This is a genomic window from Aerosakkonema sp. BLCC-F183, from assembly GCF_041929145.1.
Classification (GTDB): Bacteria; Cyanobacteriota; Cyanobacteriia; order Cyanobacteriales; family Aerosakkonemataceae; genus Aerosakkonema.
This window is the reverse complement of record NZ_JBHFNU010000062.1, coordinates 115,344-165,327: the sequence shown is the minus strand read 5'-3', so window position 1 is coordinate 165,327 and position 49,984 is coordinate 115,344. Positions and strand designations below refer to the sequence as shown.

Below are 49,984 nucleotides of genomic sequence, written 5' to 3'. Positions count from 1 at the left end.
CAGGTTAAAAATTCGCTCTCACTCAAAGAACGGATATTCAGGTGTCCTGAATGTGGGTTTGAATGCGATAGAGATTTAAACGCCTCCATTAATCTGGAGAGAGCGGCCAGCTCGGTCGTGTCAGCCTGTGGACTGGTTGGTTCCGACACCACCAGAATGAAGCAGGAAGAAAATGGTAACGTTTGTTAGCGTTTTTGGAGCGGTAAAACACATCATCAGCACAGCCTGTATGCTTCGCATACAGAAATGGGTACTTCACCTTTACTGGCATTTGGAGACCTCTAAATTTATACATGACTGCATCGACGATCAAAGCACAGAACCAGGCATTGACTCTTAACCCTTCGGAGTTACGCCTCAGACATATATTGAAAACTCTGCCGCGCGAAGTATTCGTCAAAGATCGGCGAAAAGCTTGGACATCAGTTGCTATCAGCGTTTTGCTGGCTTGCCTGGGTTATGTGAGCATCGCCTTTTCACCCTGGTTTCTGCTGCCATTATGTTGGATTTTTACGGGTACGGCGCTGACTGGTTTTTTTGTGATCGGTCATGACTGCGGCCATCGGTCATTTGCCAACCGACGGTGGGTGAACGATTTGGTGGGTCACACAATGATGCTGCCTTTAATTTACCCTTTCCACAGCTGGCGCATATTACACAATTATCACCACGCTCACACTAATAAGCTAGATGAGGATAATGCTTGGCAACCTTTTAAGCCAGAGTTTTATGGCAGTGCGGGACGCCCGTTGCAGTGGGGTTATCAGGCAATCCGAGGCTGGTTTTGGTGGGTGGGTTCGATCGCGCATTGGGCTCTGTTGCACTTTGATTGGTCGCGATTTGAGGGCAAACAGCGATCGCAAGTGAAGTTCTCGTCCCTACTGGTGCTGGTAACAGCTGCTATTGCTTTCCCGATCCTCATCGCCACGCTCGGTATCTGGGGCTTCGTCAAGTTCTGGTTAGCACCGTGGCTGGTTTACCATTTCTGGATGAGTACCTTTACCTTGGTACACCATACAGATCCAGAAATTCCCTTTAAGCCAGAAAGCGAGTGGAACGAGGCTATGGCCCAACTAGCTGGCAGCGTTCACTGCGACTACCCTCGTTGGGTAGAAATTCTCTGCCACGATATCAACGTTCACGTTCCCCATCACCTTTCTACTGCCATTCCTTCCTACAATCTCCGAATGGCTCATCGCAGTTTGAAACAAAATTGGGGAGAGTATTTACGGGAATGCCGCTTCTCTTTGTCTTTAATGAACAAGATTGTAAGCGAGTGCCACTTGTATCATCCACAGGAGAACTACGAATCTTTCCAAAGCTACAATTCCAGTCTCAGAGACAATAAAAAATAAACTGTAGTTAAAAGCAATTCCGTTTTAACTAAAAAACGCCCAGTTGCTTAAGCCGCTGGGCGTTTTCCAGATTGTAAAATTTATTTGTGGATAGAAGGGTTTCCCAGTCACTACTCGCTAGACTACGGCCAATACAACTTTTGAAATTCCCAATAGTTTCTTGGCATGACACAACCGATACCCAAGCAATCGCCGACTCCCCCAACTGAAAGTAGACGCCTCAACCTTCATGATGTCTACACTTGCCCCGTTTGTCGCTACGGGCAGCTTTCGGTACTGACTCTCACGGAATCTTTTGCTTGTAACTTTTGTCGCCATATTTTCACGACTAACATTAAGGATCAGTTGCTGATAATGGCTGATAGTTCGCAGCCAATGGCTTGGCGATGGACGGGTCGCAACTGGAAAATAGCTCATCAGAAGGATTCTGAGCTAACAGCAGTCCTTTGGCTGCTGGGAACGGCTTTAGTAATTTTTCCGACCCTAATAGTTGGTATTTCTGCTTATGTTTTTCCTACCGAAGAGGGAAGTTACGGTGCTGGGCTTCCCAAGTTTTGGATCGGTTTGACTTTTGTTTCCCATCTCTCTTTTGTAGTTTGGCTGCTAGCCGAAAATTATCAATTACCTTATTACATGGTATTGAAAGTCAAGTTGCGAGAATTCTTAAGTCGTAGAGAAGAACGAAATTAAAATTGTAGATTGGTTTAAGCGAAGTGCGAAACCCAACAAGAATTACATCCGTGTTGGGTTTCGTTATTTAAACACAACCTACTTTTGCAATACCTGTTCGTAAAGTTGACCGGCGCGTTCCCAAGTGTATTCTGTTTCTACAAGCGATCGCCCATTTTTCGATAGTTCTTCTCGCAGTTTGGTATCTTCAAATAAGCGAGCGATCGCGCTCACATATTCTTCGATGCGATTTGCTCGCAAGGCGCGTAAGGGTACGTCGGGAGTATCGACGGCTAGTCCTTCCAAACCGCGATCGCTCGCTACTACCGGTACTCCAGCTGCCATTGCTTCTAGGGTTTTATTCTTAATACCATAACCCGCCCGCAATGGCACAACACAAACTGTACTCGCGTGCAAATAATCTGCCATTGAAGGAACTTTACCCGTAACGATAACTCCGGTGCGCTCCCCCAGTGCCAAAACTTCTGCTGTGGGACGTGCGCCCACAATGCTAAAAGTTGTATATGGGTAACTTTTTTGCAGTTCTGGCAATACGTCTAAAGCAAAAAACCGAGCGGCGTCGATGTTGTGGGTAGCGTCCATTGCGCCAACGAATATTAGTTTATGTCCTCCCGGATCGGTGGTACGATCGGGAAATAGTTCTAAATCTACGCCATTGGGAATGACTGGGATTTGCGCGTCGGGACGGAGTTTGAGGAATTGCTGTTTGTCGTCTGCGGTGGTGACGACGATGCGATCGAATTTCCCAGAGTAGCGTTTCTCGTAACGTTTTAATAGTAGGATAAGATAAAGCCGATCGCGCAAAGCATTCGGTGACGCTCCCATTTCCAAATGATCGCGAATCCACCCATAAACCGAACTGTGAATATCGACAACTGTCTTAACCGATTTGCGAAATTCAGGGCGAACGTAAATTTCATTAACGCTATGTTCGCACGTAATAACATCGCATTTGCCAGCTTTGACAAACTCATCTACCCAATTTTGAATTTCCGGTGAGTAGCGATATAAAACATTCGGTGGCGTTGCTTTGAGGACTGACTCCGCGAAACGTACCGTTTTGCCGAATAATCCTTTGATTCCCCCTTGTTTTGGTTCTGGCGGTAAGGGAAAAATTACCAGGTTGCTTACCCATTGACGCAGTTCTTCTATTTCTGTATCTGTTACTCCTGCGTGGCGTTGAGTCACCACTGTGATGTGATGGCGCTGGTGCAGGTATTTGAGCAGGTTGAAAGTTCTGATTTCCGTTCCCCCTCGGCTGGGTGGATAGGGGAACGTGGACGAGAGCATGAGAATATTCATACAAGTTACTCAAATAGAAGTCCTAATGGCAGTGATTTGATAGACATTAGCCTATACCTATCTGATTTGGTATTGTCGCTGTGTCCGAAATTACCTTGACGAGAGTGTAGTAGCAGATGAAGGTGATTTATCGCCACTGGGAAGCAAGTGGCCGGAGTCTTTGCGGAACAGATGCAGTAAAATCATCCTCACACATAGGCTAATGGAAAATACATCTATCTTAGGATAGTAGTTTTTATCTGAATGTCTATACAGCCAGTTTGACATTGTTAGTTTACTCGGATATAACTGTTGTAATAAACTGTATTTTTTGTGTAGTGTTGGCAGAGATTTTGCGTCGATCGCGCTATGCCACGCTCCCAAAAATAAACAGGTAACCTCCAAAATATCGCTTGGCTGTATTTTTTTTATGAATTAGAATTTTCAAAAACAAACAATGACTTCATTAAATATGTACGATCTGGGTGCTTTAGAAAAAAATTGGTTTCAGCAAAAATTTGAGGTACGCTCATTTTTAAGTCTTCATCCAAAATTATTTTTCCCATTAGTAAAAATAGCTGGAAAAAACCCCTGTCAAGCAGTAGGAAAACATACTGAATTAGTGATAGAAGGATTTCCACGTTCTGCAAATAGTTTTTCTATTGGTGCATTTCAATCTGCTCAACCTCGTCGCATTGCATTGGCATCGCATTTACACGCGCCTGCCCAAATAATACGTGCTACCCATCTTAATATACCAACTCTGGTTTTGATCAGAAAGCCTGTGGATGCTGTAGTTTCTCTGAGATGTTTGGAGTTAGAAACAAATTATTTAAGTTCATCTCGAAATCCTGCATTAGATATCCCTTTAGAAAAGTATTTTAGTAATTGGATATCTTTTTATACGAGGATAATGCCCTATAGGTCTCGTTACGTTGTAGGTTTATTTGATGAAGTTACCCAGGATTTTGGTAGAATAATAGAAAAAATAAATCAACAGTTTGATACAAATTTTACCATTTTTAACCATACGAAACAAAATGTAGAAAAAGTTCACAAAGAGCAAGGATTTCATTCTGGCCCTTCCAAAAAGCGTCAATTTTTAAAACAAATAGTTAGACAAGAGCTAGAAAGTGATGAGATTAAATTTATGATTAATAAAGCCAATGCCATATATTACCAGTTCGAGATATTTGCTGGTAAATATTTTTTTTATTAAGTAACGCAAGTTGCGAGTTATTTGCTTTCTGGGTATCTTGTTGGGTTCATATCCCTGTTATCCCTCGCATCAAGGGGCTAAAGCCCAACTACGTACCTAATTTTAGCTTTCGAGTTATTCTAATAAGTTAGATAAAGGTGAGTAAATGGAAATTAACAACCTGAAGTTCCTGCTGAAATTGCTGGGTTGTCCTAATTATAGGTCATCCCTTTCTGCTGCCATTTTCAAAGAATTTAAAGGTAAGGACAAAATTTGTCGAGAGTTGGGGGAAGAACGGGAACTGATCGACTTTTCCCGCGCAATTGCTGTCGTTAAAATTTTACCTCCCGGTCGCGCTCTGCTGAAAATAGATGCCTCCCAGTTACCGATTGCAGACAAAGAGCTGAAGGTGCTGGAGAAAATAGGTAAAGCTTCTGGAAACATCAAAACCAGCGCTATCAGAGTGCTGAAAGTGGCAGAAAGAGAGGAGATATTAAAAAATCTAGCCGATCGCGGCCTGATTAAAGCCGAAAATAAACTCAAACCCCAGAAAGCCGAGGTATGGCTGACTCAGCGAGGACTGGAATATTTGCGGGATGACTACAACCCCAAGGGTTCTGCAACCATTAGCCTGGATTTGGTGAAAAATTACCTGAACTTTTTGCGAAAATCCTTCCGCGAAAAGTCGGAAGTAGTATCGCCGCCAGTTACACAGATAGATAAGCCTAGCGATGATGAGATTTTAGAGATAATTCGAGATTTAGATAAAGAATTGGGGACGGAAAATTATTTGCCAATTTTTCACCTGCGGCAGAAGTTACAACCGCCTCTATCTAGAGAAGAATTAGATCGATCGCTTTATCACTTGCAACGCGACGATCGGATTGAGTTGAGTTCGCTGGTAGATACGACGCCTTATACTCCAGAACAAATTGACGCCGGAATTCCCCAAGATATCGGCGGGCCACTGTTTTTTATCATCGCCAACTAGCAATCTACTCGCCAACTATTGGCATTCTAAAAGCAGTTACCAAGTTTAAAGGAAGTTTCAGTATGGCATCCATTGACGAGATTATTCGACGCGAGGTTAATCCCTTTGACCCCACCACTTTTAAACCGGGTAACTTTTGGAGGGAAAAGCAAGACTCAAGATTAACAGTAGATTCAATTCATCAAGAGGCGATCGCAGAAATTGAAGAAGTTCTCGACCTGGTTGCCAAAGACCATCGCAGTCGCACCCTACTCCTTACTGGCGATACAGGTTCTGGCAAAAGCTATCTCTTAGGTCGGCTAAAACGCGCTTTCAACCGCAAAGCTTTTTTTGCCTACATTGGGCCTTGGCCTAACAACGACTACATCAGGCGTCATATCCTGCGCTATACCGTTGATAGCTTAATGCAGGTTTCAGAGGGACAAAAAGATTCACAGCTGATGCTATGGCTGAAAAGTCTATCTGCTTTCACGAAGCGCAGTCTAAAACAAAGAATTTTTGATGATAGTGTCTGGCAATTATTACGCAGCAATCGGCAAAAATTTATTAGACACCTGAAAGATTCATACAAAGAAGCAGGAATTTATAATGCTGATAGTTTTTTTGGAGTGCTTTACGACCTCACAGATCCAGAATTGTATCCCTTGGCCTGCGAGTGGTTACGAGGAGATGATTTAAGTGAAGAGTCTCTGCAAGAATTAAAAATTCGACGTTCTATTGAAACAGAAGAAGCTGCCTGGGAAACTTTATCAAATTTAGGCAGAATTTCTACTGAAACTCAGCCGATTGTCTTGTGTTTTGACAATACAGAAACAGGCATAAATTCCGAAGGTGATTTTAATCCACAACCTTTTTTTAACGTTAACACAACTATTCATAATGATGGTCTAAAAAACTTTTTGATAGTTATCAGCTTCCTTACCGATGGCTGGAAGCGAGTTATAGATCGCATACAAATGTCTGACAAAGCTGGGATTCATCGAGAAGTTCATCTAAAACGTATTAATCTAGATCAAGCAGAAGCACTGTGGGCTTTTAGGTTACAGCCACTTCACTCTCAAGCTAAGCCTCAGCCTACTTCCTCAATTTTTCCTTTAACTCGCCAAGCACTAGAAATCAAATTTCCTGGTGGTAAAACCGATCCCAGGAATACACTAATTCTGGGTGGGCATTTGTTTGATAAATACAAAAAATCAATAATTGCTCCAATTGATAAAGATGATGAGCTTGATGAGGGTAATAATCGTAATAATGGTAATAATGCTAATGATGCTAATGATGCGAATGACAAGGTTTTAGCAGCCTTCAAATTAATCTGGCAGGATGAATACAAAAAAGCTCAGGTAAAAATTACCAAAATTAGCCTGTTAGCAGCACCCGAACTAATTCGGATGTTGGCAGAAGCTTTAGCTGCCTTACAATTTCAGGGAATTAAACCTAAACTATTAAGTGGAAAGTACAGCGGTCATTCCCTCAGTTATGAAAACCCTAATCAGCAAAAAAGGATAGGAATAGTCTGGACAGAAGACCCCAGTATGACTAGCTTTGTTCATATTATGAATGCTTGCCAGAAAGTGATTCAACAAAATGCTTGTGAAAATCTGTATCTGATTCGTGGTGTGACAGTAGGGAACGGAAAACTTGCCGGATACCAAATATACAAACAAATTTTCACAAATTCTCAACATCGTCATATTAAGCCAACTTTATCTTCTGTTCACTACTTAGCTGCATATCACAGTTTGGTTAATTCGGCACTTGCCAATGAATTGGTAGTGGCAGGCAAACCCGTCAGCTTGAAGGAATTAGAAGCTCTAATTCGCGATGCGGAAATTTTGGATAATTGTACTTTATTGCAGGAATTAGGTAATCTGCAAAAAGCAGATATTCCAACAAGTAATGAGGCTAATTTAAAGGACGTTGGAGAATTTTTACTTAATGTAGTCAAAACTCAAGGATATTTAAGTAAAAATACTTTAAATAAAAATGCAGTCAGGAAATTTTCTGAAGTCAATCAAATTCAAGTTGAGCAATTGATTCAGCAGCTAATTAAGGAAAATAAAATCCAACTTGTTAATCCTAACGATCCGCCAAAAGACCATTTAGTATGCTTTATACCTAAACTTTAGTATCTCATGCCTTATCTAAATGAAGCTTCTGAAATAATAGCCATAATCAACAAATTTGTATCCGCAAAACTCATTTTTGCAGATACAGAAGTGGCTGACTGGAATACCGCCTATCCGAGATTATCTCTGATTCAGGTGTTGGCAGATACTGACAATGTTAATGCCGATCGCGCTTATATTCTAGATGTATTAGATAAACCGGATTTGGTAGCATATTTTGTCAACCAAATCATGATTAATGCGGAAATTGAAAAGGTTTTTCACAATGCCAGTTACGATCTGAGATTTCTGGGGGGAAGCAAAGCGCAAAATGTGACTTGCACTTTGAAGATGGCGAGGAAAATCACACGCGATCGCCTTTCTGTGTCTAACCTAAAACTCAAAACTTTAGCAGCAGAACTTTGTCAATTTACCAATATAGATACAGACGAACAAGCAACCGACTGGGGACGGCGACCTCTAACTGAAAAACAGCTAAAATATGCCAAATACGATACAGTTTATCTAGCTCACGTACATCGGCGTTTATTAAAAGTAACTAATTCTCATTATACCACTTCAGAGGAGAGCGCATTAATGCCGCGATCTGAAAAATCCGAAAATACTTCTTTTAGCGTAACCAAAGTCAGAGTTGCGTTTGAATGTCCGCGTTTATTTTATTTGAAGCAACATTTTGATGGAAATACGCAATTTTTGCCGGACGATCGCACTAAAGGAATTGGTACTATATTCCACAAACTAGCAGAAGAATTTATCAGTACTGCTAAGCGGGAACCGCAGTTTCAAGGTTTGTTCGATCCACCATTAGAACAATTGAAAGCGGATGCGATCGCTACTCAAATCCAACAGTTATTTTACATACAAGTATTCTATCCTTCCTATCTGCAACCAGCTATTCAACAACAAGACACCAACCAAGCAACGGCGCTGCATCAAATTTGGCAGGGATTAACCAAACTGATTCGTCACTGGACTGAACTATTGATTAAAAACCGCCGCTATTGTCGTGCAGATGCGGTGATTTCTCGCACTTTAGTGACGGGAGAATTCAGCCTCGAACATAATTTCAATTTACCAAATGGAACGCAACAGAAGGTAATCGGAAGACTCGATAGTTTAGTTTTCGATTTTGAGAAAAATCGCCTTTGTGTAGTCGAGTACAAAACTTACGAACCTGTCGATCCTTCAGCACAATTAGCGCAAGTCTCTCTCTACAGCTATATGCTGAAAGAAAAGAAAAGCGTGCCAGTTGATTCGGCGGTTTACTGCGTTTTTCCAGAATTCAAAGAATATCGCTATTCCTGGGAACAACTGGAAAATACAGTTCATCAGGTTATTCCTCATAAATTACAGCAAATGCGAGAATGGTTGAGTTGGAAATCACCTCATCCCAATCCGCCGCCACCAACTCCCCAAGCGCACCTTTGTCAGATTTGTCCTCAGCAAGAAAAGTGTCAGAGTTTTTTTACGGTAGAAAGCAGTCAACCTAGTCCTTCTGAAGATGGGATATCTTCTCAAGCATTTGAGAAAAAGAAATCTCAGACACCTAAAACGAAAAAGCAACCTGCACCAACTCCCGACGCCGATGCGATCGCACAAAAGTTAGTGGCAACTCTCAAGTCTTTTGCTATTAACGTTGATTACCAAGGTGCAGCGATCGGCCCAGCTTTCATCCGCGTTAAACTCAAACCTCAACTTGGCGTAAAAGTTGTCTCTATATTAAATAGATATGCCGATCTACAGGTGCAATTAGAGTTAGCTTACCCGCCGATGATTGCACCGCAAGCGGGATATGTCAGTGTAGACTTACCGCGAGTCGATCGTCAAATTGCCAAAATCGAAGATTACATCCAGCATCAACGATTACCCGCAACAGCACCTGTAAAAATTGCTATTGGCGTAAATCTTGATGGCGAATTAGTAGAAGCAGATTTATCCGATCCGAATACCTGTCACTTTTTGGTAGGCGGGACAACTGGTAGCGGTAAAAGCGAGTTTTTGCGAAGTCTTCTCCTCAGTTTACTTTGGCGACACGCAGCCGATCGCCTCAAAATTGCCCTCGTCGATCCCAAGCGCGTAACTTTTCCGGAATTTGAAGGGATACCCTGGCTATATTCTCCTGTGGTAAAAGATAGCGAAAGTGCGATCGTCCTGATGAATGAGTTAGTTACAGAAATGGAGGAACGTTACCGTCTGTTTGAAACTGCTGGGTGTCCGGATATCAGTTATTACAATCTGCAAGCAAGTAAACCCCTACCCCGCATAGTTTGCATTTTTGATGAATATGCTGATTTTATGGCGGAAAAAGAAATTCGCAATGCACTAGAATTGTGCATTAAACGTCTCGGCGCGATGGCGCGAGCAGCTGGTATCCACCTGATCGTCGCTACCCAACGCCCAGAAGCTAAGGTTGTCACCCCGCTCATTCGCTCTAACTTACCGGGGAGGATTGCATTGCGTACCGCGAGTGAGGCAGATTCAGTTATTGTGCTAGGTGGCGATCGAAAAGCAGCTGCCTACCTGCTGGGAAAAGGGGATCTACTCTACCAAGTAGGATCGCATCTACACCGATTGCAAAGCTTGTTGGCTACAATTATCGAATTGCCCCAAAGCTAGGGTTCTCTAGCCACAAAAGGCATCGTCAAATGATTCGTCTACCTCCGTGGGAAGATTTCAGTAGCTAACGCCCTTTTGCCCCGTGCCCAAAGATATTAAATTTAATTAAGCATCCATCCTGGGATTGCCAGAATACCTAGACCAACCTTGCTATGTAGGGCGTCATCTTGAGAGGACAGAACGAATGGGATATATCATTTCCACTGCCAACATGAAAGGCGGCGTCGGTAAGACGACCCTCACCGTAAACTTGGCCGCCAGTTTAGTAAAAGATTTCGGTAAGCGGGTTTTGGTGGTCGATTTGGACAATCAAATCAGTGCCACTCTCAGCTTGATGTCCCCACAGGACTTTTCTAAGCGCCGGAGAGACAAAAGAACGCTTAGGCATTTGGTAAACAAGGCAATCAAACCCGATATTAAATTATCGATACCTATTCAGGATGTAATTTGCCCTTATATTTGTTCGATTAAAGATCTGGATTTATTGCCGGGAGATCTCGATCTTTATGACGAATTTTTAGTATCGGAAATGCTCTATGAAAAAGCAATTCATGGAGGCCAAAATAACTTTGAACAAGTTTGGATTCGCTTTGAAAGAAGACTGGTACAACACATTTTAACTCCAGTCATTAAAGACTATGACTTTATCATCCTCGATTGTGCGCCAGGGTATAATCTCTTAACTCGTAGCGGTCTTTTGGCGAGCGATTTTTATATATTACCTGCCAAGCCAGAACCATTATCCGTGATCGGTATTCAGTTGCTGGAAAGACGACTTGCCCAACAGAGAGAAATTCATAAAGACGATCCGGTCAATATTCAATTGCTGGGAATTGTCTTTACGATGTCCGGTAGTTTGCTAACGGGAAGGTATTACCAGCAAGTGATGCGCCGAGTCAATGAAGATTACAGCGCTACAAAACTATTCAAAACTCGCATACCAGTTGATGTCAGCGTCTCGAAAGCTGTCGATACTTTTATGCCGGTTGTTCTATCGAATCCCAACTCTTCTGGTGCTAAAGCCTTCACCCAATTAACGCAAGAATTTTTACAAAAGATCAGCGTTATTACTACGGTGAAGCAAAACCCAGCCAAGTTTGATTTGGGAGAATGAGGGTTGATATGGTGTCCGGTTGTATCGGTAGTTGCAAGCCTCAGCTAATCCTTATAAACAGGGGATGCCTTGAAAACAATAGGTTGGGTTTCGTTACCTTAACCCAACCTACTAAGCTACTATGCCCCTTTTAAAATTCGCCGCGTAGTGCGGGAATACAACGTTCGCACAAGAGGGGATGCAGTGCTGATTTGCCTACATGAACTGAGTAGTTCCAGCAGCGATCGCACTTTTCTCCTTCTGCTTTGACTATACCCACAGTTACACCGTCAAACTGTCCTTTGTACTCGACTCCTGACAAAGGATCTGGCGAGTCTAGCAGTTCTACTTGAGAAGCAATAAACAAGTAACGCAGTTCGTCCACACCCTTATTTGCGATATTGGCGAGATCGCTATCTTGTGAAGATATTGCAGGCAAAGTTTCGACAAGTGTTTCTGTAGTTACTGTAATGCTATCTGCTGCTTGTACGATCGCTTTTTCCCGTGGGGTAGTTCTACCGACTACCTCATCTTTGAAGGATTGAATGCGATCGAATAAAACTTCCCGATCCGCTACTTTGAGCAAATTACGACTTGCAAAACGCAAGCAGTAGATAACTCCAACCAGTGTAAATAAAGGTTCTAGCGCCGGGATGCGATTAACGGCGTTTAACATGGAGGCGATCGCATAAAGCAAGGCTACCACTGCGACAATTAAGCCGAGACTTGTCAGCAGTTTTTGGTTGTCTTGCAGAACTTCGCCCAAATTATCTACCCATTCAGACACCACAGCAGATACACGATCCGAAAACTGGTTCCATTGCTCACTGTATGTTTCTTTTGTGGTTACCTGAATCGGTATTTCTGTTTCTTCTTCTTCAAGTTCTCCTGCTGCGATTTCTGCTGGTAACTCAACTGTAGGATTCATATCCTGCAAGCGTTGGCGTAACTCTGCATCTTCAACGTAGAGCAACACTTTTGCTTCCAGAGAAGAACCGATCGCATCAGCTTTTCGCGCTTGTTCCATTACCTTATTCACATCACCCCGCATCTGCCGCAATTCTTGCCAAAATGCAGCCAATTCGGGATTTTTCCACCGTTCATCTAATTTAACCCAGCCGGATTCAAATACAGATTCGGCAGGCTTCGGATAAGGTAGATACTGCCAGATATCTTCTGCCATATGGCACAGAACGGGTGCGATCGCTCGTGCTAAATTCTCCACAGCAATAGCTAGTACCGTTTGACAGCTGCGTCGGCGGAAAGAATCGGGTGCGCTGATATAAAGCCGATCTTTCGCCATATCCAAATAAAAGTTGGATAAATCCACAACGCAGAAATTCTGCACCGTTTGGAAAAAGCGAAAGAATTGGAAACTTTCAAACGCTTCTGTGATTTCTGCAAACACCTCTGTCATGCGGTGCAGCATATAGCGATCGAGATCCGGCAATCGATCGTAAGGAACTGCATCTTTTGCTGGGTCAAAATCGTGCAAATTACCCAACAAGAAACGCGCCGTATTGCGGATCTTGTTTCTGACATCTCCCAACTGCTTGAGGATGTTTTTACTGATCGGCACATCAGAAGAGTAATCTACCGAAGACACCCACAAACGCAACACATCAGCACCATAAGGCGGCTCTTCTTTTTGATTTTTACCGCCCTCAATTACCACCCTTGGATCGATGACATTCCCCAGCGATTTACTCATTTTGCGGCCTTGTTCGTCCAAGGTAAAACCGTGGGTCAGCACCGTTTTATATGGTGCCATATCATTATTTGCCACACTTGTCAATAAGCTGGACTGGAACCAACCTCGGTGCTGATCCGAGCCTTCCAGATACATATCGACTGGGTAGATTAATTCCGGTCGCTGTTTTGCCACCGCCGCCCAAGACGAACCGGAGTCGAACCAGACATCCATCGTATCGGTGCCTTTGCGGTAGGTGCGACCGTTTTCGCGGTACTGGGGGGGCAGCAGTTCTGGTACGGAGAGTTCCCACCAAGCATCGGAGCCTTTTTCGGCCACAATCTGTTGGACGTGAGCGATCGTCTCTTCAGTTAGTAGCGGTTCGCCGGTTTCTTCATCGTAGAAAACGGGAATTGGCACACCCCAACTGCGCTGACGGGAGATACACCAGTCAGAGCGATCGGCCACCATTGGCGTGATGCGGTTTTCTCCTTGAGCAGGAATCCATTTTACAGATGCGATCGCTTTAAGCGCCTCTTCCCGGAAACCTTCCACAGAAGCAAACCACTGTTCCGTAGCCCGAAAGATCGTCGGTTTTTTCGTGCGCCAATCGTAAGGATACTTGTGGACGTAGGGTTCTTCCTTCAGCAAGCTACCCACTTCTGCCAAAGCTTTGATGACAGCAGCATTACCATCACCCAAAACGTTTAAACCGACAAACTGTCCGGCTTCTTTTGTGAAATTGCCATCATCATCAACTGGCGCGAGGATCGGCAGATTGTAACGCCGACCGACTTGATAGTCTTCTTGACCGTGACCCGGAGCTGTATGTACCAATCCCGTACCCGAATCCGTGGTAACGTAATCGCCGCCGATGACGATCGGACTTTCGCGATCGAACAGGGGGTGACGGTAGGTAGAACTTTCCAGCGACTTACCGGAACCCGTCGCCTTCACGGTTAACTCAACTCCCAGAATCGACGACAACCGCTCTACCAAATCTGCGGCGACGATCAGATATTTAAACTTCCCTGGTATTTCCCCGGCTGAGTTTGGGCTAACCTCCACCACTGCATAGCTGAGGTTGGGGTTAACTGCGACAGCGAAATTTCCCGGAATTGTCCAGGGAGTCGTCGTCCAGATAGCCACTCCCAACTCCGGCAAATATTGCTCCAACGCCGATCTTAACGGCGGAGCCAAACTGACCATCGGAAAAGCGGCGTAGATGCTGCGCGACGTGTGAGTGGGACGACCTTGGTTATCTTCCGGATATTCTAATTCTGCTTCTGCCAAAGCCGTTTTGGAACTCGGACTCCAGTGAACTGGCTTGAGACCGCGATAGATGTATCCTTTGAGTAACATTTGACCGAAAACGCCGATTTGTGCGGCTTCGTATTCCGGTTTCAAGGTTAAATAGGGATCGTCCCAATCGCCCCAGACCCCAAAGCGCTTGAAGCCTTCGCGTTGTTCGTCCACTGTTTTGAGGGCGAAGTCTCTGGCTTTGCGGCGCAGTTCCAAGGGTGTGAGGTTTTGCCGTTCGGCTGCTTTCATATCCTGCAAAACTTTCAGTTCGATCGGTAAGCCGTGGCAATCCCAACCTGGAACGTAACGCACCTTGCGCCCGCCGAGCAGCTGATACTTATTGATAATGTCTTTGAGAATTTTATTCAGGGCGTGACCCATGTGCAGCGACCCGTTGGCGTAGGGTGGCCCGTCGTGCAAAACAAAAATATCGCCCGGATTGTTTTGCGACAGTTTTTCGTAAATTTTATGTTCTGCCCAAAATTTTTGCAGCTGCGGTTCCCGCTTGATAGCGTTCGCCCGCATATCAAACTGGGTCTTGGGCAGATTGACGGTATCTTTATAGGTTTTAGATTCTGTCACAGTGGGATACCGGAATATAGTGAAGACGTTTTGCAACCATTATCCTTGAGAAATTCACCTACCTTCAAGGGGAGGAAAGATCGAGGTTTGAGTTTTTGGCTGAGTTTTACGACTGATGTGGCACAATCGATCGCGAAAGTTACGGTTTAGACAGCAATCTGGTATTGTTGGCAACGGTGTTTTGAGGAGCAATCAGTGTATTCAAATTATCAAGATTACCAAGATCGAGTGTCTATCTTTGAGCTAGCCCAACTGGGCAACACCCAAGCGATCGCTTACTGGATTAACAGCCTTCTAGTTTCTCAAGACATTTACGTGCGCGTCCAAGCGGCTCGCAACGGCAGTTTGCAAATCTTTGTGGAATTGCCTTGGTTACCTCAAAACCAAGCGGATCGCCAGAAATTACGCGATCGCTTGCTGCGGTACATCTGCGATCGGCTGGGCAAACTGAATTCCAAATATATAAAAATCATCGAAATTATCGCAAGTCTTGCCGGATATAGAGATGTGCTTTGGAAACAGTCTGTGCGACTGGTCACCCAGGCTAACGGCGGTAAATTACAAAACACTTCTAAACTAAGTAGCCGTAGCAAAAAACACACAGATGGCATTAACTTTAAAATTTTTCGTTCTATCTTTCTGTGTTGTTTAGCACTTGCCAGCTTTATCTTTATCTACAAAGCCAACAACTACAAAGCTGCAAACACTCCCACTACAGAACCGCAATCTGAAACTTTAAGCACCGTAGATGTGTCCCCCACACCTGTAGCTTCGCCACCGACAGCGAAAGAAGAAGAAAGCAAAAAGCTTGTATTTTCAGCACCAGCCCAATTTCAAGGGCAAATTGTTCATGAAGTACAACCAGAACGAAACGAGAAAGCGATCGCTCTCACATTTGATGATGGCCCCTGGCAAAACACCACCTTGCAAATCCTGGAAATCCTCAAAAAACACAATATTAAAGCCACGTTTTTCTGGATCGGGAAGCATTTAAAACAATATCCCCAAGTTGCCCAAAAAGTTGTAGCTGACGGTCACGCCATTGGCAACCATACATTCGATCACTCTACCCGTAAGATGAATTCGTCAACTGCCGCACGAGAAATTGACGAGACGGATGAACTGATTTACGAAACAACTGGCGTGAAAACTTTGCTGTTTCGTCCCCCTGGTGGCATTTTGAACAACGGGGTCGTCACTTACGCAAAAAAGAAAAAATATACCATCTTGATGTGGTCGGTTGACTCCCGCGATTACCGCGTCCACCAAGCATCGAAACTTGCCAAAAATGTGCTAAATTTCCCCAAGTCTGGCGGCATTGTGCTGCTGCACGACGGCGGCGGCAATCGATCGGCCACCGTGCAGGCATTACCGAAAATTATTACCACTCTCAAAGAGCGCGGCTACAAATTTGTGACGGTGCCGGAGTTGTTAGCGTCTGCAAAAAAGGCCAAGAGTCAAAGTAATAGAGAGCAGGGTCGCGGGGTCGCGGGGGAGCAGAAGAATTAATTTAATATTTTCCCTAGCCCCTAGTCCCTTTTCCCTTTCCCCTAGCCCCTAGTCCCTTTTCCCTAGCCCCTAGTCCCTAGCCCCCAGTCCCTTTTCCCTCTCCCGCTTCCTTCTCCGCGATCCCTGTAGCTTCTTCCACCACTTCCGGAGAAGGTGGATGGGGTCGCTTCAATTCCGGTATATCACCTGCTGGAGAAGGCTGGGATGGGACATACGCTGTAGCGTCAGAAATGTCAGATGCCGATGACTTTCGATCGGCAGGATCTCCTATCCCCAGCGGTTCGGCTGGTGGGGCTATTTCTATCTCCGGAGCGATGTTTTCGATGCGATTCGATGATTCAGCGGAATCAGCTTCCGGGTAAGTTTTCAGCGTTTCCGCTGGCGGTGTTGAGGTAGTTACCCAAGCTTGCCAATCTGTTTGGGGTGTCTCTACTGTGGGAGTTCCGGGAGCGATCGCTTCAGCTTCCAAGTCCGCATCCAGCGCTTCTCCTGGGGCGACAGGGCGACTGGGAGGCTGCGTCTTTACAACAGTTGGCTTAGCTTTCGGCTTCTTTGGTGCAGACAGCCTTGCCTGAACTTGGTTTTTAGCGCTCGCGAACAACCCGCCGATCCTTTGAGGTAGCTGGGAAACACCTTGAGGAACGGATACATTTGAGAATTTCGATTGTAGGTTGCCTTTGAGAGAATCTACTTGGGCGAGAACCTTTTCTGCGGCAACTTCGCCGCTGGGTATTTCTGTCTGGCGATCGACAGGAGTCAGTTGCCGCCGCAATGTCAAGGTTTGCCAACCAAACCAACCTAAAAGCGCAACGCCAGCTATTTGCCCGATCAGGACACCGCCGGTAATCCGTCCGGCACACACCCATAACATCAGAGCATAAAATAATCCAATTCCACTCCAATAAAAATCACTCTTGCGGTGGACTTCTGGCAAGAAGAAAGCGGCAAGATAAATGCCCAAGCTACCAAGGCCGACAGCTAGTGCCAATATGTACGTAAGCATATGGCCGAACCCCCCTGCGGTGTCTAACGACTTCTACTCGGTCATTTTACCTTGTAGGGCACATTCACAAGTTTTCTGTTTCCAAGAAACTGAGAAAGAGGGAAAGTCAAAAGTCAAAAGTCAAAAGTCAAAAGTCAAAAGTCAAAATTAAGAATATCTTTGCGCTCCCCTGCTCCCCCGCTCCCCCGCTCCCCCACTCCCCCACTCCCCCACTCTCCCTCTCAAAAGTCTTAATTTCTTCTTCCAGGACAAGATTGGGGGATCGGGCTACCCTGAAGGTGAACTAACCCAAAAGAAGAGTTAGCAAAAAGTCTTATGGCACTACAAAGCTTTGGTGTGATCGGTTTAGCCGTCATGGGTGAAAACTTGGCGCTGAACGTCGAACGCAACGGTTTTCCGATCTCAGTCTACAACCGCACAAAAGAGAAAACAGATGCCTTCATGGCGACACGGGCTCAAGGTAAAAATGTTGTAGCCACTTATACCATTGAGGACTTTGTAAAATCTCTAGAACGTCCCCGTAGAATCTTAATCATGGTGCAAGCAGGTGGGCCTGTAGACGCCGTGATTAACCAGCTCAAACCTTATTTGGAAGAGGGGGATATTCTCATCGATGGCGGTAACTCTTTGTTTGATGATACCGCCCGTCGTACCCGCGAATTAGAACCAGCCGGTTTCCGCTTTGTCGGTATGGGCGTTAGCGGCGGTGAAGAAGGAGCGCTCAATGGCCCCAGCTTGATGCCAGGAGGTACAAAAAGCTCTTACGAATACCTAGAGCCTATTTTCGCTAAAATTGCCGCGCAGGTGGATGATGGCCCCTGCGTGACCTATATCGGCCCCGCTGGTGCCGGTCACTATGTCAAAATGGTGCATAACGGCATTGAGTATGGCGATATGCAATTGATTGCGGAAGCATACGATCTGCTCAAGAATGCGGCGGGACTAGACCATAAGCAGCTGCACGAAGTTTTCGCCGAATGGAATACTACTGAAGAACTCAATTCGTTTTTGATTGAGATTACGGCAGATATTTTCAACTACATCGATCCCGATACCAATCAGCCACTGGTTGAAATGATTTTGGATGCGGCTGGACAAAAAGGCACCGGTCGCTGGACGGTACAAAGTGCTTTGGAATTGGGCGTCGCTATTCCTACAATTACGGCGGCAGTTAATGCTCGGATTATGTCTTCTTATAAGAAAGAACGGGTAGCAGCTGCTGCGGTTTTAACTGGGCCTTCCGGAAAGTATGAAGGAGATACGAAAACCTTTGTCAACCAAGTTCGGGATGCTCTTTACTGCTCGAAAATCTGCTCTTACGCTCAGGGTATGGCTCTATTGAGTTCGGCGTCAAAAGCTTATTCTTACGATCTTAACCTGAGCGAAATTTCTCGGATTTGGAAGGGCGGCTGTATCATTCGCGCTGGTTTCTTGAATAAGATCAAACACGCTTTCAAGGAAAATCCCGAATTGCCTAATATGCTGTTGGCTCCTGAGTTTAAACAAACTATTTTGGATCGCCAGCAAGCGTGGCGGGAAGTGATCGCGCAGGCGGCAAAATTGGGAATTCCAGTGCCGGCATTTAGCGCTTCGTTGGATTATTTTGATAGTTACCGACGCGATCGTTTGCCCCAAAACCTTACCCAAGCTCAACGCGATTACTTCGGTGCCCATACCTACGAACGCATTGACAAACCAGGCTTCTTCCACACCGAATGGACTAAGGCTGCGGAAGAATCCGTACAAACTTCCACACCTCGACCTCTGCAAGCCCAAGAACCACAAACGGCTGCACGCACTACCGTAGGTTCGGCTGAATAAAGTTGTAGGGTGGGCAAAAGCCCACCCTTGTTTTCTGGATTTTTGATAAAACCAATTTGAAGGAATTACTGCTATTGAGTTAGAATTTAATTCTTGCCACACCTTAGATGCCAATTGGTAGTGTATTTTAGTGGCATTGACGCTCGAATTATCCACCACTTTACTCAATTTATTGCTTGCAGGATTATTAACTAAAAATTGTGGCTTTTCCGTACTTAGTGTGCTAAATTCATTTAAATTTATCCTCTAGGCTTTGCTATGTTAGGTTTTGAACTTATTTACACGCTTATTTCGGCTATGAAACGTTGCGATCGCGCATCAGTAGCCTTGAAACCGCGACCAGCTAAGCTGTAGGCAATCAAAAACCTAATAATTTAGCACACTAAGTACGGAAGAACCAATATCTAATAAATCGAACGGAGAAACTTGAGTTAGCAGATGGATATAAGTTACTCCCAAACTATATAGCTTGCTGGCAAAAACAGCTTTGCCTTTCGTTTGTTCGGGTTTGGCAATTTGGATGGAGGCAATAGCTCATAACCTTTTGAAATTTTAAGTTTTAGATTTTAGATTGATTAAAGTTTTGTCTGAAGAGAATGCCAACATTTTGGCAGTCCTGTGGCTTATAGGCAAATAGAATCAAACGATATCGTCTGATGGTAAGTATTCCCCAAATATATTTTCGGCCTACTGCGATCGCACTTAACTGCTAACTTGAATATGGCAAGCGCTCACACTGGGTAAGGTGTCGCTCAATTGAATCTATGCTAAACTCCTTCGATCGACTCAAAACGGATTTCTCAAAGCCTAAAACTATCCAAACGCCTCACAGCGGCTATCATTGGGACGGTAGCGATCGCCGTTTTTTTGAAGGTTGGTACTATCGCGTCACGTTACCGCAGCAGGGCCAAACTTTCGCCTTCATGTATTCGATCGAAGACCCCATCGGCGGTAAACCCTACAGTGGCGGTGCCGCCCAAATTCTTGGCCCCGATGATGAATACATTTGTCGCACTTTCCCAGATCCAAACAAATTTTGGGCGTGGCGGGATGCGCTAGGTTTGGGACATTGGGGCAAAATCAACTCAGAAACCGCGTTTTTCAAAGAAACCCGGTTTCTCGACCCAGCAGAATTCGATCGCCACATTCGAGAAGGCTATCAAGCAACAGCTACCTGGCATCAAGGTTTGATTCGCGATCCCGGTTCGGCTGGGTATTGCCGTTGGCAATATGAAATTAAGCCTGTGTACGGTTGGGGAAATAAAGGAGAAGAACAGCAATCTACAGCAGGCTTTTTGTCTTTTTTACCAATATTTGAACCGGGATGGCAGATATTGATGGCTCACGGACTGGCGACAGGTGCGATCGAATGGAATGGCAAACTCTACGAATTTACAGACGCACCAGCTTACAGCGAAAAAAACTGGGGCGGTGCCTTTCCGCAAAAGTGGTTCTGGGTAAATTGTAATTATTTTGATGGCGAACCAGACCTCGCGCTCACCGCAGGCGGCGGTAGGCGTGGCTTGCTGTGGTGGATGGAGTCTGTAGCGATGATAGGCATTCACTATCGCGGCAAATTTTATGAATTCGTGCCTTGGAACTCACAAGTAAGCTGGGATATTCAACCTTGGGGTAGATGGCAGATGCAGGCTAAAAATAACCACTATGAAGTAGAGTTGACTGGCATCACCGACCTACCCGGAACACCTCTGCGTGCGCCTACTCAAACGGGATTGCAATTCGCCTGTCGGGACACCATGCGGGGTCAGCTGAGTCTGGAACTGCGAGAAAGGCTCAACGGCAAATCTAAAATCATCCTGAAAGCAAATAGTTCTTTATGTGGATTGGAAACAGGTGGCAGCCCTTGGGATAAATCCTGGCAGTCTAATTAATATTTCTTCTGCTATCATGTTTTTGTATCTGGGGCTGTAGCTCAGATGGATAGAGCGAGCGCCTCCTGAAATATCGGGCACTCCTAGAGGAAACTCTGCGAGTGAATGTGGTCAAAGTCAAGGAAGCCTAAGTCTGACAACAGGTAAGGTAATCTTGAGCCAAGCTTTACCTAAAAAGGGTAAAGAAGGTGCAGAGACTGGTTTTAGGAAGTGCAACAAGATGGACTACAATGTCTCATCAAAAATAGAGCAGCGTGGTATCCTGGCAGGAATGTTATTGGGTGATGCGGGCAGAGACAAAAAAAACCTCTGGCTTCAGCACTCACATAAGCAAGAGGACTATATTCTGTTTAAGAAAAAAGTTCTCGAACAAATAACAGGGAAACCAGTAAATATCCGCCGATGGACAACTAAGGAGGGCTACAGCCTAATTCGCATAGAACCTAAGTTGATACCTTTAACCAGGGTCTTAGTTAAAAAGCTATATAAGGGAGGAACTAAAACTATAACTAGAAAGTTCCTTAACCTCCTAACCCTGCAAGGAATAGCTATATGGTTCATGGATGATGGTTCTAAGTCCTTCAAGAAAAAAAACGGTAATATCCATGCTCTCGAAGTTACCCTCAACACTTATTTGCCCAAAGAAGATAATGAGATCGTAATTTCTTACTTCTCAGAAGTATGGGGTTTTAAGTGGGGGCTGAATAAAAGCAAGAATTATTACCGTTTAAGAATGGGCACTAGAGAGGGGAAAAGATTCTTATCTTTCATAGAGCCTTATATCCACGAAAGTATGCTCTACAAAGTGCAAACTTCCCAAAACATAACGGCCACCACCTAAAGGCTTCCAGCCTATGGTGAAGGTATAGTCCAGAGAGTGGGGAAACTCACACAAATCTGAAGCGCTAGGTCATGGGTTCAAGTCCCATCAGTCCCGTACAAATCAAATGGCAGTTAAAAATAATATTTCAAAATAAGCTGAAGGTGATAATCTGGGAGCCATACCTACGGCTAGGACAAAAATCCTCAGCTTATTGTTTATCATTAATGCCACTTGACTGTCTGCATGGTTTTAAGAACTTCTCCCAGTCACCGACGTTACAAACTGAAGAAGACCTCGCCTTCTAAACCGCGCTCAAAGCGTAGATTTTTGGTAGCGTTGACGGTTCCTATTGTGCTTTGGTTTGGCTACAAACAAGTTAGAAGCCTAGACCCACCCCAGGCAGTTTTAATGTTAGGTGGTTCCACTCCTGCATTGGAGCGAGAAAGATTTACAGCAAAGTTTGCCAGCCAACATCCCAATTTGCATATCTGGATTTCTTCAGGTGGCCCAGGTAGCTACAATAATTACGTCAAAAAGGTTTTTGTCAAAGCTGGTGTTGACTTAAATCGCTTGCATTTGGACGAACAAGCTGTAGATACAGTGACTAATTTCACCACTTTAGTTGATGAGTTAAAAGCTCGTGGTGTCAACAGCGTCTACTTGATTACTTCGGATTACCATATGCGCCGCGCTCAAGTTGTGGCTGAGATTGTTTTGGGAAGTCGGGGAATAGTTTTTAAGCCAGTACCTGTGCCTTCTGGTGAAACACCGGAACCCATTGAAAAAAGTATCCGCGATGGCGCGAGAGCAATTCTTTGGGTAGCAACTGGAAATACTGGTTCAAGTTTCAGCAAACTTTTTTACCATCACTAATGTCAGCCTATTAATTCAGCAGTCAAACAATTTTAGATTTTAGCTTTTTGCCTTAGCTCCCCACACACCTAAAATCTAAGATAGCGATTTACAATTGTTCCGAATTCATAGCTTTCATATCCTCTATTTCAAACCAAGTAACAACAACTCCTGCAATCGGAATGGCTAGAAATACTCCCAGTAAACCTGCTATTCTAGCGCCAACTAATAATGCAAAAAATACTAAAACAGGGTTAAGATTGAGTGAGTTTTGCATGACACGAGGAGCTATCAAGTTATCTTGTATTTGCTGAAGTACAATACAAGTTATTAACACTTTGATAGCCATCCAAATACTCTGCGGTAATAAAAATAAACAAATTAAAATAATCCCTAAAGTAGCTCCGATTCCAGGAATTAGGTCAAAAACTCCAGCTATGGCTGCCAAAACTAAGGGGAAAGGTACTTGTAAAATAAAGAAGACTATGAAACTGGAAGCGCTTAAAAAGATAGATAAGAGCAGCTGTCCGCGAAAATAACCTAAAAAGTTGCGCTGCACTATATCTGTGAAGCGATCGCGCAGATGCTTCGGTACAACTTTTAGGATAAAATTCCACAGTCGTTTGCCATCTAAAAGCATAAAAAATGCGACAACTTCAATTAGTATGAAGTGGATTAAATTCGTCAACAATATAGGCGAAGTAGCCAGACTGGCACCGAGAACTACTAAAGCTTGATTTCGCAAAGGTTCTTCGATCGCACGCAAATCGACTTGCAGGTTTCTGGTACGCAGATAACTTTCCAGCCTTTCTACTAAAGGTATGAGAGAGTTTAAAAAGTTGGGTACGCTCTCCAAAAGTTGTTGTCCTTGCGATAAAATCGCAAATCCCACGGTGAATGTGAAAATACCCAATAGCAAAAGGCTGAGCAAAAATACTAAGCTAACCGCTACACCATGAGGCATAAAACGTCGCAGCCATCTTACCGGATAGCTGAGCAAAAAAGCTACAATTGCAGCGAAGGTAAAAACTACAATTATCTCTTGAAAATAGGCAAAACACTGTACGATCGCCCAGCCAGACGCAAACAGCAGCAAAAAGCGAACCAAAGCCAAATTATTTAACCGTTCCCAGAGATTTTTTGCAGGTATTTGACTCATACGATCTCCAGGTAGATGCCCATGAATGTTGTGGGGATCGGGCGGTCGAGCTGAGCTATCTTCCAGTTTCATTGTGTACCCTGGCTAAAATAGAGGGTAAGAGGGATATTACATAATACCCAATCCCAATTAACAATTAATTGCCGATAATGTATTTCATCAGTTTTGGACTGACGGTTCTTGCACCAGCACGTAAGGCTGCACGATCAAAGCGTTAAATCGCTTAGTTCGGTCTGCCTGCCAAGAGGCCATTTGAGTGGGAGACGGTTTGTAGATCAGTTGCTCGCCAATCCAATGCTGGACAGATAAAACATCATCGTTAGCTATGGCCACCCCGACATCCACCAAGTCAAGTCCCAGAGAGACTACAATTAAGCGATCGCGCTGAGCGTGGGGCATCAGCCATTCCCATTCTGCCTCATCCAGCGTCTCTGACAATTCTGCTTTTAGATCCTGCATTTATAAAAAAGTCTTGCTTAATTTATGGCTTATTCTAGCTTGCTATTTTAGGTAGAAAACTCTCTCTGGCTACATAAACACTGCGGTTTAACGGCCCAAGTCATGCAGAGCATTGATTTCAACGGCACATTTTTGGGTCACAGACTCTAATTCGTCCCGACTGCTGGAACTGGGAGGCTCTATTAGCTGGCCGATACGTACCGTTACAGGCGTAAATCGAGGCAGAGGAGAGCCTTTTTGGAGAATCTTCTCCGTACCCCACAAACTCACTGGCAGCAGAGGCACTTTTGCCTTTGCGGCAATCATAGCAGCACCGAGTTTGGGTTCGGTAATTCTTCCGTCTGGGGTGCGAGTGCCTTGCAAGAAAACACCCGTAGCCCATCCGTCCTCCAAATATTTGAGTGCGGAACGAATTGCGCTGCGGTCTGCGGACTGACGATTCACCGGATAAGCACCATACAGCAAAATCGCATCTTTTAAGATCGGGATTTTAAATAATTCTTCCTTAGCCATGAAGGCGATTGGCCGACGCAGACAACAAGATAAAATCAGTGGGTCAAAGTGGCTGGCGTGGTTGCTCACCACCACTAGCGGCCCTTCTTGCGGCACGGCTTCAGCACCATTAATGCGTCCCTGAAAGTAAACGTGGAGCATGGGACTAACGACCGACCACTTGAACAAGTGGTACAGCAATAAGCTGGTAAAGGGTTCCCGGCTTTTGACCACAGCAGACAATTTCGTCACTCGATTTTGGATTTTGGATTTTGGATTGGCTTCGCCTCAAAAGGACGGAGCTTAAAATTGGGAAAATGTTTTTTTGATGATTCCCCTTGAAATGGGAGGCTTGAACCTCTTTTTTTCGGTCAAGCACTCAAATCGATCAGAATATTAGCGTAGCAGTTTTTCCGCCTCTAATTGGGCAACTCTGTCAGATTGCTGACATTTTGCAAAGCTATATCCGGACAAGTGCGTTTAATCAAGCCTGTGAGAACTTTACCAGGGCCAATTTCCACCACGCGATCGATCCCTTCTGGCGGTAAAGCGAGCGAGATTTCCTGCCAGCGTACCGAACCGGTCATCTGCTGAGAAAGGCGCTGCTTCAATTGTGTCCCTGCCACTGCTGGTGTCGGGTCAACGTTAGATAGCACTGGAACTTTGGCATCAGTAAAGTCTACAGATTCCAGCACTTTTTCAAATTCTGCCGCAGGTGCTGCCATCAAAGGGGAGTGGAAAGCACCGGAAACATTCAACTTGACAGCACGCTTTGCCTTCACCTGGGATAGCAGCGCTTCTACTGCTGCTGGGGTTCCGGAAATCACCACCTGAGCGGCGCTGTTATCGTTGGCGAGTACAACGTCAGGTATTTCTTGAATTTTAGCTGACAATTGCGAGCGATCGAACCCGATCAGCGCCGCCATCATCCCGCCAGCGGCATTATCCATCAATTCCGCACGGCGTTTGACCAAAGTCAACCCAGCTTCAAAATCGAACACTCCAGCAGCGTAGAGGGCAACATATTCTCCCAAACTATGACCGGCAACCAGGTCGGGTTGCTGTCCTTTTTCGCGCATCAAGTCAGCCAGAATACTTTCAACAACATAAAGGCATGGTTGGGTATAAAGCGTTCGCGATAGTTCTTCCTCCTTTTGGCAGATTTCTGGAATTGACCAGCCTAAAATCTGCTCTGCGCGATCGAATTTTGCTTTAGCAGCTGGCAATTCTAATAAATCCACTCCCATACCTACTGCTTGCGAACCCTGTCCTGGAAACAACCATGCCGTTTTAGTCATCGTTAGCTAACCTAGAATTTGGATCGTTATTATCGCAAATTTTGACTACCGAAATTTATCGTCGATAAAAACTAAGCGCGATCGTTTCCAATTTTACAAAAGTGTCTTCGATAACTTGACGTCGTTCTTGCTTGTAATTTTCCCGTGGTCTAAGATTATCTATTTGCTCGTCGTAGATACGCAGATATTTTTCTCGCCATTCCTTAATAACTGTTTCTTTAGGTGGCGCGACATTGAATTTTTCGCACAAGACGGAGAGGATGGCTACGCTCGGTATGAGAACAGCTTCTCCATCTTCATCTAAATCGGCTCGATCGTCCTCAATAAAGCAATTTTCAATTTCTTTTTCCAGCCGCTGGACAAGATCGCATAAATAATCGAGCGCACCATCATTTTGAAAATTACCCGCTCCCCAAGTTCCCATATATCCAATCTGAAATTTTTAATCAAATACGGGAGGCCATAATTGAGCAACAGCCAATTCCCAACCCGGAAATAATTCTGGAATCGTCAGAGTATCTTCATTGTTCAGTACTGTTGGTTCGCCACCAGAGCGATAGACAGTTACTGTCAGCTTATCTGGGTCAATGAGGATACCCAATCTAGCTCCCAGTTCCAGATACATTTGAATTTTTTCCTCTAATTTTTTTACTCGGTCTGTCCGAGATTTAATCTCTACAACCAAGTCGGGAACTAACTCGCCAAAGGAACGGGGACTTTGGCGCAATCTGGCGGCACAAACGAAAGAAACATCTGGGGCACGTAGGTCAGTATTCGGTAGAATAAAACCGCCGCTGGAATCAAACAATCGTCCTAGTTTCCTTGGCTCGACCCAAGCAAATAAAAGTGCTATCAAGCGAGCGGTAATTTCACTAGAAACGATATCTGATGGCCCCATTAGAACAATACTTCCTTCTTGCAACTCCAGTTTATAGTCTTCATATTCTGAGGGCAGTTGGGCTTGGAATTTTTCCAAATCGCCAACGGTTAAAGACATGAGAATTCTCCTGGAATACGGGCACCTACAAATATGTTAACCGCTCAACGAAACTTACTCAAACCTACTCAAAGGCTACTCGGTCCAGTCATTCGTAGTGGGTCTAGCACTACAGGGTTAAACGGCAAACCCTTTATTCCCTGGTATAATACATCAGGAATTACTTTTCTCATCATATTCAATGACCCATTCACATCGGCATTTAATAACCGACCTTGGGCTGTTTTATACAATCCTCTCGCTACTCTATGGCCCTGAAACACGGGTTTTCTTTCCCCATATTTAGGCAGAACATCCTCATCTAAAGAACTAGATTGAGATGTATAAGATTCTTCTGTTTTGATGACTTTAATTCCTTTTAATTGGGCTTTATAGGTCAACATTTCAATTAACCTATAATGGGGAATATCCACAAATTGTTGATTATTTCTTCTCCCTAAATTTATTGATTGTTTCCAAGTTGGATTATGCCCAATTACTAGGATTCCTATTTGATACTCTTGACACCAATCTATGACTCTTCTGCTGGCTGTATGCAGATAATTTTCTACTCGACAGTTCCGTTTATGAGTGAGATTTTTTAATCTTTGAGAGGTGTTTTGATTCTGCTTGAGTTTTAGCACAGATTGTAAATCGGAACGTTGTTTATTGTAAAAGGTGTTAATCGCTTTTAGGGGTCTGCCGTTAATCAAAAGAGGTCTGACGCCTGTTTGATTTGTAGTTACAGCCATTAAGTTATTAACCCCTAAGTCTATCCCTGCTATTTGTTGATTATCCGTTGTCTCCTCATTTTTTTCATAAACGATTTCTAGGACATAACAACTGCTTTTCGGCACAATCCTAGCTGCTTGTATTTGCTTTTGTAATGTGGCAATTTTTATTTCGCTCATCGACAGGTGACAAATTCCTTTTTTTAAGGCTTTTTTCGAGATAGCTTCGTCAGGATAAGGGAGAAGATGGCGACCTTTACTTTTATGTTTATATCCCGGAATTCGGGGTTGACCTAAGAATTTTTCCGGATTTATTTGCCAAGTTTTTACAGCTTGAAAATAACTTGTCCAGGCAGAATCTAATCGGCGGATAATTTGCTTACTCACTTTTGTGGGTAAGGCTTTGTAGTCTGGGGTTTGTGAGAGAAGGTGGTAAAGTTGGTTAAAGTTTAATTTCTCGTGGTGTTGAAAAAAGTGTTGACGATAATGATAATTCGCTAGGTTAAACAAATTTTTCGACAAAAAAGCCAAGTAGTCAATTTCTGACCAGAAGGGATGGTTTTTTGTGATGATATGACGTTCCACTAGCAACATGATTGTGATTATACCCTGAAAAGGGCTTTCCCAAAAACTCCCTCGCCAAAAATTGCTCATTATTGGTATTTAGGTATCAAAATGACCAATATTGAGCATAATTAGTTAGATTTTTGGCAACTGCATTTACCCCCACTGGAAGATGGCGGCACCCCAAGTCAAACCAGCACCAAAACCAGCAGCGGCAATCACATCACCAGGTTTAATTTTGGCTTGACGCACTGCTTCATCAAGGGCTATGGGAATAGAAGCGGCGGAAGTATTACCGTAGCGAGCGAGATTGCTGATAACTTTGTCAGAGGGAATGTGGAGGCGATCGGCAACAGCGTCGAGAATGCGCTGGTTTGCTTGATGCAGCACCAACCAGTCTACTTTGTCAACACTTATATCTGCTCGATATAAGGCTTTTTCAATGACTTCCGGCACTCTTTTGACGGCGAAGCGATATACTTCTTGGCCGTTCATCGTGATGGGCTGATAACCGCCTTGAGCGATGCTAACTTCCTCAATGAGTGATTTTGGCTGTCCCCGATAGCCAAGATTGAGGCAGTTATTCATACTACCATCGCTGCGAAGTTCAAAACCCAACAGACGATCGCACTCGGAAGCCTGCATAACGACAGCCCCAGCGCCATCACCGAATAAAATGCAGGTGCGCCGATCCGACCAATCTACCCAACGGGAGAGGATATCGGCTCCAATTAACAAAACATTGCGGTAGACACCGGTGCGGATAAACTGGGCCGCCGTGACCAAGCCAAACACGAAACCGGAACAGGCAGCAGTGAGGTCAAACGCCACTGCTTGCCTTGCTCCCAGTTGGGCCTGAATTTGACTGGCGCTGCCAAACAAGTCGTCAGCAGTGGAGGTAGCCAGAATAATCAGATCCAGATCCTCCGCTGCGATCTGAGCCATCGCGATCGCCTCAGCAGCGGCAGCAGTAGCCAGAGAGCTCAAAGAGTCGGATGCTGCCGCCAGACGACGCTGACGGATACCAGTGCGTGTAGTAATCCATTCATCAGAAGTCTCCACCAATTGAGCGAGACTCTGATTATCGAGATAAGCCGTCGGTGTAGCCGCACCGCTGCCTGTGATGGCAATACCAAACCCTGATTGTTGCAACATTATTCTCCATCAGTCGTTGGTGCAGCACTTTTTTGATAACTCGACTGAATGCGATCGAGTACCCGATTATCGATCGCTTCTTTAGCCAAGCGAATCGCGTTAAAAATAGAAGGAGCTTGAGAGCTACCGTGGCTGATAATGCAAATTCCGGCAACGCCCAAAAGCAAACCGCCGCCGTGTTCCGCGTGGTCGATGCGCTGCTTGATCCGCTTCAGATTTGGTTTGAGCAAAGCCGTACCCAACTGTCCGTGCAATCCTTGAGGTAACTCCTCTTTCAGGATTTGCAACATAATTTCCCCTACAGCTTCCGCAAATTTCAACAAGACATTGCCCACAAAGCCATCGCAAACGATGACATCAAATCGACCGGAGAGAACGTCCCGACCTTCAGCGTTACCGATGAAGGAAATTTTGGGATTATTTTCCAGCATCTCGTGGGTGCGGAGTGCCAAATCGTTACCTTTGGAAGCTTCCTCGCCGATATTGAGCAATCCCAATTTCGGATCGGATACTCCCAGTACGTACTTGCTGTAAATCGAACCCATGACGGCAAACTGTTCCAAAAACTTGGGACGGCAGTCAACGTTTGCGCCAACATCCAAAATCAGCACCGACTTACCAGCGAGTATCGTTGGAAACACCGCGCCAATGGCTGGGCGATCGATTCCCCGCAGTCTTCCCAGACGCAGCAGTGCGGCTGCCATTGCCGCCCCGGAGTGACCGGCGGAAACTACTGCGTCAGCCCGTTTTTGCTTCACCAAGTCCATAGCAACATTGATAGAAGCTTTGGGCTTGCGTTTTAAGCCGCTCAGGGGCTCCTCGTGCATTTCAATTGTGCCTTCAGCCGGCACAATTTCCAGCGGAAAAGAACTTGTGTGTTGTCCCAGGAAAGATTGGATTTGAGGCTCATCTCCCACCAGCAACACTTCCACGTCTAGTTCTTCCCTTGCCCTCAGAGCGCCTGCGACGATTTCGGCGGGTGCGTGATCCCCACCCATAGCGTCAATTGCAATCCGTGCGCGAGTCGAGCCCATTGATCGATGTGATAGAAACCTCAAAGATTTTACCAGATGGCTCACACCCAAACATCACAGAACTTATGTATTTGAGCGATCGCTCTTATGGTGACAGACACAGAAAAGCTCTTTTCCTGGCAAAGTCTGTCCTGCGTTCTATTTGTTGTGTTATTAACTAAATCTGGTTATCGAACTCAAAGGACGGATATTATTACTCATCTGGGTATTAGCGATCGATTGTGGGTGATGGATAATTTCTCCGCCTCTACGCCTCTGCCTCTCTTTTTTGAGCGATCGCTCATGCTCCCAGCCCGATTCAGTGTAAAGGATGGTCAAAAATGCTGGAATTATTTAGCACTGGGTTAATGTCTGCATGGCTTTCGATGGCAGGAATGGAACGCTCCCAGCTAGATGCTGTGCAGGCGCTGACATGGCCCGGTACACCTGGGTTTGTCTTACCGGCGGCTCCAGAACCGACTACTGCGATCGCATTGCAGCAATATCTAAAAGAACTGTCGAAAAAAGGTTCGACGACCAATTCGCAAGGTGTGTGGATTCAGTCCGGGCCCGTACTGCTGTCCAGCAATCAGGGTACTGTGCCCCTGCCTGCTGCCTCTTTAACCAAAATTGCCACTTCTTTGGCCAGTTTGAATACCTGGTCTCCTTCTCATCAGTTTGAAACGCTTTTTGCCGCCACTGGGCCGATAAAAAATGGTGTGTTGCAAGGGGATTTGGTGGTCATCGGCAGTGGCGATCCGCTGTTCATTTGGGAAGAAGGGATCGCTGTCGGTAATGCGCTCAATCGTCTGGGGATCAAGCGCGTTGCAGGCAATTTGGTGATTAAAGGCAATTTCTATATGAATTACACCACTACAGCAGCTGTGGCGGGTCAAATGTTCAGAGAAACGCTAAATGCTAAGAGTTGGTCAAAAGGAACTACGTTCAGATATCATTTTTCGATGCCGAAGGGAACGCCCAAACCGCTTGTAGCGATCGCAGGTGGTGTGAAAGTCCTCTCTGTGGAAAAATCCCAGGTTGGAAGTAATAATTCGCAAGAAATTTTATTATTGCGCCATCGCTCTCTTACTTTGGCACAAATCTTGAAGCATATGAATGTTTATAGCAATAACGAAATGGCACAGATGCTGGCTACTGCTTTGGGAGGCGCTGCTGTTGTGCGAGAGCTTGCTGCTGAAGCGGCTGGAGTTCCCCAGTCGGAAATTCTTCTGATCAACGGATCTGGATTGGGAGCGGACAATCGCATTTCTCCTAGAGCAGTTTGTGCGATGTTACAAGCGATTCAACGCCAGTTGCAGCCTGTAGGCTTAACCATTGCCGACTTATTCCCAGTTTCGGGTTTCGATCGCGACGGTACGATGATACATCGGCAGATACCGAATGCGGCGGTCGTAAAAACGGGTACTCTACGGGATGTCAGTGCGCTAGCTGGGGTTTTTCCCACACGCGATCGCGGTTTAGTTTGGTTTGCTATCCTCAACCGAGGCAACGATGTCCCGAATCTTCGGCTCGGTCAAGATCGATTTCTGCAATCATTGGTTCAGGAATGGGGCGCAGCATCAGATTTACCAAAAGTCGTTCTTCCTTCTCCCTCTAATTTCAGCGATGCCAGTCGTTTGGGAGCTACAGTTCGCAATGATATTCTGTTTGGAGGCTAGGGGAGAGAAAGTCAAAAGTCAAAAGTCAAAAGTCAAAAGTCAAACCCTCTAGGGAACTATTTCGGTAACGACTCTACCGCCACTGCTACCGCCGCTGAGGACAATAGTTTGGTCTTTGAGTTGGCCAACGGCTTTGGGGCCAGTTAAGCTCAAGGGTGGGTCAGTTTGTCTGTAATACACATTGCCTACAGCCTCAAACGTTTCTGTAGGAAGATACCAAGTCAGGTTATCCGTTCGCATTTGGGATGGCGGACGCTTTCCTACACCGAATACTTTGCCACTTAAATAAGCAATTTTGGGTTCTAGATCGACTCGACCTCGATCGCCTGTCAGGGTCACTTGTTGGACGCGATGCGAAATTCGCACAGGTTCTTCGGAAGTTACTTTTTTACCTGTAACGTTCCAAATTAAAAAATTACTGGCAATATCGAGGGGTGGATCTAACAACGCTAACTGACCGTTTTTTTTCAACGTAGCAATTTTATTTTTGAGGTCCACATCTCCTCGATCGCCGAATCCTCGATCTGCGATCGTTGTGCCAATATATCGGTAAAATTGAACTGGGCGATTGCTATACATTTTTTCGTTTTGCATTTCCCAAGTCAAATGCTCGGTTCTCATTTGTAAAGATTGCTCTTTGGCAAATGCTACTACATTACCGATTAATTCTATTCGTTTTTCCCGACTAAAAGCTCGCGCTTCTTGTGCTGATGCGTCTACTTGTTTGTGAGTTCCAGTCAATTGATTGCGGACAATCAAAAGATCTTCTTGGGGACGCCATTCCATCTCGTTGCCGCGCAAGACTACGCCGTTTTGGATATCGGTCGCAACAATTTGACCTTTAAGAAAAATTTTCTTGCCATCTTGATGAACTTCTCCCTGTTGTCCTGTTACTTGATAAAGTAACTTGCCATCCTGGAACAAATCACCTATCGGATTTTGAATTTGTGCAATCTTGTTGTTATTGCTATATACCGCTTGTTTTGCCTTGATTTTCCATACAGGACTTCCCTTTTCATCAGCGCGATCGAGCGTAACCTCATTAAAGGTCAAGCTACCTTCAACGCTTTTTCCCGCACTTTCTTGCGCCAGTTGACTATCTTGAGCCAGTTTTTTTGCTGTACGACCTTCGCCCCTGCAAGCTACTAAGCTCAACAGGAGCGTCAGCAAAAAAAACAGTTTGAGCGGGACAATTTTGTCAGGATTATTTTTATTCAAATTTGCCCCCTTAACAATTAAAAATTAAAAATCTAGAAAGCAGCTTTTAATTTTTAATTATTTGCTTATTCGTCATCTTTGGGATCGTCCAGCAAACCTATACCAGAAAACGGACGGTATGTATAGCCTTGCCGTGGAGTTTTTTGGATATCTTCCTTGATATTTTCCAGGTCGATGTAACGGTCTGCCACATTGATCAAACTGTCGCTGGTCATCGAACGGAGACTCACTACTTCTACGCGAACGCCGCGATAACTAACTGCATCGACTGCGTAAGCCAGGTCGCCATCTCCGCTTACCAAAACAGCTGTATCGTAGGAACCGACTAGGGCCATCATATCTACAGCTATTTCCACATCGAGGTTAGCTTTTTTAGAACCATCCGGCAATTGTACGAGGTCTTTGGCAATTACTCGGTAGCCGTTGCGGCGCATCCACAGTAGAAAACCCTGCTGCTTTTCGTTAGTGCGATCGACTCCAGTATAAAAGAACGATCGCAGCAGTCGAGAGCCAGCAGTTAATCGACAAAGCAATTTGGTGTAGTCGATTTCAATTCCCAGTTGCAGAGCTGCATAAAACAAATTCGAGCCATCTATAAAAATAGCAACGCGACCGCGATTTTCTAGAACTTGTTCTGGTGTGAATAGCGAATCTCTTTCCAAATTATTCAACATGGTTGTTATGCCTCGTTTGTTATCAAATCAAAATTGATGCTATCTTTTAATATTTTTAGCATCCCTAATAGCTTATTTGTCTTCTGACGAACCGGTTTCCAGTAACTCCAGTTTCTGAAAGACGGGTCGGGGTTCGCCTAAAGTCTGACTACTAGGTAGTGTTCCCCAATTAGCATGGATGTTGAAAGGTGCTGAAACATTAATTTGTGTTTTGTCATTAAAGTTCGTATCAAAACCCAATTGCCGATAAATATCGTTGCTGATATTGGGGATAATCGGTGACAAGAGATAGGCAGCCAATCGTACTGATTCTAAAACAGCGTACAGTACTTGTTCTACAAGTTCCTGTTTTCCCTGCTTGTACAGTGTCCAAGGAGCCTGTTCGTCAATGTATTTGTTGCCGGCGCGAATCAATGTGAGAATGGCTTCAGTTGCTTGGGTGAAAGCGAGGGCTTCGTAGGCTTGGGCGACTTTTTCTCCCAAGTCGCTGCCAATAACTTTGAGGGTATTCTCTGCGGGGATATCTTGACCGCTGATATTCGGTACTTTGCCACCGCAGTACTTACGTGCCATGTTCAGGGTGCGATTGAGCAAGTTGCCCAAGTCATTTGCCAGGTCGGCATTGAGTATGGGAATAAATCTTTCTTTTTCGTTAAAATCGCCATCCCGCCCAAATTCAATTTCTTTCATGAAATAGTAGCGCACGGCATCTGTACCGTAGCGCTTGACTAAGGCAACCGGATCGATCGTATTGCCAAGCGTTTTACTCATTTTTTGTCCGTCTACGGTAATGAAACCATGCCCAAACACTCGATATGGAATTGGCAGACCGGCTGATAGCAACATAGCAGGCCAATAAACGGCGTGGAAGCGTAAAATATCTTTGCCAATCAAATGTAAGTCGATCGGCCACCATTTTGATAAGGCATTCTCTAAGGTAGGTTCGCTATCCGGATCGAGTAAAGCAGTAACATAACCGAGCAGAGCATCAAACCAAACGTAGATTGTTTGGCTGGGGTCAACTGGCACCGGGAAGCCCCACTGCACGTTTACTCGCGAAATCGAGAAGTCTTGCAGTCCTTGGCTGACAAAGTTGAGAACTTCGTTGCGCCGGGTTTGTGGCTGAATAAAATCGGGTCTTTCTTGATACAGAGCTTCGAGTTGACTTTGGTACTTGGAGAGCCGGAAGAAATAGTTCTGCTCGTCTCGCCATTCTACCTCTTTGTTTGGGTGTAAGGCACAACGCCTTCCTTCCAGGAGTTCGCGTTCTTCTTTAAATTCTTCGCAAGAAACGCAGTACCAACCTTTTTGTTGACTCTGGTAGATATCGCCTTTGTCCCAGACGCGCTGAAAAAATTGTTTGACTATAGCTTCGTGTTTTGGGGCGGTGGTACGGCTGAATCGATCGTACTGAATATCGAGCTGTTGCCAAAGTGCTTGAAAGCCAACGGCAATTTCGTCACAGTGTTCTTTAGGCGATTTCCCCCGACTTTGTGCTGTACGTTCAATTTTCTGCCCGTGTTCGTCAGTTCCTGTAATCAGCAACACGGATTTTCCGCGTAGCCTTTGAAACCGAGCGATCGCATCTGCGGCGATCGTCGTATAAGCACTTCCTATGTGAGGTAAGTCGTTTACGTAGTACAGCGGTGTTGTAACAGCAAATGTGTTTTTATTTTTATCGATAGAATTCATGGAATGGCACAAAGTAATACTCTAAAACTGTTTCTAATCATACATGAGGGGTTTGAATACCTCATTTTATTTATTTATTTTATATAAGTTATTAAAAAACTTAATACCGGGATATTGCAGTTAAGAATCGCATTTTGACTGCTATTCAATATAAAACCTGGTTAGACGATCGAGGTAGAGGCGTCTCTACCCTGGGATATTTGTCGCTGCTATTACATTAAAGTTAACAATTATTAAGAAGAATGTCTTCCGTATTGCTATTGATGTTGCTTTCTCCATGTATTCCGAAAGTCCACTGACGATTTCGCACTCGTTCCTTGCTGCCACTGGCACACGGCTGTTTCTCCACCATGAGGATCGTATTCCTCAAAGCGGGCCGATGCTGCTGGTGAGCAATCATCGCAGCTTTATGGATGCACCGCTGCTGATGGCATCCGTGGGACGTACAATTCGTTTTGCTTGTCATCATTACATGGGGCAAGTACCGGTGATGCGGGAAATTGTGACAAAATTGGGGTGCTTTCCGTTAAAAGAAGCAGGACTCAGGCAGCAGCATTTTTTCGATCGGGCGATCGGACTTTTACAGGCTCAGCAGGTAGTGGGAGTGTTTCCGGAAGGGGCGCAACCTATGGTCAAATTTAGCCCGCCGGATAAATTAGGCAAGTTTCAAAGGGGATTCGCACATTTGGCTTTGCGAGCTGCGGTGCCAGATTTGGTAATATTGCCAGTGACGATCGCTTCGATTGAGGAATCGGTAAGTTCAGCCGTTCCCCTCAAGCTATTGAGCTTGTTTGACCCTTCAGAACCGTTGTTCGCTCGATCGGGTTGGCATCCTCTGGTAGTATATCGCCGAGTCAACGTTCTCATCGGTCGTCCTTGTTGGATAAGGGCTTCCCAACGGGAATACTATCAAGGCAAACAGGCAAAAACAGTCGTTGCTGAGATTACGCATTACTGTCAAACTGAAATTGCCGAACTGCTCCGTCGGGGCTGTTATTGAGATTGAATTATTTATTTAACGATGCCACAGATCAAAAGTCACCCTTGCTTTTTGACGCCCAAAGCACTTAAGCCAGATTGCCCTCTATTTGTTTTTCTGCCAGGAATGGATGGTACGGGTCAACTGTTTCGATCGCAAACGGCTGGTTTGGAAACTGGCTTCGATATACGCTGTTTGGCGATCCCAGCCAATGACTTGACAAACTGGGATGTTCTGGCGGATAAAGTTGTGGGACTGATCGAAGCAGAAATAAAGCAAGATCCCCAGCGATCGGTTTATTTGTGCGGCGAGTCGTTTGGCGGTTGCTTGGCGATTAAAGTCGCGCTGCGAGCTCCTCAACTATTTGAACGCCTGATTTTAGTCAACCCAGCTTCTTCTATAAGTCGTCGCTCTTGGATATATTTCGGCATCCCTTTGACTAAGATCGTACCGGAGAGCTTTTATCAGTTCGGTTCGTTGGTAGGTTTGCCAGTTTTAGCGGCTTTGGGAAGAATTGCCCCCGAAGACCGTCAAGCTCTCATAGAAGCTGTGCAGATGGTACCTCAGAAAACAGCTGTGTGGCGACTATCTCTGCTCAAAGATTTTGATGTTGAGAATATCGAGTTACATCGCATCGGTCAACCGGTGCTGATTGTTGCGGGTGGGTCCGATCGCCTGCTACCCTCTGCAACTGAAGCCGAACGCTTAGCGGAAAGCTTACCCAATGTCCAAATCGCCGTGCTACCCGAAAGCGGTCACGCTTGCTTGCTGGAGAAAGATGTCAATCTCTACGAAATTATGAAGGCGTGCAAGTTCTTACCCTCTCAGAGTAAGCGTTCCCACACTCTAGACCGGTCAAACAATCAGCTTGTCACTTCTCCGACTTAAAAAATTTTAGGCGATCGCTGCATAAATATTGTTGAATTTGTTATGATAGCAATTCGGAGGGCGACTAGCTCAATGGTAGAGCAGCGGACTCTTAATCCGGTGGTTCAGGGTTCGAGCCCCTGGTCGCCCATCAGAAAAAATCCCTGGAGTCCTTGCAATAATCGGACTTCAGGGATTTTAGTATTAGGTGTTGTGCGATCGCAAGTTCGACTTTTTGTCGTGCTTTGTCGTGCAGTTGTCGCGCCAAATTTTCAAGTTTATTTTGTCTAAGGCTATGAAATTTAAAATAAGCGGGACTTTGGCTTTAGTCATTGTAGCGACAAGGCTGCGCCCCCAGCAAGAAATAGCAAACCGTAAAAGTGTCTATTAACTAGCCATCGGGCGCTATCCTGGATACATGAAGGCCGACTTGATGTGCATCAATCGCTAAGGTGATGCAGTCGTCGTTACTGCTTTACAGCAATCGACCAAAGGCTCTTTGGCGAGTTCCTCCAGTCCGACTGATTTTAACAGTTCTTCCCAGGCAGCTGCTACGTCTGGATTATTAGGATCGGTGCGGTGTAGTTCTGCTATAGTGCTGAGCGCCTCGTACCAAATACCATTTTTAGCATACAATGCTAGGCGATCGCGCTCTCCTTGGGCTTCCTTGAGTTGTTGCGTTAAAGTTGGACTGGGGTCAGTTAGTTCTATGAAACCTTGCACTATAGGACTGTTAATTTGGTCGTTACAATTAAGTAGCAACATCCATTTATAACTTTTTCCTTTCTCTAAAGACGATAAATTTTCACCTTCAAAGGGGCTGAAGCTCACAATACCGGGTGTGCCAGCAATAGCAAATGTTTTCTCAATAATATTGTTATCCTGGTTATCCTTGAGAACAAATTTTGCGGTAGGTGCAGAAGTGAAGCGAATATAAAAGAAGAATTTTGGATTTGCTGTTGCCGTCAAGCCGAATTTACTATTTGTTTTACTATCTGTTGGCATCAATACAGCAAAAGAGCCGTCATCTTCGTATTTCTCTGTTCCGCATTGGGTACGACGCGACGCGCCTCCGGCAGTGCTGCTAGGTGCGCCTCTATTTGGAGCCTGAAATGCCTGAGAAATTTCCCAACTGCCAGGTATCCTTTGAGCGACAGAGGTTTGTTTTTGCTGTGCTTGTACTTTGGCTGGGAAGCGAGGGATGATAGCCAATCCCAGAGATACCGTTAATGAAAGCGTTGCCAGATTTAGGAGGGGTTTTTTCCAACCCATATAAATACCTACTTGTGCAATAACGACTAACAGTTATATCGGCTTAGCCGTCAAAGACTCCAAAAGCGAAACTATATTACTTTTGGCAGATGACAATTTAGCACCGCCGATAGATTTAAAGCTATTAATCTGAGTATACCCATATCCAAGACTTAAACATCCCCATCGGTGTTCCTGGTGAGAGATGAAAGCTTCAGGGGGAAGTGGGACAGTCAAAAGTCAAAAGTCAAAAAAAGGGACTAGGGGTGAGGGGCTAGGGGTTAGGGAAGAGGAAGAGGAAGAGGGAAGAGGGAAGAGGGAAAAGGGAAAAGGGAAAAGGGAAAAGATTAATTCTTCTGCTCCCCCGCTCCCTCTTCCCCCTAGCTCCTAATCCCTAGCCCCTAATTTCGGCTAGGCGCTGCTGAAGCATTTGGGGAAATTGGGCGTAATATTGTTGGTTGAGGGGAGAAGGGTGAGGTAGGGGCATCAGCGTCACAACACGTTGATGCAGATTGCCTTGGTTATCTTTTGCTTGGAGGGTAACTTGCAAGCTGGCCGTGTAGCGATCGCTACCTTCAAAAAATTCCGCCGCCACGCCTTTGCCAGCATAGGGAGAAAACCATTTAAAAGCTTCATTCCCCAACGTGATAATTTGATTTCCTTGCCAGTGAAATACCAGCAAACGCTCTAGAAAAGGACGAAATCTCTTTTTGACGGCTTCTGAGTAAGCTTTGTTCCCAGGTGGCTTGTAAGGAACGGTGTTGGTGAAGAGAACTCGATCGAGAACGGTTTGTAAATCTCCATTGTCGCTCGGCTCTTTACCGTAGATAGCGCGGTAGAGACCCAGGCGGACGAGCTTGCCTGCTGCGCCATAAAGCGGTTGACGGGCAATTACTTCATCTTTGCCTAAATCTCGCGCAAAAAAGCATAGCTGGCTTTCTAGGTTACCTGCGTATAGAATTGGCTGGGTGGGCTCTAAACCTGCTGCACGATAGACTGGTTCGTCGATGGGAAACTCAGAACTTTGAGCTTCTTGCTGGATTTCTGTTAGTAACTGTTGGATGTCTGTCATGATAATAAATTATAATTTTTTTACCCAAAAAAAAGAAGTTTATAGCCTTCCATTTCCAGAAAATCATCAAAAAATTTTTCCAAATTTCAACCTGCCCAACTAATCCAAAATCCAAAATCCAAAATCGTGTGACTCAACACTGAGAACTTTTATGGCTGAGCCGTTAATTGAACTAAAGGAAATCAGTAAGTCTTTTGGCGATGCTTTAGTCTTAGATGAAGTCGATTTGACGATTTACCAAGGCGAAGCGCTGGCGATTATTGGCCCCTCCGGTACGGGAAAATCGACGATTTTACGCATAATTTCTGGTTTGTTAGCTCCCGATGCTGGCGAGATTTATATTAAAGGAGAGCGACGGCGTGGGTTGGTGGAAGATGCAGAAGATTTGATCGGCATTGGCATGGTTTTCCAGCAAGCGGCTTTGTTCGACTCGCTGACAGTAGAGGAAAATGTCGGTTTTGTGCTGTTTCAACATTCTAAACTGCCGCGCCGCGTCATTCGCGAACTGGTTAACGAAAAGCTGGAGATGGTGGGATTGCCAGGAATTGGCGATCGCTATCCTTCTCAATTATCGGGCGGGATGCGTAAACGGGTGAGTTTTGCGCGTGCGATTATGTCAAATCCAGAAAATCCCAAGGATACCCCAGAAGTTTTGCTGTACGATGAGCCTACCGCCGGACTAGACCCGGTTGCTTCTACGGTGATTGAGGATTTGATCCGCCAGTTACAGTGTAATGAAGGAGGTTGCAGCAGCTACGTTATTGTTACTCACCAAGACAGCACGATCCGCCGTACTGCCGATCGAATTGTGTTCCTCTACCGGGGTAAGGTGCAGTGGTCGGGAAGTCTTAGCGAGATCGATACGACCGATAACGCTTTGATCCGGCAATTTTTTAGCGGTAGCGTAGAAGGGCCGATTCAAGTAGCCGGTTAAGATAACTCTAATAGTTTTCGATCGTCGCAAGTCTTCAAATCTAAAATCCAAAATCCAAAAGCCAAAATCTAAAGTCGGTTGGGGGAGAGGAGATGCGATCGCGAACAGTTCGGGAAGGCTCTGTCGGTTTGTTATTTTTGTTGGGAATAGGCTTATTCGCTGCATTGGTTTTGTGGTTGCGCGGCACATATTTCGGCACTCGTACCTATAAAGCGATCGTTGAGTTTGCTAACGCAGCTGGTATGCAAGTAGGAACGCCAGTGCGATATCGCGGTGTCGCTGTTGGCAAAGTTAGCAACATCAAACCACAAGCGAATGGAGTTGAAGTTGAAATTGAAATTACCCAATCAGATTTAGCGATTCCTCGCGATGTTGTAGTAGAAGCAAATCAATCTGGTTTAATTAGCGAAAATACTATCGATATCGTACCTATAAATACTGTACCAGTTGATGTTCGAGGTGCTAACCCGTTTGCCCCTGACTGTAAAGATCGCAACTTGATTATCTGTAACAACGAACGTTTGCAAGGTAGGGTGGGAATTAGTTTGGATGAACTAATTCGCGTTGCCGTGCGCTTTGCCAATTTGTACAGCGACCCCAAGTTTTTTGAGAACATAAATTCGGCAGTAGCAAACACATCTGTAGCGGCACAGGGAGTGACTCAACTGACACGAGAACTGTCTGGTTTGATCGTATCGGTAAAGCAAGATTTGAGAAATGTATCGGCGGCGGCGAATGCGGTTGGTGCAACGGCGCAAAAATTGGGTACAACAGTCGATCGATTCGGCGGAACTGCCGATCGACTAAATCAAACAATTGCCAAATTCGGCAACACAGCGGATAATGTTAACCTAACTATCGCCAAATTCGGTGGAACTGCTGACAAACTCAATCAAACTGCCGATCGATTTGCTGGAACTGCCGGTCAAATTAATGTTGCGGTTAATCAAACTACCGATCGCATCGGTGCGACTGCTGATAAATTAGGTCGTACTACCGATCGCATTGGTACAACTATAGACAAATTCGGTCGAACTGCCGACCAAGTTTCCGTAGCTGTGAATCGAATTGATGCTACGGCTACTCGAACGGCAAATCAAATTAACGAGACTGTTACTCAGACGGCGGGTAAATTTGATACAACAGCCGATCGATTTAGTGTAACAGCCGGTCAAGCCAGCGATTTACTTACAAATATCAATAGTTTAGTCAAAACAAATCAAGCTGCACTTGTCAATACCCTCAACAATCTCAGCCAAACTAGCGAACAGCTTCGCGTTACGGTAGCCAACCTTTCGCCGGCGATCGATCGCGTTTTGCAAGGAGAATTTATCCGTAACTTAGAAACTCTATCTGCCAATGCAGCGCAAGCTTCAGCCAATTTACGCGATATCTCCAACTCGTTGAATGACCCAAATTATTTACTAACTCTACAACAAACATTAGATTCCGCTCGCGTCACGTTTGAGAACGCACAAAAAATCACATCTGACCTCGATGAGTTGACAGGAGATCCCAGATTCCGCAATAATTTACGCAACCTGGTTAACGAGTTGAGCGGTTTGGTATCTTCCACAGAGCAACTACAGGAACAAGTTGAAGTTGCACAGTTTTTGACTCCTATGGCGTCAGCAACAAATATGCAAATTCCGGAAATGGCAAATCATACTTCTGCGACTCATCCACCCGTACCTGTGACAACCTCTATAGAAGAGAGCAAGCCGAAACCCATTGCCCAAAAAGACAGCAAATCTTCTGGAAATAAGGTATTAAAAAAATAAGTGAAAATGAATAAAGATAGTTTGTTGTATCCACCAGTTCACTTCTTTACGATAGTCCTTAATGGGCAACCATTTATTCGTTATCAGATCGAAATTTTTAACCAATTACCTTTCAAATGGCATTGGCACATTGTTGAAGGTGTAGCTGATTTAAAGCATGACACTGCTTGGAGTTTGCAGTTGGGTGGAAAAATAACAGCAGACATCCATTACAACGGACGTAGCAATGATGGCACAACAGAATATCTAGACGAACTGACACAATTATACCCTGAAAAAATCACAGTTTATCGGAAGCCAGAGTCTGTTTTTTGGAACGGAAAACGGGAAATGGTGAATGCTCCACTTGTCAATATTCAAGAAGAATGTTTGCTGTGGCAGGTGGATGTAGATGAACTATGGACTGTAGAGCAACTATGTACGGCGCGACAAATATTTATCAAAAACCCTGATAAGACAGCCGCTTTTTACTGGTGCTGGTATTTTGTAGGAGAGAATTTAATTATTAGCAGTCGTAATTGTTATGGACAAAATCCTCAGCAGGATTGGTTGAGAACATGGAGATATAAACCAGGGTATTTTTGGGCGGCACACGAACCTCCAATATTAGTGGAGCCATTACCAAATGGTCAATATAGAAATATTGCTGCCGTCAACCCTTTTTTACATCAAGAAACTGAAAAGGAGGGATTGATTTTTCAACATTTTGCATATGTGACTATCAATCAGTTGCAATTTAAAGAACAATACTACGGGTATAAAAATGCTGTTATTAAATGGAAAGAGTTACAGAAAAATCAAATATTTCCAGTACTATTGCGCGATTATTTTTCATGGGTTAAAGATGAGACTATGGTTGATACCGCTCAATCATGGGGCGTAGTACCAATTTTTCAAATAGGAAAAAATGGCATAAGTTGGCAATTGTTCCGACAAGATGAGATGAGGAAAAAAACTGTAACCTATCAAAAAATATATCCTAAAATAGTTATTGATACTATATTCTTTCAATTCTATAAAACGGGAATTGCTCGCGTTTGGAGGTCATTGCTAGAAGAGTGGGCAGCCAGTGGATGGGCAAAGCATATTGTTGTACTCGATCGAATTGGTACTGCTCCCAAAATTTCTGGTATCCGATATCGAAATGTGCAACAATATAACTATAGCAGCACAGATGCAGACCGCAGAATGTTGCAGCAAGTCTGCGATGAAGAAAATGCTGACTTATTTATTTCAACCTACTATACAACACCTATTTCAACGCCATCTGTGTTTATGGCATATGATATGATTCCAGAAGTTATGCAGTGGAATATTGCCGAAGCTATGTGGCGCGAGAAACATTATGCTATCCGTCACGCATATAGATACATTGCGATTTCAGAAAATACAGCCCGCGATTTAGCAAAGTTTTTTCCCCATATTCCTGCCAGTTCTATAACTGTAGCTCATTGTGGTGTCAAAAGTATATTTTCACCATCTATTCCTGAAGAAATTAGCCGTTTTAGAGCAAAGTATAGCATTTCAAAACCTTACTTTATTTTAGTTGGTGCGTCAACAGGTTACAAAAATAGCATTTTGTTTATTCAAGCTTTGGCAAAACTGACAAATAAAGAAGATTTTGAGATTGTTTGTACAGGTGCTAGTCTCTTATCAGAAAACGATTATAAACCCTTTGTATCGGGTGTTGCAATTCATAAATTGCAATTAGAAGATGAAGAATTAAAATTAGCTTATTCTGGTGCGATCGCATTAGTTTATCCATCAAAATATGAAGGATTTGGATTACCTATAGTTGAGGCTTTAGCCTGCGGATGTCCGGTAATTACTTGTGCAAATGCCTCTATTCCCGAAGTGGCTGGAGAAGCGGCAATTTATGTAAATGATAGTGATGTCGATGAATTAACAAAAGCTTTATCTGAAGTTCAAAAGCCCGATGTTCGCCAATCATTAATTTCGGCTGGCTTACGACAATCTCAAAAGTTTTCGTGGTCAAAAATGGCTGACTTAGTTAGCTCAGCCTTGCTGGAAGCTGTTGCAAGTATAGAAAATGCTAAGAAAGTCTCCGCTGAGTTATCAATTCATGTCGAAAAGTTTGAGCGGCAGTTGCTGGAAGAAACTATCGATTCATCGCAATTTCTCAATCTGCTAAGTGGAAGTATCAACCTCTACGAAATCGATCCAGAAGATGAATCGGTATTGGCAGACTTACGCTTAATTCGCAAACGCATAGCTGATTTTTGGTTGAGTGCAGCAGTTGAAGAACTGGAAAGTTTCTATTTGGGAAAAGTCGGTAAGGCTCATAAAATTTTGCAAAATAGTACTTTTAAACAGACACAATTAACAGAAGCAGAACAGACTTTTGTAGATGAATTAGCAGATAATTTGACGAAAGTATTTGCCAATTCAATGGCTATTAATTACCGACTGGCGGCGATGTTGTATGGTTTGGAGAATGAAGGCGATCGCACGCATCTCCCTAATTGGTTAAAATGATATAATGATTCCAGAATTTGACGATGACGGCTACCTAACCCCAGGAATTCACTGGGCAACATGGGACGAACTTTTAGATATCAACTACTTACAAAGTATTGCTCCCAGCTTATATAATTTTGCCCAAAAGCGTGCAGAGCAAAAAACCAGGTATGGAGGTGAAATTTTTCCCTCTGATTACCCGGCGGACATTTCTGGTATAACCTATCTAGATTTTTTTCAATTTGACACAAGAACTAATAGAAGCAAAGGCGTTATTGCTATTGACTTATTGAGGTGGAACGTATGATGATAAAAACAGAACAACACTATCGCAACACCATAGATTGGTTGCATAAATTTGAACAGACAGTAGCAGCATTCGATCATAGCGAAAGTTTGAGAAACGACCCGAAGCGGTGGAAACTTTTGAAGGATTCATACCAGAGTAAAGTTGATGAGCTTAGGGAACAAATTGAAGAATACGAAACCCTTACAAATCACGATCGTTATACTCCAATAGTGTTGAAACTTGATGAGATAAATTATCTACCGGAAGTACTGATCAAAGCTCGGATGGCAGCTAAACTCACCCAAAAAGAACTAGGAGATTTAGCTGGGTTGACAGAGGAGCAAATTCAGCAATATGAGGAACAAGATTATGATAATGCGAGCTTTCTTGATGTAATGGCGGTGTTTGATGCGCTGGATATGAAAATTCAACAATGTGAGTTTCTAGTTCCTCTAGATACTCTCAGGAGAACGCCAATTACTAAGGAGGAGTTACTGTCGTCATCTCGTCAAAAAGTAAATTCTCAGGAAAATAGCGTCTAGAGTGCCAGTCCAGTAAAAGAGGTTGACAAAAGAAATAAGGTGTGTTGCTGATAGAAACCTCGGCAGGGTGAAGCATATGCCTGCCGGCAGGCTATCGCCTACGGACAAAAAATCTTGGGTGTTGTGCCATAAATTGTCGCCCGAATGCTTCGCCCCTACATAGTACATATTTCGTTCTTTTTGTCAATTTATTCTACTAGACTGGCGCTCTAGAGAAGTAATTACAGCAACTTCCAGTTGTATGAAGTGCAGTACAGAAACCCAGTTTCTTCAAGAAAGCGGATTTTTATGTACATCACCTAAGCCCAATCTTCGCTATCGCTACCGCGAGTTTTATAAACTTCCCCTTTCGCATGAATTTTGCGGGTAGTTTCGTAAAGTTCCTCTTCGTTCATACCCCACATTTGCAGAACTTTGTCCAAGTCTCCCTTGATATCTCTCGCACCGGGAAAACCAAGGTAGCGAATTCGCAACCGCGCTAATTCAGCTAGGTTGTATTCACTGGGCTTTCCTACTAAGAGGTTATCGACAACTTTGCGGTCTTTACTATATTGAGGATGCTGCTGTTCTTTGGTCATTAGTCAGTGGTCAGTGGTTGGTGGTAAGCGGTCGTTGCTTATTGTCTTCCAGTGCATTATTTATTCTTTTTTTTGACTTTTGACTTTTGACTTTTGACTTTTGACTTTTGATTTGAGTCATTTTTGTTTAGCTACAAGTTCTTCAAATATGTTGTACATATCCTGAGCAAATTTTTTCGTGTTCCACAAAGGGGCTAAATTTTCAGGTTGTTTCGATCGCACAATTTGCTCTCGGACTGAAAGCCTTAACTCGGTGTCGTTACCGAGTTTTATTCCCCAATCTGTGTACTCTTCCCAACTCTTAGCTACGCCAGTTGAAATAGAAAGAGATTGTAAAAAAGAATATGCCATTCTGGAAAGATACTGCTCACCTATTCTAGTTACAACTGGCAACTCAAACCACAATGCTTCCAAGTTATGCGTCCCACCATTATAAGGATAGGAATCCAGCAAAACATCGGCTATTTTGTAACTTGCTCTATGTTCTTCTTCCGTCTTTGTTATCGGCATAAATTTTATGCGGTTAAAGCGCACACCAATTGCTTCACATTCCTTCTGATAAGTCGCTTTAATTATTTCTCGATCGCCTGTGTGTCCCTTATATAGCAATATGCTATCAGGTACGTGCTTGAGGATTTTTACCTGCGCTTTTATCAGATCTGGATTCATTTTATATGCAGGCGCAACGCATAAGTAAACTACCTGATCTTCAGCGATCCGCATAGATTTTCTGGTAACTTCTCGCTGTACGGATTGGCATTCAAATCCAGAAACTGCAACAAATGAATCTGGCAGACGAACTAACTGTTCCCGATTGTATTGTTCTGTGCCTGCGGGGTGCGTGTGCCAATCGCATAGGAAGTAATTGTTTGCATCTGTGAATGGCGGTTCAAATCCCAACCAAGATATACACACAGGCGCTGGTTTTTTATAAATAATATCGACTTGAATGGGGACTGTGAGAGAATCCAAATCGATTAATACATCCACTTCATCTTTTAATATTTGTGCGATTATTTCGTTTGTTTCCGCGCCGCCATTGGCCAACTTTTGGGGTCTATAAAATCTGGTACAAGCCTGTTCAAATAGCTTAGTTCTATCATCTGATTTGCGATTGCCCGTGACATACAAGTAGACATTTTGCGTCAGGTCGGTTAATGCTCGGATGCTGTCATAACTACACCAGCCTACAGAGTGTCTGACAAAGTAACTCGACAAAAAGCCTATTCTTAGTTTTGACGAACCTTTACTTTTTGGTAGAATATTGTAAATTTGCTCTTGCTTAGCGTTAATCACTTTTTCTGCATATTTTTCGCCAATTGTCTTGGCCAGTTTAGAGTTGGCAAGTAAATCATCCCGCAAATAATTGATATGAAACAAAACTTGTGTATAGAGTATTGCTATTTCTTCTGATTTTAATTCTGACAAGCGCTGATAAATTAGCGGTTCGATTTGCAAAAATTTCTCCCAGGCAATTTGATTGAGTCCAGATTTAACATATGTAGCGATAAAAGTTGCGGCAGCAATTAGTTGACCGTTTTCGCCACAATTCTGGATGTAATCATCTGCCGCTTCTCTGAGTAGGGCAAAATTAGCATTATTGTTTGGCCCGCCGATTAACTGGGACAGACACAAATGGGAAAGCAATCGATCGGGGTGGATTTTAATAGCTTTGAAGAGAGTGTTGATTGCATATCTGAACTTCTCGACATTCAGCTGACCTTGTTGCTGAGTTTGCCGTTGCACTGACATCCCGATGTTATAGTAAGCTTCGGCTAAGTCGGGTTGCAGTTCGATCGCTTTTTGGAACTGGACGATCGCCTCTTCAAATTTATCTTGTTGTGCTAGCGCTGCCCCGATGTTAAAATATGCTTTGGCCGATTTTGGTAGGATTTGAAGTATTTTCCCGTACTGAACGAGGGCTTGTGAAAACTTCTCTTGTTCGACGAAAGCATTGCCTAACTGATTGTAGGCTTCTGCGTAATCTGGTTTGAGATCGATCGTGGTTTGGAAATGGACGATCGCTTCCTCTATTTGACCTTGTTGTTTGAGAGCCGTACCCAAGTTAAAATGTGCAATGGGGTAATTCGGTTTTAACGCCACCGCACGTTTGTAGTATGCGATCGCCTCAGACCACTTACCTTGTTTGCCGACAGCCGTTCCCAGATCGTTGAGAGTTTCGGCGTTTAGGAGTTCTGGTTTGAGTTGTAAAGCCTTTTGCCAGCACGGAACTGCTTCATCCGATCGACCCAACTGCATAAAAACATTTGCCAAATTCCAATATGCAGCTGCCAGGTCTGGTTTGAGGTCGATCGCTTTTTGATAGTGGGCGATCGCTTCTTCTGACTGACCCAGCTTGGAAAGCATTGTCGCTTTATTGACATAAGCTTCCGCAAAGTCCGGGTTAATTGCCAACGCCTTATTGTAAGCGCGAAGAGCTTCTTCTATCTTGCCTTGGGCTTGCAGGGCGTTGCCTAAAATCTTGTAAGTCGGGGCTTCATCCGGTTGTAACTTCAGGGCGAGTTTGCAGGATTCGATCGCTTCAGGGAACTTCCTTTGCCGCAAGTATAACTCACCGAGCTCGTAGTGTACCTGGGCGTAGTCTGGTTGAATTTCTAGCGCCTTTTGGTAGCTTTCCATCGCTTCATGGAGTTTTTGCTGACTTTTGAGTTGGTTGCCGATGTTGCAGAAGTTTTGCGCTGCTTCTGAATGAAGTTGACTTTGCATCCTAATTAGCTTGCCCTTGACGCGGTAAAGTTAACGCTGGAGTTATTTTAATCGCGGAACAGGTAATTGGCGATCGGGGAATAGGAATGAAATGACCTTTTGACCTTTTGACCGATGACCTTTTAACCGACGACGAAGGAGTTTAGTGAATGACCGCAGAAATGGACGCCTCTAAATTGATGAAACAGCAAGTCGGCAAAGCTGCTGCCGATCGCGTGCAATCTGGTTCTATTGTAGGGCTGGGAACTGGCTCTACTACAGCTTACGCGATACAATTTTTGGGCGATCGCCTCAAATCCGGCGAATTAAAAGATATCATAGGCGTCCCCACCTCGTTTCAGGCGGAAGTGTTAGCCAGAGAGTATGGCATTCCCCTGACGACACTGGATGTAATCGATCGGATCGATATCGCCATTGACGGTGCCGATGAAGTTGACCCCCAACTTAATTTAATCAAAGGTGGCGGCGCTGCCCACACCCGCGAAAAAGTCGTCGATACCCTCGCTGCCCAGTTTATCGTAGTTGTGGATAGTTCCAAACTCGTAGACA

42 protein-coding genes and 1 tRNA gene (1 of these 43 running past the window's edge) are annotated in these 49,984 nt (G+C 44.5%); 24 read left to right on the top strand and 19 right to left on the bottom strand.

What is annotated here, in order from left to right; translation table 11 throughout:
- The 3 genes from ACE1CD_RS18675 to ACE1CD_RS18665 all read left to right on the top strand — a co-directional run.
- A partial coding sequence (locus tag ACE1CD_RS18675; RefSeq protein WP_374791499.1) for a zinc ribbon domain-containing protein occupies positions 1 to 189 on the top strand: 189 nt, incomplete at its 5' end.
- A 104-nt stretch (positions 190 to 293) separates the two neighbouring features.
- Positions 294 to 1,355 (top strand): fatty acid desaturase, encoded by a 1,062-nt coding sequence (locus tag ACE1CD_RS18670; RefSeq protein ID WP_374791497.1) that lies wholly within the window; start codon positions 294 to 296, stop codon positions 1,353 to 1,355.
- Positions 1,356 to 1,520: 165 nt separating this feature from the next.
- The gene (locus tag ACE1CD_RS18665) at positions 1,521 to 2,045 is read left to right on the top strand and encodes a hypothetical protein (protein ID WP_374791495.1); all 525 of its coding nucleotides are present in this window, start codon (positions 1,521 to 1,523) and stop codon (positions 2,043 to 2,045) included.
- A gap of 78 nt (positions 2,046 to 2,123) precedes the next feature.
- Here the strand turns inward: ACE1CD_RS18665 and ACE1CD_RS18660 are convergent, their stop codons facing one another.
- Positions 2,124 to 3,347, bottom strand: a complete 1,224-nt coding sequence (locus tag ACE1CD_RS18660) for a glycosyltransferase family 4 protein (protein WP_374825996.1) — start codon at positions 3,345 to 3,347, stop codon at positions 2,124 to 2,126.
- A 436-nt stretch (positions 3,348 to 3,783) separates the two neighbouring features.
- Here ACE1CD_RS18660 and ACE1CD_RS18655 point away from each other — a divergent pair, with 436 nt between their 5' ends.
- The 5 genes from ACE1CD_RS18655 to ACE1CD_RS18635 all read left to right on the top strand — a co-directional run bounded on the left by ACE1CD_RS18655 (position 3,784) and on the right by ACE1CD_RS18635 (position 11,374).
- A complete protein-coding gene (locus tag ACE1CD_RS18655) occupies positions 3,784 to 4,545 on the top strand; it encodes a hypothetical protein (protein WP_374791491.1) in 762 nt (253 codons plus the stop codon).
- 145 nt (positions 4,546 to 4,690) lie between these two features.
- Positions 4,691 to 5,515 carry a transcription factor RcaD gene (locus tag ACE1CD_RS18650; RefSeq protein WP_374825995.1) on the top strand — a complete coding sequence of 275 codons (825 nt, stop codon included), beginning with the start codon at positions 4,691 to 4,693 and terminating at the stop codon, positions 5,513 to 5,515.
- Positions 5,516 to 5,577: 62 nt separating this feature from the next.
- Positions 5,578 to 7,644 (top strand): ATP-binding protein, encoded by a 2,067-nt coding sequence (locus ACE1CD_RS18645; protein ID WP_374825994.1) that lies wholly within the window; start codon positions 5,578 to 5,580, stop codon positions 7,642 to 7,644.
- A gap of 6 nt (positions 7,645 to 7,650) precedes the next feature.
- Complete coding sequence (locus ACE1CD_RS18640; protein ID WP_374825993.1) at positions 7,651 to 10,260, top strand: DNA translocase FtsK; 2,610 nt, start codon at positions 7,651 to 7,653, stop codon at positions 10,258 to 10,260.
- Between the two features lie 184 nt (positions 10,261 to 10,444).
- Entirely contained in the window at positions 10,445 to 11,374 is a 930-nt protein-coding gene (locus ACE1CD_RS18635) for a ParA family protein (protein WP_374791483.1), read from the top strand.
- Positions 11,375 to 11,504: 130 nt separating this feature from the next.
- On the opposite strand, the gene ileS is transcribed toward ACE1CD_RS18635, so the two are convergent.
- The gene (gene ileS, locus ACE1CD_RS18630) at positions 11,505 to 14,927 is read right to left on the bottom strand and encodes an isoleucine--tRNA ligase (RefSeq protein WP_374825992.1); all 3,423 of its coding nucleotides are present in this window, start codon (positions 14,925 to 14,927) and stop codon (positions 11,505 to 11,507) included.
- A 195-nt stretch (positions 14,928 to 15,122) separates the two neighbouring features.
- Here ileS and ACE1CD_RS18625 point away from each other — a divergent pair, with 195 nt between their 5' ends.
- Positions 15,123 to 16,436 carry a polysaccharide deacetylase family protein gene (locus ACE1CD_RS18625; protein ID WP_374791479.1) on the top strand — a complete coding sequence of 438 codons (1,314 nt, stop codon included), beginning with the start codon at positions 15,123 to 15,125 and terminating at the stop codon, positions 16,434 to 16,436.
- Between the two features lie 76 nt (positions 16,437 to 16,512).
- Here the strand turns inward: ACE1CD_RS18625 and ACE1CD_RS18620 are convergent, their stop codons facing one another.
- On the bottom strand, positions 16,513 to 17,439 hold the full coding sequence (locus tag ACE1CD_RS18620; RefSeq protein WP_374791477.1) for a Ycf66 family protein: 927 nt from the start codon (positions 17,437 to 17,439) through the stop codon (positions 16,513 to 16,515).
- A 315-nt stretch (positions 17,440 to 17,754) separates the two neighbouring features.
- Here ACE1CD_RS18620 and gndA point away from each other — a divergent pair, with 315 nt between their 5' ends.
- From gndA to ACE1CD_RS18600, 4 genes are all read left to right on the top strand, one after another.
- A complete protein-coding gene (gene gndA, locus ACE1CD_RS18615; protein ID WP_374791475.1) occupies positions 17,755 to 19,260 on the top strand; it encodes an NADP-dependent phosphogluconate dehydrogenase in 1,506 nt (501 codons plus the stop codon).
- 764 nt (positions 19,261 to 20,024) lie between these two features.
- The gene (locus ACE1CD_RS18610) at positions 20,025 to 21,152 is read left to right on the top strand and encodes a tocopherol cyclase family protein (RefSeq protein WP_374791473.1); all 1,128 of its coding nucleotides are present in this window, start codon (positions 20,025 to 20,027) and stop codon (positions 21,150 to 21,152) included.
- 154 nt (positions 21,153 to 21,306) lie between these two features.
- Positions 21,307 to 21,993, top strand: a complete 687-nt coding sequence (locus tag ACE1CD_RS18605) for an LAGLIDADG endonuclease (protein WP_374791471.1) — start codon at positions 21,307 to 21,309, stop codon at positions 21,991 to 21,993.
- Positions 21,994 to 22,311: 318 nt separating this feature from the next.
- Positions 22,312 to 22,848: a YdcF family protein gene (locus ACE1CD_RS18600; RefSeq protein ID WP_374791469.1), complete on the top strand. Its 537-nt coding sequence runs from the start codon at positions 22,312 to 22,314 to the stop codon at positions 22,846 to 22,848.
- An 88-nt stretch (positions 22,849 to 22,936) separates the two neighbouring features.
- Here ACE1CD_RS18600 and ACE1CD_RS18595 read toward each other — a convergent pair whose 3' ends face one another.
- The 9 genes from ACE1CD_RS18595 to plsX form a co-directional block, all read right to left on the bottom strand.
- Positions 22,937 to 24,058 carry an AI-2E family transporter gene (locus ACE1CD_RS18595; protein ID WP_374791467.1) on the bottom strand — a complete coding sequence of 374 codons (1,122 nt, stop codon included), beginning with the start codon at positions 24,056 to 24,058 and terminating at the stop codon, positions 22,937 to 22,939.
- A gap of 87 nt (positions 24,059 to 24,145) precedes the next feature.
- Positions 24,146 to 24,445 (bottom strand): DUF2288 domain-containing protein, encoded by a 300-nt coding sequence (locus tag ACE1CD_RS18590; protein ID WP_374791465.1) that lies wholly within the window; start codon positions 24,443 to 24,445, stop codon positions 24,146 to 24,148.
- 87 nt (positions 24,446 to 24,532) lie between these two features.
- Complete coding sequence (locus ACE1CD_RS18585; RefSeq protein WP_374791501.1) at positions 24,533 to 25,171, bottom strand: lysophospholipid acyltransferase family protein; 639 nt, start codon at positions 25,169 to 25,171, stop codon at positions 24,533 to 24,535.
- Between the two features lie 185 nt (positions 25,172 to 25,356).
- On the bottom strand, positions 25,357 to 26,235 hold the full coding sequence (gene fabD / locus ACE1CD_RS18580) for an ACP S-malonyltransferase (protein WP_374825991.1): 879 nt from the start codon (positions 26,233 to 26,235) through the stop codon (positions 25,357 to 25,359).
- A 55-nt stretch (positions 26,236 to 26,290) separates the two neighbouring features.
- A complete protein-coding gene (locus ACE1CD_RS18575; RefSeq protein ID WP_374791461.1) occupies positions 26,291 to 26,659 on the bottom strand; it encodes a DUF4259 domain-containing protein in 369 nt (122 codons plus the stop codon).
- Positions 26,660 to 26,677: 18 nt separating this feature from the next.
- Entirely contained in the window at positions 26,678 to 27,232 is a 555-nt protein-coding gene (locus ACE1CD_RS18570) for a Uma2 family endonuclease (RefSeq protein WP_374791459.1), read from the bottom strand.
- A 68-nt stretch (positions 27,233 to 27,300) separates the two neighbouring features.
- A complete protein-coding gene (locus ACE1CD_RS18565; protein ID WP_374825990.1) occupies positions 27,301 to 28,596 on the bottom strand; it encodes an RNA-guided endonuclease InsQ/TnpB family protein in 1,296 nt (431 codons plus the stop codon).
- 66 nt (positions 28,597 to 28,662) lie between these two features.
- Positions 28,663 to 29,661 carry a beta-ketoacyl-ACP synthase 3 gene (locus ACE1CD_RS18560; RefSeq protein WP_374791455.1) on the bottom strand — a complete coding sequence of 333 codons (999 nt, stop codon included), beginning with the start codon at positions 29,659 to 29,661 and terminating at the stop codon, positions 28,663 to 28,665.
- Positions 29,661 to 30,695 carry a phosphate acyltransferase PlsX gene (plsX, locus tag ACE1CD_RS18555; RefSeq protein ID WP_374791453.1) on the bottom strand — a complete coding sequence of 345 codons (1,035 nt, stop codon included), beginning with the start codon at positions 30,693 to 30,695 and terminating at the stop codon, positions 29,661 to 29,663. Before plsX ends, ACE1CD_RS18560 begins: the two co-directional genes overlap by 1 nt.
- A gap of 87 nt (positions 30,696 to 30,782) precedes the next feature.
- On the opposite strand from plsX, the gene ACE1CD_RS18550 reads away from it, so the two are divergent.
- Both ACE1CD_RS18550 and ACE1CD_RS18545 read left to right on the top strand, forming a co-directional pair.
- Positions 30,783 to 31,043 (top strand): hypothetical protein, encoded by a 261-nt coding sequence (locus ACE1CD_RS18550; protein ID WP_374791451.1) that lies wholly within the window; start codon positions 30,783 to 30,785, stop codon positions 31,041 to 31,043.
- Positions 31,016 to 32,353, top strand: a complete 1,338-nt coding sequence (locus ACE1CD_RS18545; protein WP_374791448.1) for a D-alanyl-D-alanine carboxypeptidase — start codon at positions 31,016 to 31,018, stop codon at positions 32,351 to 32,353. Before ACE1CD_RS18550 ends, ACE1CD_RS18545 begins: the two co-directional genes overlap by 28 nt.
- A 48-nt stretch (positions 32,354 to 32,401) precedes the next feature.
- On the opposite strand, the gene lptC is transcribed toward ACE1CD_RS18545, so the two are convergent.
- The 3 genes from lptC to metG form a co-directional block, all read right to left on the bottom strand.
- Positions 32,402 to 33,571 carry an LPS export ABC transporter periplasmic protein LptC gene (gene lptC, locus ACE1CD_RS18540; protein WP_374825989.1) on the bottom strand — a complete coding sequence of 390 codons (1,170 nt, stop codon included), beginning with the start codon at positions 33,569 to 33,571 and terminating at the stop codon, positions 32,402 to 32,404.
- Positions 33,572 to 33,636: 65 nt separating this feature from the next.
- Positions 33,637 to 34,245 (bottom strand): NYN domain-containing protein, encoded by a 609-nt coding sequence (locus tag ACE1CD_RS18535; protein ID WP_190465949.1) that lies wholly within the window; start codon positions 34,243 to 34,245, stop codon positions 33,637 to 33,639.
- 72 nt (positions 34,246 to 34,317) lie between these two features.
- A complete protein-coding gene (gene metG, locus ACE1CD_RS18530) occupies positions 34,318 to 35,937 on the bottom strand; it encodes a methionine--tRNA ligase (RefSeq protein ID WP_374825988.1) in 1,620 nt (539 codons plus the stop codon).
- Between the two features lie 277 nt (positions 35,938 to 36,214).
- Between metG and ACE1CD_RS18525 the strand changes: the two genes are divergently transcribed.
- The 3 genes from ACE1CD_RS18525 (at position 36,215) to ACE1CD_RS18515 (ending at position 37,934) form a co-directional block, all read left to right on the top strand.
- The gene (locus ACE1CD_RS18525) at positions 36,215 to 36,937 is read left to right on the top strand and encodes a lysophospholipid acyltransferase family protein (RefSeq protein WP_374791442.1); all 723 of its coding nucleotides are present in this window, start codon (positions 36,215 to 36,217) and stop codon (positions 36,935 to 36,937) included.
- Positions 36,938 to 36,958: 21 nt separating this feature from the next.
- Positions 36,959 to 37,804: an alpha/beta fold hydrolase gene (locus ACE1CD_RS18520; protein WP_374825987.1), complete on the top strand. Its 846-nt coding sequence runs from the start codon at positions 36,959 to 36,961 to the stop codon at positions 37,802 to 37,804.
- A 58-nt stretch (positions 37,805 to 37,862) separates the two neighbouring features.
- Positions 37,863 to 37,934: transfer RNA gene (locus tag ACE1CD_RS18515), tRNA-Lys, on the top strand.
- Positions 37,935 to 38,230: 296 nt separating this feature from the next.
- Here the strand turns inward: ACE1CD_RS18515 and ACE1CD_RS18510 are convergent.
- Both ACE1CD_RS18510 and ACE1CD_RS18505 read right to left on the bottom strand, forming a co-directional pair.
- Positions 38,231 to 39,055 (bottom strand): DUF928 domain-containing protein, encoded by an 825-nt coding sequence (locus ACE1CD_RS18510; RefSeq protein ID WP_374791438.1) that lies wholly within the window; start codon positions 39,053 to 39,055, stop codon positions 38,231 to 38,233.
- Positions 39,056 to 39,428: 373 nt separating this feature from the next.
- On the bottom strand, positions 39,429 to 40,106 hold the full coding sequence (locus tag ACE1CD_RS18505) for a uracil-DNA glycosylase family protein (RefSeq protein ID WP_374791436.1): 678 nt from the start codon (positions 40,104 to 40,106) through the stop codon (positions 39,429 to 39,431).
- A gap of 151 nt (positions 40,107 to 40,257) precedes the next feature.
- Here ACE1CD_RS18505 and ACE1CD_RS18500 point away from each other — a divergent pair, with 151 nt between their 5' ends.
- The 5 genes from ACE1CD_RS18500 to ACE1CD_RS18480 all read left to right on the top strand — a co-directional run bounded on the left by ACE1CD_RS18500 (position 40,258) and on the right by ACE1CD_RS18480 (position 46,130).
- Positions 40,258 to 41,040, top strand: a complete 783-nt coding sequence (locus ACE1CD_RS18500; protein WP_374791434.1) for an ABC transporter ATP-binding protein — start codon at positions 40,258 to 40,260, stop codon at positions 41,038 to 41,040.
- A 92-nt stretch (positions 41,041 to 41,132) separates the two neighbouring features.
- The gene (locus ACE1CD_RS18495; RefSeq protein ID WP_374825986.1) at positions 41,133 to 42,821 is read left to right on the top strand and encodes an MlaD family protein; all 1,689 of its coding nucleotides are present in this window, start codon (positions 41,133 to 41,135) and stop codon (positions 42,819 to 42,821) included.
- A 6-nt stretch (positions 42,822 to 42,827) separates the two neighbouring features.
- Entirely contained in the window at positions 42,828 to 45,317 is a 2,490-nt protein-coding gene (locus tag ACE1CD_RS18490; RefSeq protein ID WP_374825985.1) for a glycosyltransferase family 4 protein, read from the top strand.
- Between the two features lie 4 nt (positions 45,318 to 45,321).
- Positions 45,322 to 45,606, top strand: coding sequence for a hypothetical protein (locus ACE1CD_RS18485; RefSeq protein WP_374791427.1), 285 nt, complete (start codon positions 45,322 to 45,324; stop codon positions 45,604 to 45,606).
- Positions 45,603 to 46,130 (top strand): helix-turn-helix domain-containing protein, encoded by a 528-nt coding sequence (locus ACE1CD_RS18480; RefSeq protein WP_374791425.1) that lies wholly within the window; start codon positions 45,603 to 45,605, stop codon positions 46,128 to 46,130. Before ACE1CD_RS18485 ends, ACE1CD_RS18480 begins: the two co-directional genes overlap by 4 nt.
- 299 nt (positions 46,131 to 46,429) lie before the next feature.
- On the opposite strand, the gene ACE1CD_RS18475 is transcribed toward ACE1CD_RS18480, so the two are convergent.
- Together ACE1CD_RS18475 and ACE1CD_RS18470 are read right to left on the bottom strand one after the other, a co-directional pair.
- Positions 46,430 to 46,708 (bottom strand): DUF3288 family protein, encoded by a 279-nt coding sequence (locus ACE1CD_RS18475; RefSeq protein ID WP_374791423.1) that lies wholly within the window; start codon positions 46,706 to 46,708, stop codon positions 46,430 to 46,432.
- Between the two features lie 117 nt (positions 46,709 to 46,825).
- Positions 46,826 to 49,435, bottom strand: coding sequence for a tetratricopeptide repeat protein (locus tag ACE1CD_RS18470; protein WP_374825984.1), 2,610 nt, complete (start codon positions 49,433 to 49,435; stop codon positions 46,826 to 46,828).
- A gap of 149 nt (positions 49,436 to 49,584) precedes the next feature.
- Between ACE1CD_RS18470 and rpiA the strand changes: the two genes are divergently transcribed.
- Positions 49,585 to 49,984, top strand: the 5' portion of a protein-coding gene (gene rpiA / locus ACE1CD_RS18465; RefSeq protein ID WP_374791419.1) for a ribose-5-phosphate isomerase RpiA. Its footprint extends 320 nt past the window's final position; the window shows 400 of its 720 coding nt (coding positions 1-400); it begins with the start codon at positions 49,585 to 49,587; its stop codon lies off the right edge, out of view.

Bases quoted from the DNA above. Each gene is read 5' to 3' on its own strand.
- ACE1CD_RS18670 (WP_374791497.1), top strand. From the start codon at position 294: ATGACTGCATCGACGATCAAAGCACAGAACCAGGCATTGACTCTTAAC.
- ACE1CD_RS18665 (WP_374791495.1), top strand. From the start codon at position 1,521: ATGACACAACCGATACCCAAGCAATCGCCGACTCCCCCAACTGAAAGT.
- ACE1CD_RS18660 (WP_374825996.1), bottom strand. From the start codon at position 3,347: ATGAATATTCTCATGCTCTCGTCCACGTTCCCCTATCCACCCAGCCGA.
- ACE1CD_RS18655 (WP_374791491.1), top strand. From the start codon at position 3,784: ATGACTTCATTAAATATGTACGATCTGGGTGCTTTAGAAAAAAATTGG.
- ACE1CD_RS18650 (WP_374825995.1), top strand. From the start codon at position 4,691: ATGGAAATTAACAACCTGAAGTTCCTGCTGAAATTGCTGGGTTGTCCT.
- ACE1CD_RS18645 (WP_374825994.1), top strand. From the start codon at position 5,578: ATGGCATCCATTGACGAGATTATTCGACGCGAGGTTAATCCCTTTGAC.
- ACE1CD_RS18640 (WP_374825993.1), top strand. From the start codon at position 7,651: ATGCCTTATCTAAATGAAGCTTCTGAAATAATAGCCATAATCAACAAA.
- ACE1CD_RS18635 (WP_374791483.1), top strand. From the start codon at position 10,445: ATGGGATATATCATTTCCACTGCCAACATGAAAGGCGGCGTCGGTAAG.
- ACE1CD_RS18620 (WP_374791477.1), bottom strand. From the start codon at position 17,439: ATGCTTACGTACATATTGGCACTAGCTGTCGGCCTTGGTAGCTTGGGC.
- gndA (WP_374791475.1), top strand. From the start codon at position 17,755: ATGGCACTACAAAGCTTTGGTGTGATCGGTTTAGCCGTCATGGGTGAA.
- ACE1CD_RS18610 (WP_374791473.1), top strand. From the start codon at position 20,025: ATGCTAAACTCCTTCGATCGACTCAAAACGGATTTCTCAAAGCCTAAA.
- ACE1CD_RS18595 (WP_374791467.1), bottom strand. From the start codon at position 24,058: ATGAAACTGGAAGATAGCTCAGCTCGACCGCCCGATCCCCACAACATT.
- ACE1CD_RS18590 (WP_374791465.1), bottom strand. From the start codon at position 24,445: ATGCAGGATCTAAAAGCAGAATTGTCAGAGACGCTGGATGAGGCAGAA.
- fabD (WP_374825991.1), bottom strand. From the start codon at position 26,235: ATGACTAAAACGGCATGGTTGTTTCCAGGACAGGGTTCGCAAGCAGTA.
- ACE1CD_RS18575 (WP_374791461.1), bottom strand. From the start codon at position 26,659: ATGGGAACTTGGGGAGCGGGTAATTTTCAAAATGATGGTGCGCTCGAT.
- ACE1CD_RS18570 (WP_374791459.1), bottom strand. From the start codon at position 27,232: ATGTCTTTAACCGTTGGCGATTTGGAAAAATTCCAAGCCCAACTGCCC.
- ACE1CD_RS18565 (WP_374825990.1), bottom strand. From the start codon at position 28,596: ATGAGCAATTTTTGGCGAGGGAGTTTTTGGGAAAGCCCTTTTCAGGGT.
- ACE1CD_RS18560 (WP_374791455.1), bottom strand. From the start codon at position 29,661: ATGTTGCAACAATCAGGGTTTGGTATTGCCATCACAGGCAGCGGTGCG.
- plsX (WP_374791453.1), bottom strand. From the start codon at position 30,695: ATGGGCTCGACTCGCGCACGGATTGCAATTGACGCTATGGGTGGGGAT.
- ACE1CD_RS18550 (WP_374791451.1), top strand. From the start codon at position 30,783: ATGGTGACAGACACAGAAAAGCTCTTTTCCTGGCAAAGTCTGTCCTGC.
- ACE1CD_RS18545 (WP_374791448.1), top strand. From the start codon at position 31,016: ATGCTGGAATTATTTAGCACTGGGTTAATGTCTGCATGGCTTTCGATG.
- ACE1CD_RS18535 (WP_190465949.1), bottom strand. From the start codon at position 34,245: ATGTTGAATAATTTGGAAAGAGATTCGCTATTCACACCAGAACAAGTT.
- metG (WP_374825988.1), bottom strand. From the start codon at position 35,937: ATGAATTCTATCGATAAAAATAAAAACACATTTGCTGTTACAACACCG.
- ACE1CD_RS18525 (WP_374791442.1), top strand. From the start codon at position 36,215: ATGTATTCCGAAAGTCCACTGACGATTTCGCACTCGTTCCTTGCTGCC.
- ACE1CD_RS18520 (WP_374825987.1), top strand. From the start codon at position 36,959: ATGCCACAGATCAAAAGTCACCCTTGCTTTTTGACGCCCAAAGCACTT.
- ACE1CD_RS18510 (WP_374791438.1), bottom strand. From the start codon at position 39,055: ATGGGTTGGAAAAAACCCCTCCTAAATCTGGCAACGCTTTCATTAACG.
- ACE1CD_RS18505 (WP_374791436.1), bottom strand. From the start codon at position 40,106: ATGACAGACATCCAACAGTTACTAACAGAAATCCAGCAAGAAGCTCAA.
- ACE1CD_RS18500 (WP_374791434.1), top strand. From the start codon at position 40,258: ATGGCTGAGCCGTTAATTGAACTAAAGGAAATCAGTAAGTCTTTTGGC.
- ACE1CD_RS18495 (WP_374825986.1), top strand. From the start codon at position 41,133: ATGCGATCGCGAACAGTTCGGGAAGGCTCTGTCGGTTTGTTATTTTTG.
- ACE1CD_RS18490 (WP_374825985.1), top strand. From the start codon at position 42,828: ATGAATAAAGATAGTTTGTTGTATCCACCAGTTCACTTCTTTACGATA.
- ACE1CD_RS18485 (WP_374791427.1), top strand. From the start codon at position 45,322: ATGATTCCAGAATTTGACGATGACGGCTACCTAACCCCAGGAATTCAC.
- ACE1CD_RS18480 (WP_374791425.1), top strand. From the start codon at position 45,603: ATGATGATAAAAACAGAACAACACTATCGCAACACCATAGATTGGTTG.
- ACE1CD_RS18475 (WP_374791423.1), bottom strand. From the start codon at position 46,708: ATGACCAAAGAACAGCAGCATCCTCAATATAGTAAAGACCGCAAAGTT.
- ACE1CD_RS18470 (WP_374825984.1), bottom strand. From the start codon at position 49,435: ATGCAAAGTCAACTTCATTCAGAAGCAGCGCAAAACTTCTGCAACATC.